This is a genomic window from Sphingomonas sp. CFBP 13733, from assembly GCF_014841795.1.
Lineage (GTDB): Bacteria > Pseudomonadota > Alphaproteobacteria > Sphingomonadales > Sphingomonadaceae > Sphingomonas > Sphingomonas aerolata.
In genome coordinates, this window is record NZ_JACYUP010000004.1 from 513,358 (window position 1) to 571,028 (window position 57,671).

50 protein-coding genes, 1 tRNA gene and 2 riboswitches (2 of these 53 only partly in view) are annotated in these 57,671 nt (G+C 68.5%); of the genes, 39 read left to right on the forward strand and 12 right to left on the reverse strand.

Annotated features, from left to right (window positions below; genetic code table 11):
- The 12 genes from nuoG to IFT71_RS14975 form a co-directional block, all read left to right on the forward strand.
- Positions 1-321: the end of an NADH-quinone oxidoreductase subunit NuoG gene (gene nuoG / locus IFT71_RS14920; RefSeq protein ID WP_192141795.1), read on the forward strand. It extends 1,674 nt beyond the left edge of the window; the window shows 321 of its 1,995 coding nt (coding positions 1,675-1,995); its start codon lies off the left edge, out of view; its stop codon occupies positions 319-321.
- Complete coding sequence (gene nuoH / locus IFT71_RS14925; protein WP_031393838.1) at positions 318-1,367, forward strand: NADH-quinone oxidoreductase subunit NuoH; 1,050 nt, start codon at positions 318-320, stop codon at positions 1,365-1,367. Before nuoG ends, nuoH begins: the two co-directional genes overlap by 4 nt.
- Positions 1,364-1,849, forward strand: a complete 486-nt coding sequence (gene nuoI, locus IFT71_RS14930; protein ID WP_031393837.1) for an NADH-quinone oxidoreductase subunit NuoI — start codon at positions 1,364-1,366, stop codon at positions 1,847-1,849. Before nuoH ends, nuoI begins: the two co-directional genes overlap by 4 nt.
- Before the next feature lie 119 nt (positions 1,850-1,968).
- On the forward strand, positions 1,969-2,580 hold the full coding sequence (locus IFT71_RS14935) for an NADH-quinone oxidoreductase subunit J (RefSeq protein WP_031440949.1): 612 nt from the start codon (positions 1,969-1,971) through the stop codon (positions 2,578-2,580).
- The gene (gene nuoK / locus IFT71_RS14940) at positions 2,577-2,885 is read left to right on the forward strand and encodes an NADH-quinone oxidoreductase subunit NuoK (protein ID WP_031393835.1); all 309 of its coding nucleotides are present in this window, start codon (positions 2,577-2,579) and stop codon (positions 2,883-2,885) included. Before IFT71_RS14935 ends, nuoK begins: the two co-directional genes overlap by 4 nt.
- A gap of 5 nt (positions 2,886-2,890) precedes the next feature.
- Positions 2,891-4,999 (forward strand): NADH-quinone oxidoreductase subunit L, encoded by a 2,109-nt coding sequence (gene nuoL, locus IFT71_RS14945; RefSeq protein ID WP_192141798.1) that lies wholly within the window; start codon positions 2,891-2,893, stop codon positions 4,997-4,999.
- Positions 4,999-6,531 (forward strand): NADH-quinone oxidoreductase subunit M, encoded by a 1,533-nt coding sequence (locus IFT71_RS14950; RefSeq protein WP_031393833.1) that lies wholly within the window; start codon positions 4,999-5,001, stop codon positions 6,529-6,531. The genes nuoL and IFT71_RS14950 overlap by 1 nt, the downstream gene beginning before the upstream one ends.
- Entirely contained in the window at positions 6,531-7,976 is a 1,446-nt protein-coding gene (nuoN, locus tag IFT71_RS14955) for an NADH-quinone oxidoreductase subunit NuoN (protein WP_192141800.1), read from the forward strand. Before IFT71_RS14950 ends, nuoN begins: the two co-directional genes overlap by 1 nt.
- Positions 7,943-8,710 (forward strand): biotin--[acetyl-CoA-carboxylase] ligase, encoded by a 768-nt coding sequence (locus tag IFT71_RS14960; protein WP_192141802.1) that lies wholly within the window; start codon positions 7,943-7,945, stop codon positions 8,708-8,710. The genes nuoN and IFT71_RS14960 overlap by 34 nt, the downstream gene beginning before the upstream one ends.
- Positions 8,711-8,782: 72 nt before the next feature.
- Positions 8,783-9,559, forward strand: a complete 777-nt coding sequence (locus IFT71_RS14965) for a type III pantothenate kinase (RefSeq protein ID WP_183936328.1) — start codon at positions 8,783-8,785, stop codon at positions 9,557-9,559.
- A gap of 63 nt (positions 9,560-9,622) precedes the next feature.
- Entirely contained in the window at positions 9,623-11,260 is a 1,638-nt protein-coding gene (locus IFT71_RS14970; RefSeq protein WP_031393779.1) for a ribonuclease J, read from the forward strand.
- Between the two features lie 4 nt (positions 11,261-11,264).
- A complete protein-coding gene (locus tag IFT71_RS14975) occupies positions 11,265-11,546 on the forward strand; it encodes a DUF1467 family protein (protein WP_031393778.1) in 282 nt (93 codons plus the stop codon).
- 23 nt (positions 11,547-11,569) lie between these two features.
- On the opposite strand, the gene IFT71_RS14980 is transcribed toward IFT71_RS14975, so the two are convergent.
- Positions 11,570-13,765, reverse strand: a complete 2,196-nt coding sequence (locus IFT71_RS14980; RefSeq protein ID WP_341786112.1) for a hypothetical protein — start codon at positions 13,763-13,765, stop codon at positions 11,570-11,572.
- 182 nt (positions 13,766-13,947) lie between these two features.
- Between IFT71_RS14980 and IFT71_RS14985 the strand changes: the two genes are divergently transcribed.
- The 4 genes from IFT71_RS14985 (at position 13,948) to IFT71_RS15000 (ending at position 18,083) form a co-directional block, all read left to right on the forward strand.
- The gene (locus tag IFT71_RS14985; protein WP_192141804.1) at positions 13,948-14,241 is read left to right on the forward strand and encodes an Hpt domain-containing protein; all 294 of its coding nucleotides are present in this window, start codon (positions 13,948-13,950) and stop codon (positions 14,239-14,241) included.
- Between the two features lie 80 nt (positions 14,242-14,321).
- The gene (locus tag IFT71_RS14990; protein WP_037527531.1) at positions 14,322-15,503 is read left to right on the forward strand and encodes a hypothetical protein; all 1,182 of its coding nucleotides are present in this window, start codon (positions 14,322-14,324) and stop codon (positions 15,501-15,503) included.
- Positions 15,504-15,537: 34 nt separating this feature from the next.
- Entirely contained in the window at positions 15,538-16,668 is a 1,131-nt protein-coding gene (locus IFT71_RS14995) for a DUF2336 domain-containing protein (protein WP_192141806.1), read from the forward strand.
- Between the two features lie 8 nt (positions 16,669-16,676).
- On the forward strand, positions 16,677-18,083 hold the full coding sequence (locus tag IFT71_RS15000; RefSeq protein ID WP_192141808.1) for a sensor histidine kinase: 1,407 nt from the start codon (positions 16,677-16,679) through the stop codon (positions 18,081-18,083).
- Here IFT71_RS15000 and IFT71_RS15005 read toward each other — a convergent pair.
- From IFT71_RS15005 to gltX, 3 genes are read right to left on the reverse strand one after another with little or no spacing between them, the layout of a single operon-like run.
- Positions 18,039-18,239 (reverse strand): hypothetical protein, encoded by a 201-nt coding sequence (locus IFT71_RS15005; RefSeq protein WP_031395754.1) that lies wholly within the window; start codon positions 18,237-18,239, stop codon positions 18,039-18,041. The two genes, IFT71_RS15000 and IFT71_RS15005, sit on opposite strands and share 45 nt — an antisense overlap.
- 1 nt (position 18,240) lies before the next feature.
- Positions 18,241-19,524 (reverse strand): citrate synthase, encoded by a 1,284-nt coding sequence (locus IFT71_RS15010; protein ID WP_031395755.1) that lies wholly within the window; start codon positions 19,522-19,524, stop codon positions 18,241-18,243.
- A 25-nt stretch (positions 19,525-19,549) separates the two neighbouring features.
- Positions 19,550-21,055 (reverse strand): glutamate--tRNA ligase, encoded by a 1,506-nt coding sequence (gene gltX / locus IFT71_RS15015; RefSeq protein ID WP_192141810.1) that lies wholly within the window; start codon positions 21,053-21,055, stop codon positions 19,550-19,552.
- Positions 21,056-21,074: 19 nt separating this feature from the next.
- Between gltX and IFT71_RS15020 the strand changes: the two genes are divergently transcribed.
- Positions 21,075-23,282 (forward strand): ComEC/Rec2 family competence protein, encoded by a 2,208-nt coding sequence (locus IFT71_RS15020; RefSeq protein ID WP_244654944.1) that lies wholly within the window; start codon positions 21,075-21,077, stop codon positions 23,280-23,282.
- A gap of 160 nt (positions 23,283-23,442) precedes the next feature.
- On the opposite strand, the gene lexA is transcribed toward IFT71_RS15020, so the two are convergent.
- Together lexA and IFT71_RS15030 are read right to left on the reverse strand one after the other, a co-directional pair.
- Positions 23,443-24,171 carry a transcriptional repressor LexA gene (gene lexA / locus IFT71_RS15025; RefSeq protein WP_166746005.1) on the reverse strand — a complete coding sequence of 243 codons (729 nt, stop codon included), beginning with the start codon at positions 24,169-24,171 and terminating at the stop codon, positions 23,443-23,445.
- 68 nt (positions 24,172-24,239) lie between these two features.
- Positions 24,240-25,424 carry a molybdopterin molybdotransferase MoeA gene (locus IFT71_RS15030; protein ID WP_192141812.1) on the reverse strand — a complete coding sequence of 395 codons (1,185 nt, stop codon included), beginning with the start codon at positions 25,422-25,424 and terminating at the stop codon, positions 24,240-24,242.
- A gap of 237 nt (positions 25,425-25,661) precedes the next feature.
- Positions 25,662-25,874, forward strand: a riboswitch (cobalamin riboswitch).
- Between the two features lie 179 nt (positions 25,875-26,053).
- Between IFT71_RS15030 and IFT71_RS15035 the strand changes: the two genes are divergently transcribed.
- The 7 genes from IFT71_RS15035 (at position 26,054) to cobJ (ending at position 35,247) form a co-directional block, all read left to right on the forward strand.
- Complete coding sequence (locus tag IFT71_RS15035; RefSeq protein ID WP_446740768.1) at positions 26,054-27,091, forward strand: HoxN/HupN/NixA family nickel/cobalt transporter; 1,038 nt, start codon at positions 26,054-26,056, stop codon at positions 27,089-27,091.
- Between the two features lie 160 nt (positions 27,092-27,251).
- A riboswitch (cobalamin riboswitch) is annotated at positions 27,252-27,468 on the forward strand.
- Positions 27,469-27,605: 137 nt separating this feature from the next.
- Positions 27,606-28,655, forward strand: coding sequence for a cobalamin biosynthesis protein CobW (cobW, locus tag IFT71_RS15040; RefSeq protein ID WP_192141814.1), 1,050 nt, complete (start codon positions 27,606-27,608; stop codon positions 28,653-28,655).
- A 5-nt stretch (positions 28,656-28,660) separates the two neighbouring features.
- On the forward strand, positions 28,661-31,960 hold the full coding sequence (cobN, locus tag IFT71_RS15045) for a cobaltochelatase subunit CobN (RefSeq protein ID WP_192141815.1): 3,300 nt from the start codon (positions 28,661-28,663) through the stop codon (positions 31,958-31,960).
- On the forward strand, positions 31,957-33,081 hold the full coding sequence (locus IFT71_RS15050; protein ID WP_192141816.1) for a cobalamin biosynthesis protein CobG: 1,125 nt from the start codon (positions 31,957-31,959) through the stop codon (positions 33,079-33,081). Before cobN ends, IFT71_RS15050 begins: the two co-directional genes overlap by 4 nt.
- Entirely contained in the window at positions 33,081-33,710 is a 630-nt protein-coding gene (locus tag IFT71_RS15055; RefSeq protein ID WP_192141818.1) for a precorrin-8X methylmutase, read from the forward strand. Before IFT71_RS15050 ends, IFT71_RS15055 begins: the two co-directional genes overlap by 1 nt.
- Positions 33,711-33,715: 5 nt before the next feature.
- Positions 33,716-34,486, forward strand: coding sequence for a precorrin-2 C(20)-methyltransferase (cobI, locus tag IFT71_RS15060; protein ID WP_261362618.1), 771 nt, complete (start codon positions 33,716-33,718; stop codon positions 34,484-34,486).
- A complete protein-coding gene (gene cobJ / locus IFT71_RS15065) occupies positions 34,483-35,247 on the forward strand; it encodes a precorrin-3B C(17)-methyltransferase (protein WP_192141820.1) in 765 nt (254 codons plus the stop codon). Before cobI ends, cobJ begins: the two co-directional genes overlap by 4 nt.
- On the opposite strand, the gene IFT71_RS21545 is transcribed toward cobJ, so the two are convergent.
- Positions 35,223-35,972, reverse strand: a complete 750-nt coding sequence (locus IFT71_RS21545) for a cobalt-precorrin-6A reductase (RefSeq protein WP_192142088.1) — start codon at positions 35,970-35,972, stop codon at positions 35,223-35,225. The two genes, cobJ and IFT71_RS21545, sit on opposite strands and share 25 nt — an antisense overlap.
- Here IFT71_RS21545 and cbiE point away from each other — a divergent pair.
- The 6 genes from cbiE to cobF are packed head-to-tail and all read left to right on the forward strand — an operon-like array spanning position 35,962 to position 41,122.
- A complete protein-coding gene (gene cbiE / locus IFT71_RS21550) occupies positions 35,962-37,167 on the forward strand; it encodes a precorrin-6y C5,15-methyltransferase (decarboxylating) subunit CbiE (RefSeq protein ID WP_446740767.1) in 1,206 nt (401 codons plus the stop codon). The genes IFT71_RS21545 and cbiE overlap by 11 nt on opposite strands.
- Positions 37,164-37,529, forward strand: a complete 366-nt coding sequence (locus tag IFT71_RS15080) for a cobalamin biosynthesis protein (RefSeq protein WP_192142090.1) — start codon at positions 37,164-37,166, stop codon at positions 37,527-37,529. Before cbiE ends, IFT71_RS15080 begins: the two co-directional genes overlap by 4 nt.
- Positions 37,526-38,311: a precorrin-4 C(11)-methyltransferase gene (gene cobM, locus IFT71_RS15085; protein WP_192141824.1), complete on the forward strand. Its 786-nt coding sequence runs from the start codon at positions 37,526-37,528 to the stop codon at positions 38,309-38,311. Before IFT71_RS15080 ends, cobM begins: the two co-directional genes overlap by 4 nt.
- A gap of 8 nt (positions 38,312-38,319) precedes the next feature.
- Positions 38,320-39,642: a cobyrinate a,c-diamide synthase gene (locus IFT71_RS15090; RefSeq protein WP_192142092.1), complete on the forward strand. Its 1,323-nt coding sequence runs from the start codon at positions 38,320-38,322 to the stop codon at positions 39,640-39,642.
- Complete coding sequence (gene cobA, locus IFT71_RS15095; RefSeq protein WP_192141826.1) at positions 39,639-40,358, forward strand: uroporphyrinogen-III C-methyltransferase; 720 nt, start codon at positions 39,639-39,641, stop codon at positions 40,356-40,358. The genes IFT71_RS15090 and cobA overlap by 4 nt, the downstream gene beginning before the upstream one ends.
- Positions 40,355-41,122 (forward strand): precorrin-6A synthase (deacetylating), encoded by a 768-nt coding sequence (gene cobF, locus IFT71_RS15100; RefSeq protein WP_342212667.1) that lies wholly within the window; start codon positions 40,355-40,357, stop codon positions 41,120-41,122. Before cobA ends, cobF begins: the two co-directional genes overlap by 4 nt.
- Positions 41,123-41,125: 3 nt before the next feature.
- On the opposite strand, the gene IFT71_RS15105 is transcribed toward cobF, so the two are convergent.
- Positions 41,126-44,284: a helicase-related protein gene (locus IFT71_RS15105; protein WP_192141828.1), complete on the reverse strand. Its 3,159-nt coding sequence runs from the start codon at positions 44,282-44,284 to the stop codon at positions 41,126-41,128.
- 91 nt (positions 44,285-44,375) lie between these two features.
- Positions 44,376-45,071 (reverse strand): Crp/Fnr family transcriptional regulator, encoded by a 696-nt coding sequence (locus IFT71_RS15110; protein ID WP_192141830.1) that lies wholly within the window; start codon positions 45,069-45,071, stop codon positions 44,376-44,378.
- 174 nt (positions 45,072-45,245) lie between these two features.
- Between IFT71_RS15110 and IFT71_RS15115 the strand changes: the two genes are divergently transcribed.
- The 8 genes from IFT71_RS15115 (at position 45,246) to IFT71_RS15150 (ending at position 55,703) form a co-directional block, all read left to right on the forward strand.
- Complete coding sequence (locus IFT71_RS15115; RefSeq protein ID WP_244654945.1) at positions 45,246-46,367, forward strand: alpha/beta hydrolase; 1,122 nt, start codon at positions 45,246-45,248, stop codon at positions 46,365-46,367.
- 134 nt (positions 46,368-46,501) lie between these two features.
- The gene (locus IFT71_RS15120; protein ID WP_192141834.1) at positions 46,502-48,535 is read left to right on the forward strand and encodes an alpha/beta fold hydrolase; all 2,034 of its coding nucleotides are present in this window, start codon (positions 46,502-46,504) and stop codon (positions 48,533-48,535) included.
- Positions 48,536-48,795: 260 nt separating this feature from the next.
- Entirely contained in the window at positions 48,796-50,712 is a 1,917-nt protein-coding gene (locus IFT71_RS15125) for an HAD family hydrolase (protein WP_342212668.1), read from the forward strand.
- Entirely contained in the window at positions 50,709-51,821 is a 1,113-nt protein-coding gene (locus IFT71_RS15130) for a glycosyltransferase (RefSeq protein ID WP_192141838.1), read from the forward strand. The genes IFT71_RS15125 and IFT71_RS15130 overlap by 4 nt, the downstream gene beginning before the upstream one ends.
- Positions 51,822-51,884: 63 nt before the next feature.
- Positions 51,885-52,805, forward strand: a complete 921-nt coding sequence (locus IFT71_RS15135) for a glycosyltransferase family 2 protein (RefSeq protein WP_192141840.1) — start codon at positions 51,885-51,887, stop codon at positions 52,803-52,805.
- Positions 52,802-53,875: a glycosyltransferase gene (locus tag IFT71_RS15140; RefSeq protein WP_192141842.1), complete on the forward strand. Its 1,074-nt coding sequence runs from the start codon at positions 52,802-52,804 to the stop codon at positions 53,873-53,875. The genes IFT71_RS15135 and IFT71_RS15140 overlap by 4 nt, the downstream gene beginning before the upstream one ends.
- A complete protein-coding gene (locus IFT71_RS15145; RefSeq protein WP_342212669.1) occupies positions 53,872-54,780 on the forward strand; it encodes a polysaccharide pyruvyl transferase family protein in 909 nt (302 codons plus the stop codon). Before IFT71_RS15140 ends, IFT71_RS15145 begins: the two co-directional genes overlap by 4 nt.
- A complete protein-coding gene (locus IFT71_RS15150; protein WP_107929668.1) occupies positions 54,777-55,703 on the forward strand; it encodes a glycosyltransferase family 2 protein in 927 nt (308 codons plus the stop codon). The genes IFT71_RS15145 and IFT71_RS15150 overlap by 4 nt, the downstream gene beginning before the upstream one ends.
- A gap of 68 nt (positions 55,704-55,771) precedes the next feature.
- On the opposite strand, the gene nusG is transcribed toward IFT71_RS15150, so the two are convergent.
- The 3 genes from nusG to IFT71_RS15165 all read right to left on the reverse strand — a co-directional run bounded on the left by nusG (position 55,772) and on the right by IFT71_RS15165 (position 57,245).
- Positions 55,772-56,308 carry a transcription termination/antitermination protein NusG gene (gene nusG, locus IFT71_RS15155; RefSeq protein ID WP_031393771.1) on the reverse strand — a complete coding sequence of 179 codons (537 nt, stop codon included), beginning with the start codon at positions 56,306-56,308 and terminating at the stop codon, positions 55,772-55,774.
- Positions 56,309-56,317: 9 nt separating this feature from the next.
- The gene (secE, locus tag IFT71_RS15160) at positions 56,318-56,515 is read right to left on the reverse strand and encodes a preprotein translocase subunit SecE (protein WP_031393770.1); all 198 of its coding nucleotides are present in this window, start codon (positions 56,513-56,515) and stop codon (positions 56,318-56,320) included.
- A 653-nt stretch (positions 56,516-57,168) separates the two neighbouring features.
- A tRNA-Trp gene (locus IFT71_RS15165) sits at positions 57,169-57,245 on the reverse strand.
- 315 nt (positions 57,246-57,560) lie between these two features.
- On the opposite strand from IFT71_RS15165, the gene rpsL reads away from it, so the two are divergent.
- On the forward strand, positions 57,561-57,671 hold the 5' end (the start) of the coding sequence (gene rpsL, locus IFT71_RS15170; protein WP_010164594.1) for a 30S ribosomal protein S12. The gene runs 261 nt beyond the window's last position; 111 of the gene's 372 nt are visible here — the first part of the coding sequence; it begins with the start codon at positions 57,561-57,563; its stop codon lies beyond the right edge, outside the window.

The following is a 57,671-nucleotide window of genomic DNA, read 5'->3' on the forward strand; positions in this document are numbered from 1 at the left end:
GTGTTCGCCCCCGGCGATGCGCGCGACGACTGGTCGATCTTCCGCGCGCTGTCCGACACGCTTGGCCACACGCTGCCGTTCGACAGCTTCGAGGGGCTGCGCGAAGAGATGTTCGCTGCCGTTCCCGCGCTGCGTCACCAGGCGCTCGCGACGTTCGAGTGGAGCCCGCCGTCGCTCGACGGTGCAGGCGAGGGGGTTCTGGCCGGCTATCCGATCAAGGACTTCTACCTGACCAATGCGATCTGCCGCGCATCGCCGACGATGCAGCGCTGCTCGGCTGAACTTCTCCACGGGGAAGACTTTGCGGAGGCAGCCGAATGATCTCCTGGTTCGAATCCTCGCTCGGTTACGACTGGGCGTTCTTCCTCGCGACGATCATCGACATTCTCGCGATCGCGCTGCCGGTGATGCTGGCGGTTGCGATGATCATCTATGCCGATCGCAAGATCTGGGCGGCGATGGCGCTTCGGCGTGGTCCGAACGTGGTGGGTCCGTTCGGCCTGCTGCAGAGCTTCGCCGACGGTCTGAAGGTGTTCCTGCAGGAGACGATCGTCCCCGCAGCCGCCAATCGCGCGCTGTTCCTGCTGGCGCCGATCATCACCTTCACAGTCGCGCTGATCGTCTGGGCGGTGATCCCGTTCCAGCCGGGCGTCGTGCTCGCGGACATCAATGTCGGCTTGCTCTACGTGCTCGCGGCGTCGTCGCTCGGCGTGTACGGGATCATCCTCGCGGGCTGGGCGTCGAATTCAAAATATCCGTTCTACTCGGCGCTGCGTGCGGCCGCGCAGATGGTCAGCTACGAAGTCGCGATCGGGTTCATCCTGATCTCGGTCGTGCTGTGGTCGGGCACGTTCAACCTGTCCGGCATCGTGACCGCGCAGCAGAACATGTTCGGGCTGCATATCAACGGCTATATCGTCAATCCGCTGCTGTTCCCGATGGCGGTGATGTTCTTCATCTCGAGCCTCGCGGAAACGCAGCGTGCACCGTTCGATCTGACCGAGGCGGAGAGCGAGCTCGTCGCCGGTTACCAGACCGAATATTCTTCGATGGCGTTCGCGCTGTTCTGGCTGGGTGAGTACGCCAACGTCATCCTGATGTGCGCGCTAAACGCGACGCTCTTCTGGGGTGGGTGGCTGCCGCCGGTCGACTGGGCGCCGCTCTATTACGTGCCGGGGATCATCTGGCTGTTCGCCAAGATCCTGTTCTTCTTCTTCCTGTTCAGCTGGGTGAAGGCGACCGTGCCGCGCTATCGCTATGATCAGCTGATGCGGCTCGGCTGGAAGATTTTCCTGCCCGTCTCGCTGTTCTGGGTTTTCCTCGTGTCGGGCGTGTTGATGCTGACGCGCGTTGGAGTGGGTTCATGAGCGTTGCTCAGATCATCAAGTCGTTCACCCTGTGGGAATTCGTGAAGGCGCACGCGTTGACGCTTCGCTATTTCTTCAAGGAAAAGGCGACGATCAACTATCCGTACGAGCGTAACCCGGTGTCCCCGCGGTTCCGCGGCGAGCATGCGCTGCGTCGCTATCCCAATGGCGAAGAGCGGTGCATCGCGTGCAAGCTGTGCGAGGCTGTGTGCCCCGCCCAGGCGATCACGATCGAGGCCGAGCCGCGTGACGACGGCTCGCGCCGCACGACGCGCTACGACATCGACATGACTAAGTGCATCTATTGCGGCCTGTGCGCCGAGGCGTGCCCGGTCGATGCGATCGTCGAGGGTCCGAACTACGAATTCTCGACCGAGACGCGCGAAGAGCTGATCTACGACAAGTCGAAGCTGCTCGATAACGGCGATCGCTGGGAAAGCGCGATCGCGGCGAACCTTGCCGCCGATGCGCCGTACCGTTAAGCGAGCGCCGCGATGACACAGATTAACTCCGTCATCCCAGCTCAGGCTGGGATCTCCCCGTTTCCGAGCGCGCCCGCGCGGCGTGAGACCCCGGCTTTCGCTGGGGTGACGAGGACCTCATGATCCAGGCCCTAGCCTTTTATCTCTTCGCCTTCGTCGTCGTCCTGTCGGGCGCCATGACGATCGCGTCGCGCAATCCGGTCCATTCGGTGATGTGGCTGATCCTCGCCTTCTTCAACGCGGCGGGTCTGATGATCCTCGTCGGGGCCGAGTTCATCGCGATGCTGCTCGTCATCGTCTATGTCGGTGCGGTCGCGGTGCTGTTCCTGTTCGTCGTCATGATGCTCGACATCGACTTTGCCGAGATGCGCGCCGGCGTGGCGCGGTACTTCGGTATCGGGCTGGCGCTCGCGGTTGCACTCGCCGCCGAGGTGATGATCGCGATCGGCGCGTGGAGCACGGGGCCGATCCAGCTCGCCCGGCGCGCGGCGCCGATCGATGCCCGCGTCCCCAACATCCAGGCGATCGGCAACCTGCTCTACACGCGCTATCTGTTCGTGTTCGAGGCGGCCGGGCTCGTCCTGCTCGTCGCGATGATCGGTGCGATCGTGCTGACGCATCGCCAGCGTGGCGGCGTAAAGGCGCAGAACATCAGCCGCCAGAACGCACGCCGTCCGCAGGACGCAACGCGCAACACGCGCCCGGTCGTCGGGCAGGGAGTCGAACTGTGACGATCGGTCTCGTCCACTACCTCGTCGTCGCGGCGATCCTGTTCACCATGGGGGTGCTCGGCATCTTCCTGAACCGCAAGAACCTCATCGTCATCCTGATGGCGATCGAGCTGATCCTGCTCGCGGTGAACATCAATCTCGTCGCCTTCTCGGCCTTCCTCAACGATCTCGTCGGACAGGTGTTCGCGATGTTCGTGCTGACGGTCGCGGCGGGTGAGGCCGCGATCGGCCTGGCCATTCTGGTCATCTATTTCCGCGGTCGCGGCACCATTGCGGTCGACGACGTCAACCGGATGAAGGGGTAATACGGTTGATCCAGCTTATCGTCTTCCTGCCGTTACTGGCCGCGATCGTTGCCGGGTTCGGCAATCGCGCGATCGGCAACGTGCCGGCGAAAATCGTCACCACGGCCGCGTTGTTCGCGTCGTGCCTGTTGTCCTGGCCGATCTTCCTCGGCTTCATGGCGGGCACCAGCAGCGCGACCGTCGAGCCGTTGCTCAACTTCATCCAGTCGGGCGACATGAACGTCGCGTGGTCGCTGCGCGTCGATGCGCTGACCGCGGTGATGCTCGTCGTCGTCACGTCAGTGTCGGCTCTCGTCCATCTGTATAGCTGGGGCTATATGGACGAGGATCCCGACCAGCCGCGCTTCTTTGCGTATCTGTCGCTGTTCACTTTCGCGATGCTGATGCTCGTGACCGCGAACAACCTTGTTCAGATGTTCTTCGGCTGGGAAGGCGTGGGCCTCGCGTCCTACCTCCTGATCGGATTCTGGTTCCGCAAGCCCTCGGCCAGCGCCGCGGCGATCAAGGCGTTCGTCGTCAACCGCGTCGGCGATCTTGGCTTCATGCTCGGCATATTCGGCACGTTCCTGGTATTCGGCACGGTCTCGATCCCCGAGATCCTGGCGGCTGCGCCCGGCATGGCCGGTTCAACGATCGGCTTCCTCGGCTACCGCTTCGATACGATGACGGTGCTCTGCCTGCTGCTGTTCGTCGGCGCGATGGGCAAGTCGGCACAGCTCGGCCTGCACACCTGGCTGCCGGACGCGATGGAAGGCCCGACCCCGGTGTCGGCGCTGATCCACGCGGCGACGATGGTTACCGCAGGCGTGTTCATGGTGTGCCGCCTGTCGCCGATGTTCGAGATGAGCCCGGTCGCGCTGACCGTGGTCACCTCGGTCGGAGCCGCGACCTGCCTGTTCGCCGCCACTTGCGGCCTCGTCCAGACCGACATCAAGCGCGTCATCGCCTATTCGACCTGTTCGCAGCTCGGCTACATGTTCTTCGCAGCAGGCGTCGGCGCGTACGGCGCGGCGATGTTCCACCTGTTCACACATGCCTTCTTCAAGGCGCTGCTGTTCCTTGGTGCCGGCTCGGTGATCCATGCGATGCACCACGAGCAGGACATGCGCTATTATGGCGGCCTGCGTAAGAAGATCCCGGTGACGTTCTGGGGCATGATGGCGGGTACGCTCGCGATCACCGGCGTCGGCATCCCCGGCATCTTCGGCAACACCGCATTCGGGTTCGCCGGCTTCCATTCGAAGGATGCGATCATCGAGGCGAGCTGGGCCGCGGGTCAGCCGGGCGTGTGGTTCGTCGGTGTGCTCGTCGCGCTGCTCACCAGCTTCTATTCGTGGCGCGTGATGTTCCTCACCTTCTGGGGCAAGCCGCGCTGGGCCGCATCGGAGCACATCCAGCATGCGCTCCACGATGCGCACGGTCACGACGACCATGCGCACGACGCGCACCATGCGGACGATCACCATGCGAACCCGGCCAAGGCCGAGGATGCGGGCCATGCGCCGCACGATCATCACGATGCCGTGCATGCGCCGGCGGAAGGCGATGGCGGGTATCACCCGCATGAGAGCCCGCTGCCGATGCTGATCCCGCTCATCGTTCTGTCGATCGGTGCGGTGCTCGCAGGTTTCGTCTTCCACGGTTACTTTATCGAGCCGAGCGCAGGCGAAGAGTTCTGGAAGGGCGCACTCGCGTTCCGCGAACATCTGATGCACGAGATGCACGGCGTGCCGCTCATCATCAAGCTGTCGGCGACGATCGCGATGCTGCTCGGCCTTCTGACCGCCTGGTACGCCTATATTAAGAACCCGTCCTTCCCGGGCAAGGTGATAGAACAGTTCGGCGTGCTCTACGACTTCCTGCTGCATAAGTGGTATTTCGACGAGCTGTACGACCTGATCTTCGTCCGCCCCGCCTTCGCGATCGGCCGCTTCCTGTGGCACCGCGGTGACGAGAAGACGATCAACCGGTTCGGCCCCGACGGGTCGGCCTGGCTGGTCCAGGTCGGCGCGCGCGTCGCCGGCCGCTTCCAGACGGGATATCTATACACCTATGCCTTCGTCATGCTGATCGGCCTGACAGCCGCCGTAACCTGGGCGATCGGACTCTATTAATGACCGGCTTTCCTATCCTCTCCGTCCTGATCGCGGTCCCGATGATCGCGGCCATCGCTTGCCTGTTCGTCTCGGCGAACACGGCCCGGATGCTCGCGCTGGCGGCAACGCTGATCGATTTCGTGCTCGGCATCATGCTGTGGATGAACTTCGACATCGGCGGCGCGCAGTGGCAGTTCGTCGAGCATGCACCCGGCATCTTCGGTCCGTTCGGATGGTCGCTCGGCATCGACGGCTTCGCGCTGATGCTGATCATGCTCAGCGTGTTCCTGATGCCGATCTGCATCGGCGCCAGCTGGCGCTCGATCACGACCCGCGTGCCGGAATATATGGCGGCGTTCCTGTTCACCGAAGTGCTGATGATCGGCACGTTCGCGGCGCAGGACCTGTTCCTGTTCTACGTGTTCTTCGAAGCCGGCCTGATCCCGATGTACCTGATCATCGGTATCTGGGGCGGGGCGAACCGGATCTACGCGTCGTACAAGTTCTTCCTGTACACGCTGCTCGGCTCGGTCCTGATGTTCATCGCGATGCTGTACATGGCGAAGACCGCGGGCACGACGAGCATCCCGGCGCTGCTCAACTACGACTTCCCGGCGCATGTGCAGACCTGGCTGTGGCTGGCGTTCTTCGCGTCGTTCGCGGTCAAGATGCCGATGTGGCCGGTCCACACCTGGTTGCCCGACGCGCACGTGCAAGCGCCGACCGCAGGGTCGGTGATCCTGGCGGGCGTGCTGCTCAAGCTCGGCGGATACGGCTTCCTGCGCTTCCTGTTGCCGATGTTCCCCGAAGCCTCGGGCCAGCTCACCTGGCTGATCTTCGGCCTGTCGGCGGTCGCGGTGATCTACACGTCGCTTGTCGCGCTCGTGCAGTCGGACATGAAGAAGCTGATCGCCTATTCGTCGGTCGCGCATATGGCGATCGTCACGATCGGTCTGTTCGCGTTCAACCGCCAGGGTATCGAAGGCGCGATGATCATGATGCTGAGCCACGGGCTGGTATCGGGTGCATTGTTCCTGTGCGTCGGCGTGATCTACGACCAGCTCCATACCCGCGAAATCTCGCGCTATGGCGGCCTGGCGATCAACATGCCGCGCTATGCGATCTTCTTCCTGTTCTTCACCATGGCGTCGATCGGCCTGCCGGGCACCAGCGGCTTCGTCGCCGAGTTCCTGTCGCTGATGGGCACCTATCAGGTCTCGACCTGGACGGCGCTGCTCTGCACGACCAGCATCATCCTGGGTGCGGCGTACATGCTGTATCTGTATCGTCGCGTGGTCTTTGGCGAGATCAAGTCGGACGACGTTCGCGGCATGGTCGACCTGTCGGCGCGCGAATTCTGGTTGCTCGCGCCGATCGCAGCCGTCGTGCTGTGGATGGGCGTCTATCCCGAAAGCTTCCTCGCGCCGATGCGCAAGGATGTCAGCGTCTTGCTCGCGCGCGTCGACCGCGCCAAGCCGGCCAGCGATTCGAACCCAACTGCGGGGAAGCCCGCCACCGTGCATGAAGCCGCGCACGGGGAGGCACACTGATGGAATACGCCGCTAACATCGCAATGACGCTGCCCGAGCTGGTGCTGGCACTGGGCGCGATCGCGCTGATGCTCGTCTCGGCCTGGGGCGGGGATACGTCGACGCGCGCCGTGTCGATCGCCTCCGTGTTCGTCCTGGTCGGCGCCGGGATCGCGCTGGTCGGTCCGGCATCGTCGGGCGGCTACGCCTTCGACGGCCTGTACCGTGCCGATGCGTTCGGTGCCTTTGCCAAGGTGCTGATCTACATCGCCTCCGCGGTCGCGATCATGATGGCGCCGAGCTTCTTCGCGCGGTCACAGGGCGAGGATCTTCGTCCCGAATATCCGGTTCTGATCCTGCTGTCGGCCTGCGGCATGGGCATCATGGTCTCGGCCAGCGACATGCTGACGCTCTATGTCGGTCTCGAGCTGCAGAGCCTTGCGGCGTATGTTCTCGCCAGCTTCATGCGGCGCGACGGGCGTTCGGCCGAGGCAGGCCTCAAATATTTCGTGCTCGGCGCGCTCGCCAGCGGCATCCTGTTGTACGGCATCTCGCTGGTCTACGGTTTCAGCGGCACGACTTTGTTCTCGGGCATCGCTGACGCCTATGCCGGGACCAAGTCGCTTGGCTTGCTGTTCGGTCTGGTGTTCGTCTTCGCAGGGCTTGCATTCAAGATCAGCGCGGTGCCGTTCCACATGTGGACGCCCGACGTCTATGAGGGCGCACCGACGCCCGTCACCGCCTTCTTCGCCTCGGCTCCCAAGGTCGCGGCAATGGCGATGGCGGTACGCGTCGCGATCGAGGCAATGGGGCCGGCGACGGACCAGTGGCGCCAGATCGTGATCTTCGCGGCGCTCGCCTCGATCATCCTCGGCGCGGTCGCCGCAATCGGCCAGACCAACGTCAAGCGCCTGCTGGCCTATTCGTCGATCAACAATGTCGGCTTCGCACTGATCGGTCTCGCTGCAGGGACGCCGGAAGGTGTGTCGGGCGTGCTGATGTATCTGACGATCTATGTCGCGATGACCTTGGGCTCGTTCCTGGTCGTGCTGCAGATGCGCGGCGACGACGGGCAGCCGGTCGAGACGATTGCGAGCCTTGCGGGCATGTCGCGGACGCGGCCGGGGCTCGCTGCAGCACTCGCAATCTTCATGTTCAGCCTTGCCGGCATCCCGCCGCTGTTCGGCTTCTATGCGAAGTTCGCGGTGTTCAGTGCGGCCGTCGATGCAGGCCTCTTCCCGCTCGCCGTGGTCGGCATCGCGGCATCGGTGATCGGCGCCTATTATTACCTGCGTGTCGTCAAGACGATGTATTTCGACGATCCGGCACCCGCCTTTGCGCCGATGGACAACAAGGCTGAGGGCGGGTTGATCGCGCTGGCGGCGGTGTTCGTCTCGCCGGCCGGCTATCTGCTCATCCCCGTGCTCGGCGCATGGACGATGGCGGCAGCGCGGGCGTTGTTCTGAGCATCATCCGTACCGTTGCGGAGACAGGATCGACCAATGCCGACCTGCTGGCGCTGGCCCGCACCGGCGCCGATGACGGCCTCTGGCTGAGGGCGGTCCGGCAGACTGCGGGACGCGGCCGGCAGGGGCGGGAATGGTCATCGCCTGACGGTAATCTCTATGCGAGCACGCTCGTGCGGTTGCGTCCGGGCGATCCGCCCGCCGCCAGCCTCGCGCTGGTCGCGGCGGTAGCGTTGTATGAGGCCGTGTCGACCTTCCTAGTCGCCGGTATCCAACAGGGATCCACGGACTCGAGCGCGACGCTGCTGCTCAAATGGCCGAACGACCTGCTGCTCGCCGATGCCAAGCTTTCCGGTATCCTACTTGAGCGCGCGGACGATGCGGTCGTCGTTGGTTTCGGCGTCAACATTGCGCACCATCCCGAGCTGGCCGATCGCAAGACGACCGATCTCACGGTGCATGGCGTCGTCATTGAGCCCGCGTCGTTCCTCGACATCCTTGCCGACGGGTTTGCGCGCTGGGTCGCGCGTTGGCGGACGGAGGGGCTGGCGCCGGTCCGCGCGCGCTGGGTCGATTGCGCGCATCGGGCGGGCACCGCGCTGACCGCGCGGCTGGCGGACGGCGACGCGGTCGAGGGACTGTTCGTGGGGCTCGATAGCGATGGCGCGTTGATCCTGCGCACCGCGTCGGGCGAGCGCCGTGTCATCCACGCCGCCGACATATTCCTGCTGTGATGCGGCGCGTCATCGCCATCGCCGCGGGTCTCGACTATGCACTATCCGCACGGAAAGGTTGAAGGTCCCCGCATGCTGCTCGCCATCGATGCCGGCAATACCAATGTCGTGTTCGCGCTCGTCGAGAAGGGCGTCATCGTCGCGCGTTGGCGGATCGCGACCGATCCGCGTCGCACGGCGGACGAATATGCGGTGTGGCTGAGCCAGCTGATGCAGCTCGGTGGGCATGACCGGGGCGCGGTCGAGGGCGTGATCATCGCGACGGTGGTGCCGCGCGCGCTGCACAATCTGCAGGTCCTCGCGTCGAAATATTTCGCGACCGAGGCGCTGATCGCCGGCCGCGCGCCGGTCGAATGGGGGATCGCGATCGATGTCGACGAGCCCGCCTCGCTGGGCGCTGATCGTGCGGTCAACACGATCGCCGCGCACGCGCTGCACGACGGCGACCTGATCGTCATCGATTTCGGCACGGCGACGACGTTCGACCTCGTCGACTATCGCGGCGCGTACAAGGGCGGCATCATCGCGCCGGGGATCAACCTGTCGCTCGACGCGCTGGTCACTGCCGCGGCCAAATTGCCGCGGATCGCGATTGAGGCACCCGGCGATACCAGCGTGATCGGGCTGAACACGGTCTCGCAGATGCACATCGGCATCTATTGGGGCTATGTCGCGATGATCGAGGGGCTGGTGGCGCGAATGAAGGCCGAGGTCGGACGCCCGGTCAAGGTCATCGCGACCGGCGGACTTGCTACCCTCTTCGAAAAACAGACCGACGTGTTCGACGTCATCGAGGCCGACCTGACGATCCAGGGGCTGGCGATGATGTGGGACCGTCACCATATCTAGGGCCATTGGGCTCGCGCCAACCGGCCTGCGGGCCACATTCCCCTGTAATCCTGAAAGTAATCAATGACTCCGAAGAACGAACTCCTTTTCTGTGGCCTTGGCGGCTCCGGCGAAATCGGCATGAACGTCAACCTGTATGGCTGCCAGGGCAAATGGGTGATGGTCGATCTCGGTATCACCTTTGCCGATCCGCAATATCCCGGCGTCGACGTCATCCTCCCCGACCTGTCCTTCATCGAGGAGCGGATCGACGATCTGCTCGGCATCGTGATCACGCACGGCCATGAAGACCATATCGGATCGCTGCCCTATCTCGCCGAAGACCTTGGCGTGCCGATCTATGCGACGCCGTTCACGATGGGCCTGGTCCGCGGCAAGCTCGAGGAAGAGGGGATCGCCAACCGCGTGAAGCTCAAGATGATCCCGATGGGCGGCAACTTCCAGCTCGGGCCGTTCGGCTTCACCTTCGTCGAAATGTCGCATTCGATTCCCGAGGCGAACGCGCTGCTGATCGACACGCCCTATGGTCGCGTGTTCCACACCGGCGACTGGAAGCTCGACAAGAACCCGGTGATCGGCAATCCGACCAAGCCCGAAGGCTTCATGGCGATCGGCGACAAGGGCGTCGACGTCTTGGTCTGCGATTCGACCAACATCTTCAACACCACCGCGTCGGGGAGCGAGAGCACGGTCCGCAAGGGCCTGTTCGAGGAGGTCAGCAAGGCCAAGGGCCGGGTGATGATCACCAGCTTCGCGTCGAACGCCGCACGGCTCCACACGTTCGGCGAAGTGGCGAAGGAAACCGGCCGCAAGCTCTGCGTCACCGGACGCTCGCTCGACCGGATCATCAAGGTCGCGCGCGCGACGGGGTATCTGAAGGACTTCCCCGAGACGATCGATCCCGACACCGCGATGCGGCTGCCCAAGAACAAGGTGCTGATCATCGCCACCGGCGGGCAGGGCGAGGAGCGCGCCGCGCTCGCGCGGGTCGCCAATGGCAGCCACACGATCACGCTCGAGGCCGATGACACGGTGATCTTCTCGTCGAAGCAGATCCCCGGCAACGAGGTCCAGATCGGCCGCATCCAGAACACGCTGGCCGCCAAGGGCATCCGGATGGTGACTGAGCGCCAGGCGCACGTCCACGTCTCGGGCCATCCCGGCCAGCCGGAACTGGCGCAGATGTACGAGTGGCTGCGTCCCGACACGCTGATCCCGACGCATGGCGAGATGCGCCACATGATGGAGCATGCGCGCTTCGGGCTGGAGCAGGGGATTCCCCGTGCGCTGGTGCAGAGCAACGGCGACATCGTCCGGCTGGCGCCCAAGGGGCCGGTCAAGATCGGCAATGCGACGGTCGGACGTCTGGTCCTCGATGGTGACGTGATCCTGCCGGCGGACGGCACCACGCTGAACGAGCGTCGCAAGCTGGCGATCAACGGCCAGATTTCGGTCGCGGTGGCGATCGGCAAGGACGGGCGGATGCTTGGCCAGCCGCAGGTCCGCGTTCAGGGCGTGCCTGTCGAGGAAGATCGTGCCGCGTTCGTCGCGGATGCGGTCCAGGCGGTTGCCGACACCGTGCGGGGCGGCAAGCGCGATATCGACAAGATGCGCGAGCAGGTCCGGCTTGCGGTCCGCAAGGTCTCGACGCGCTGGACCGGCAAGAAGCCGATCGTCGACGTTCTGCTGATCGAAGGCTGAGCCGATGCGCTGGACCTCGGCACTCGCGATCTACGTTCTGTTCTGGGCGTTCTCGGTGTTCCTGGTCCTGCCATTCGGTGTGCGGACGACGCGTGAGGTCGGGGGCGAAACCGTCCCCGGCCAGTCCGAAAGCGCGCCGCATGATTTCCACGCCGGCCGCGTGGCCTGGCGCGTGACGATCGTCGCGACGACGCTGTTCGTGCTGTTCCAGCTGAATTACGCTTACGGCTGGATCACGCCGCAGATGTTCGACCTGTTCGACACACGCGACATGGTCCGCCGCTAGCGCGACCGGGGCGGGCGCCCCTATTAGCGGAGGCGTTCGATCGCCTGTGCGAGCGCCACGTAGAGCTTGCCCATATCCGACGAGAGCAGGGTGACGCCGAGTGGTGAGCCGTCGCGCTGTGCCAGGATCGCGCGCAACATCGATTCGAAGTCGTGGATGTAGCGGTTCACCATCTCGCGGAAGCCCGCATCGTCGTCATACAGGTTCGCGATCGACCGGGCATCGTTCGCATCGAGGATCCGCACCGCACGGCGGGTGAAGACGCCGCGATCGCCCTTAAGATAGGCGGCCCAGGCGCTGTCGGCGACTTCGGGGGCGAACGCCTTGGCGATGTCGATCGAGGCCGAATTCAGCGATTCGATGAGCAGCGATACCCGCCGCGCGAACGTGTCGCGATCGGCGGTCTCGCGGTCGTTGCGCGCCTCTTCGAGCCGGGTTTCGACGACCGCGGTCTGTTGCGCAATCGCCTCGACCTGTGCCGCCAGCCGCTCGGTCGCGCGCGTCGTCGCGTCGACCGCGGCGTCGGTCGCGTCGCCGATCGCCTGGATTTGTCGATCGACGGTGTCGCCGGTCGCGCGGCGCAGCGCAGCACTGCTGGCGAGCTCGAGCGCCTGCGCGGCGTCGGGAATGACCTGAGCGAGCGTGTGGCGCGCGGTATCCGCCGCCGCGGTCGCGGTCTCGCGGACGCGCAGCAATGCCTCGACGAGACGGGGTGCGGCCTCTTCGGAGAAACTGTTGGTGCGGTCGATCGTCTCGTCGACCATCTGGCCGAGTGCGTCCGCCTTGGCGCGTCCCGAGGCCAGCGTGTCGAGCAGGGTGTTCGACAAGCGATCGAGCACGCTACGCTGTTCGGCGATGACCCCGGCAATCGCCTCGATCGCGTCGTGCGTGCTTTCGGCCGCGGTGACGAGCGCGAGCAGTTCGGGCTTTGCCGCGACCACGATCGCCTTGCTGTCGGCAACGCGCCGGTCGAGCCGGGACAGCGCGTCGGGCAGCGTTTCGTCGATCTCGCGCGCCGCGGCGTCGAGGGCGATCAGCAGCGACTCGGTCGTGCCGATCGTCCGCCCTGCCATCGCCTCGCCCGAGCGGAGCGCCTCGGTCATCGCGTCCGCCGAGCCGCCCAGTGCGCTGATCGACGCAGCGAGCAGCTGGGTTCGTTCGACACCATGATGGTGGAGCGTCTCGATCCGCGTCTCGACCTGGTCGAGGCCTGAACCGAGCGAGCCGAGGATATCCTCCCCGGCTGTACGCTGATCCTCGAGGCGGCGCGCCACCTGGGCGATCGCCGAATCAACGCCGGCGATCCGGTCGGCAATCGCCTCGGCGCTCGCGCGCGTCGCGCCGTCGAGTGCAGCCTGATTGGCACTGACCATCGCCAGCACCGCGTCACCCTGCGCGGCGATGCCCTTGCGTGCCTCGTCGACCGCGTCGGCGGTGCGCCCGAGCAGCGCGTCGACCGCTGCGGACATCGTCTCGGTGACGGCCTCGAGCCGCACGCCGGCGGTTTCGCTGGTTGCCTCCATCCGGATGATATGCGCGGCCAGCCGCTGCGCCGCGCCGCTCGCCACCGCATCGGCCTCCCGGCCACGGGCTGCCAGCGCGCCGATCTGCGCATCAAGGGCACCGGCATGCTCGCTGGCGGAAAGGCCGGCGCGCTCGAGCTGGTCCGCCATCGCTTCGGTCTCGGCATGCGCGCGCGGCAGCGAGGCGAGCAGGACACCGAGCGACGTCTGCGTCGCGTCGGCCGCGGCAACGAGGCTGCGCGTGTGCGCGTCGGCGCGTTCGATCTCGGTCGCGAAGCCTTCGCCGATCGCGCCGAGAAACTGATGCGCGGTCTCGCCCATCGTCATCAGCGTGTCGACCTGGTCCGCCAGATGACGGCGATTGCGGTCGATCGTCTGCGCGGTCGCGGCGACCGCCTGTTCGAGCCGGGCGGATTCCGCCTGCATTGCGCGCGCCGTGACGCCGAACCGCGCCGCCTCGGCCCGGCTGGTCCGCATGCCGAGCAACCAGATGATGCCGATCAGCGCCGGCACGACGCACAGCGCTGCGAGGAGCTGGACCAGCGCGACCGGCCCGATCGCACCGATCTCGCCGCGGACGAGCCAGAGCATGACGGCGAGCCAGAGCAGGACCGCGGCGATCGCCGCACCCGCGAAGATCCGCCCGCGATCGGCGCCGTCGTCGTCCGCCGGCAGGATATAGTCGTCGATAAACACGGGTGCGCGTTCCTTCAGAGGCGGTGGTGGGACGTCGCCAAGGTCCGGATCCCGGGCAGGGTCCGCGCGCAGGCCGATGATGGAAGAACCCCCGTTCATGCCCGGGTTTTACCATGAAATCGGCTTTGACAAAGCGAATAGCGCAACCTCCCGTTAAGTCGGTCGCGTGTACGCCCCATCTCATGGCCTATGATCCCGGAGCAATCGACGCCGCCCTGGCAGCCGCGGTCGGGGACGATCCGCTGCTGATCGCCGACCTGCACCTCGCCTTCACCCACAGCGCGGCGGACGCGCTGGACGCTATGGTGGACGCATCCGACGCCGAGGCGTGGCGCGCCGCGGCATGGCGGCTGAAGGGGCTGGCGGCGAGCTTTGGCGCGATGCCGCTGATGACGCTGGCGCGCGCGGCGGCCGACACCCCGCCCGGCGACGACGACATGCTGCGCCGGCTGGGCGACGCGGTAAAGCAGCTTTGACCCGGATGCAGGGCGTCGATCTGCACGCGCTTCCGACGCGCGGGCTTTGCATCCGCCGTTTCGACGCCTAACAGCCGCAGATGCTTGCCGGGCTTCTCTTTGCTATTCACGATGCCGACGATCGTCCCGATCGCCTGGCTGCCACTTTGCCGTTCAGCGGCGTCACGCTGATCGAGTATCAGGCGCGGTTGCTGATAGCGGCCGGCGTGCGTCAGGTGATCGTGGTCGTCGCGCGGCTGACGCCCGAGTTGCTGGGCGCGATCAATCGCATCAACCGCCGCGGTGTCGCGGTCGATACCGTCCGGACTGCGGCGGAGGCGATGGAGAAGCTCCATCCGCTGGCGCGCGTCTTGATGCTCGGCGACGGGCTGGTCACGACCGAGAGCATCGTCGCGGCGATGGCGAACGAGGGCGGCGATGCGCTGCTCGTCGTGCCTGAGGACGATGCGGGACCCGGGTTCGAGCGCGTCGGTGGCCAGATGGCATGGGCCGGTGTCGCCCGGCTGGAGCCCGCACGGATCGCCGAAGTCGCGGGCCTGCCCAATGATTACGACCTGCAATCGACGCTGCTGCGGATCGCGGTGCAGGCGCGCGCGGTGCAGATCCTGTTGCCGACCGATGCAATTCGCAGCGGGCACGGCATCGAGCGCGAGGCGCGGACGCTGGAAGAACGCGGTCGTGCGGTGCTGGCGACGATCGTGTCGGGGCGCAGCGGCTGGTTCGACCGTTTCGTGCTCGCGCCGATCGCCAGGCTCGGCCTGCCGTTCCTGGTCGATAAGAGCGTTGCCGGCACGACCGTCGGCGCGACGTCACTGGGTATTGCCGCCGCCGGGCTCGGCGCGATGCTGTTCGGCTGGCTGGCGACCGGACTGGTGCTTGCCAGCACGGCCTGTGTCGGTCTGGCGATCGGCTCGGTGCTGAGCGGTCTGCGCGACGATGAGTCGGTCGCGACGATGCAGACGCGCGGAATCGGCGTCGTCAGCGCGCTCGCCGTTCTGCTGTTTGCCTTTCTGTGGGCGGGCTATTCGGCCGACAACAGCGCGCTTGTCATGGCGGCCGCGCTGCTTGCGATCGCGGCACTGGGGGAACGCGCGATCGTCGAGCGCGCGCGCCGCATGTGGTGGGGCAGTGCGCCGGCCTATCTGCTGATCGTCACGATCGTCGCGATCCTCGGATTTCCGCTGTTGGGCCTTGCGATCGCCGGGCTGTACGCGACGGTCACGCTGGCCGCGGCAATCGAGCATCTTCGTCTTCAGCCTTAGTACCGCCTTAACAATAAGCGGGTAGGCACGGCGCATGTCGGTTGGCTCTGAACCCTTGCCTGATCCCGCGCTGTCACGGGCGAGTGCGATCGCGCGCGCCGCGCGTGCGCGTCAGCGGGCCGACGACCGGCTGGAAACGACGATCACCGACTTTTTCCTGACCGCCGATGCGCGGCTGGAGGAACGTACGCGGTTGATGTTGGCGCATGTCCTGCGCGGGATCATCGGGGCGATCGAGGCGGATATCCGCCGCCATGCCGCCCGCGTTCTCGCCGGGCTGGGGGAGACGACGCGGGCGGAGGCGATCCTGACGCAGGGCGGCGCCTTGCTGCGGCTGACGCGGTCGGGGGTGTTGCGCGATCGCGATCTGATGAAGGACCTGATCGCACGCGTCCGGCATGACCTGATCGCCGATGCCCTTCCCGCCGCGATCGCCGGTCCCGAGGAGCCGAGCCTGTTGATCCGCCTGACGGGGGTCTCGGATACGACCGTCGCCACCGCGGCCGGCGCGCTGCTCGCAGCGGAAAGCCGGCGTCGCGCGGCCAATGAATCGGGAATGATCGCCGGAAGCGACGTGCCCGCCGACCTGCATCGCCGCCTCGTCTGGTGGGTTGCCGCGGCGGTGCGCGACGGGCTTGACGATGCCTTGAAGGACGCTGGCGAGATGGTCGCGATGCAGGGCCGCGGCCAGAGCGATCAGGCGATCACCGAAGCGGCGCTGCGCAGCCTTGCCGCGCATGATGACGCGGAGCGCCCCGAGGCCGTCGCGATCCGCCTCGCCGCGGCGATCGATGCCCGTCGCGACGAATTGCCGGCGCTGCTGGTCGAGGCGCTCGGCGACCGGCGTCTGACCCTGTTCGTCGCGGTGCTGGCGCATGCGATCGGGATCGATGCCGAACAGGTCCGGGTGATCGTACTCGATCCCGACGGAGAGCAACTGTGGCTGGCGCTGCGGGCGGCGGATCTCGACCGGGAAACGATCGCGCGGATCGGGCTGGCGCTGGCCGATGCCGATCCACGCCGTGATATCGAAAGTTTCGCCGACGCGCTCGACAGCATCGCGAGCGTCGGGGTCGACGATGCGCGCGCGGCGATCGCACCGCTGGCGATGCACCGCGAGTTTCGCGCTGCGTTGCGGGCGCTGGCCGGGGCAGACCGACGATGACGGGATATATGACAGGCGACACTGCGGTCGCACTGGCGGAAGTGGCAGGGGACGGCGTGTTGCTGTCGGCGGATCCGATCCTGCTTGCGCTCAACAGCCGCGCCGGGGGGGTGATCGGCGCGCCGATCGCGGTGCCGCAGCTCGCGATGATCGCCCGCCTGGCGCGCCGGCTGGGAATCGCGGTTTCGCGCAGCGTGGTGATCGCCGACGACGACGTCGATCTCGATCTGTGGGTCCGTGCGCAGCCCGAGGGCGATACGGTCGGCCTTGCGGTAAGTGGCTGGCGCGAACTCCAGCCGTGGCGTCCAGCGGCACCGAACCCCGGTGCAGGCGTCGATTTCCTGTCGAGTGGTGCCGACTGGCGTTGGGAAACCGACGCGGCGCTTCGCCTGACATTCGTATCGCCCGACGCAGGGCCCCGCATGGGCGTCGACCCGCTCGCGTTGCTCGGCAAGCCGCTGACGAGCCTCGTCATGCTCGACAGCGGCGATGACGGCGCGCTGCCGATCCTCGACGCGGTCGCGCGCCGTCAGCCGCTCGACGCACAGCCCGCGCGGCTGCGGGGGTCGGGCCGCGCGATCATGCTAAGCGCCGTGGTCCGCCGTGACGCGGAACGTGCCTTTGCGGGGTTCATCGGCAGCGGGCAACTGGTCGACGATCCCGCGGACGTGCCATCGCCGCCCGCCAAGCCCCGGCCGGCGGGGGCGGACCAGCTGTCGCCGACCTTCACCGCGGGGCTAGACCGCGCGTTGCGGACACCGCTGGCGCGCATCGTCGCGAACGCCGACAGTATTCATGCCCAGACCGATGGCCTGGTGCAGCCCGATTATGCCGATTATGCCGCGGATATCGCCAATGCCGGCCGCCATCTGTTGGCGCTGGTCGACGATCTGGTCGATCTTCAGGCGGTCGAGCGGCCCGACTTCGCGCTGCTTCTCGAGACGATCGATATGGCCGACATTGCGCGGCGTGCTGCCGGGCTGCTGGCGGTGCGAGCGGGCAACGCGAATGTGACGATCACCCGGCCCGCCGCTGAAGCCCGCGTCGTCGCGCGCGGCGATTTCCGTCGCGTGTTGCAGATCCTGGTCAATCTGATCGGCAACGCGGTGCGCTATTCGCAGTCGGGTGGCGCGGTGCTGGTGACGGCGCATGCGGGGAGCGATCAGGTGACCGTCGTCGTCGCGGATACCGGCAAGGGCGTGGCGCCCGCGGATCATGCGCGGATTTTCGAAAAGTTCGAGCGGGTCGACGCGTCCGAGCCGGGCGGCAACGGCCTGGGCCTCTATATCGCGCGGCGGCTGGCACGCGCGATGGGCGGCGACCTGACGATCGACAGCGCGATCGGCGAGGGGGCGCGCTTCGTGTTGTCGTTACCGACGCAGGCGACGCGCGGCCAGGATCAGTACCAGGCCTAATACCGCGAGCGCGGCGCCGCGGTCCGCCCAAGGCCGCTGATCGAGCATGAAGCTCGATCGCGGCCAATGGACATAGCCAAGCCCCTGGCCGATCCACAGGAACCCCATCAGCGCGCACAGCACGCCGATGACCATGAGGATCGGCCGCAGCTTCATCTCAGCGCGACGCCATCGGCGTATAGTCGCGCTGCGTCGGGCCGCTGTAGAGCTGGCGCGGACGGCCGATCTTCTGGTCGGGATCGGTGATCATCTCGTTCCACTGCGCAACCCAGCCGACGGTACGGGCGAGTGCGAAGAGCACCGTGAACATCGAGGTCGGGAAGCCGATCGCCGAGAGGATGACGCCCGAATAGAAGTCGACGTTCGGGAACAGCTTCTTCTCGATGAAGTAGGGATCGCTCAGCGCCAGACGCTCGAGCTCGATCGCGACGTCGAACACAGGGTCGGTGACACCCAGCTCGCCGAGTACTTCCTTGACGGTCGTCTGCATGACCGCCGCGCGCGGATCGTAGTTCTTGTAGACGCGGTGACCGAAGCCCATCAGGCGGAACGGATCGTTCTTGTCCTTCGCGCGGGCGATGAACTCGGGGATCCGGTCAACCGTGCCGATCTCGTGCAGCATGTTGAGCGCGGCTTCGTTCGCGCCGCCATGCGCGGGGCCCCACAGGCAGGCGATGCCGGCCGCGATGCACGCAAACGGGTTGGCACCCGACGAGCCGGCGAGACGGACGGTCGAGGTCGACGCGTTCTGCTCGTGATCGGCGTGGAGGATGAAGATGCGGTCCATCGCCTTTTCGACGATCGGATTCACGACGTACTTCTCGGCCGGGACGGCGAACGTCATCTTCAGGAAGTTGCCGGTGTAGCTCAGCGTGTTGTCCGGATAGACGAACGGCTGGCCGACACTGTACTTGTACGCCATCGCGGCGATCGTCGGCATCTTGGCGATCAGGCGGTGCGACGCGATGACGCGCTGTGCCGGATCATGAATGTCGGTCGAATCGTGGTAGAAGGCCGAGAGCGCGCCGACGACGCCGCACAGGATCGCCATCGGATGCGCGTCGCGACGGAAGCCACGGAAGAACTGCGCGAGCTGCTCATGCACCATCGTGTGGCGCGTGATCGTGTTCGAGAAGGTCGACAGCTCTTCTTCGCTGGGCAGTTCGCCGTTCAGCAGCAGATAGGCGACTTCCATGAAGTTCGACTGTTCGGCGAGCTCGCCGATCGTGTAGCCGCGGTGGAGCAGCGTGCCGGCATCGCCGTCGATATAGGTCAGCTTCGACTGGCACGAGGCGGTCGAAGTGAAGCCCGGATCATAGGTGAAATTGTCGGTCTGCGCGTACAGCTTGCGGATATCGATGACATCGGGGCCGACCGTACCGGACATGACCGGATAATCGAATTCCTTGCCGTCGACCTTGAGGTTTGCGGTCTCGCTCATGCTTGTATCCTTCCTCGAAATCTTATCAGTCTGCCATCCGGTCGGCGATCCGACCGAGGCTCTCGTCACGCCCGAGCAGGTCGAGCACATCGAATATTCCCGGCGACGTCTTGCGACCGGTCAGCGCGGCGCGAAGGGGTTGTGCAACCTGCCCGAGCTTTAGGCTTCGCGCTTCGGCCACGCGCCGTACCGCGCCTTCGAGCGCTTCCGTATCCCACTTGTCGAGCGCGTCAAGTTCAGCATGCGCGTTCGTCAGAATCGCACTCGCTTCACCCTGCAAAAGGCTCGCTGCGGCGTCATCCATCGCCAAAGGTCGCTGGCTGAACAGGAAATTCGAACCTTCGGCGAGTTCGTTCAGGTTCGCTGCACGTGGCTTCAGGACCGGCATGGCGCGAGTCAGAAGGTCGAGTCCGCCATCGGGCAGGGCATGGCCGAGCCGATCGGCGGCGAGCTGGGCCAGACGCGCATCATCGGCCTCGCGAATATAGTGGCCGTTCAGATTCTCGAGCTTCTTCAGGTCGAAGCGCGAGGGCGACTTGCCGACGCCCGACAGGTCGAACCACTCGACCGCCTGTTCGCGGCTGATGATCTCGTCGTCACCGTGCCCCCAGCCGAGCCGCAGCAGGTAATTGTCGAACGCCTCGGGCAGGATGCCCATCTCGTCGCGATAGGCCTCGATGCCGACCGCGCCGTGCCGCTTGGACAGCTTGGCACCATCGGGGCCGTGGATCAGCGGGATGTGCGCATAGATCGGATCGGGCCAGCCGCCCTCGATCGCGTCCATCGCGCGGTAGATCGGCAGCTGGCGGAACGCGTTGTTGAGGTGATCGTCACCGCGGATGACGTGGGTAACACCCATGTCGTGATCGTCGACGACGACCGCGAGCATATAGGTCGGCGTGCCATCGGAGCGGAGGAGGACGAGATCGTCGATTTCCTCGTTGCGGACCGTCGCCGATCCCTGGACGCGATCCTCGATCGTGACCGCACCCTCCTGCGGCGCGCGCAGGCGGACGACATGGGGAAGATCGGGGGCCTCGCTCGCTGGACGATCGCGCCACGGGCTGCGAATGCGAAGCGGCTTCTTGGCCGCCTGCGCCTCGGCGCGCATCGCCGCGATCTCGTCATTGGTCATGTAGCAGCGATAGGCGTGACCGGCCTCGACCATCTGGTGCGCGACGCGGGCGTGGCGATCGGCGCCGGCGAACTGCATGACGACGTCGCCGTCCCAGTCGATCCCCAGCCAGCGCATGCCGTCGATGATCGCGTCGATCGCCGGCTGGGTCGACCGCACGCGGTCGGTATCCTCGATACGCAGCAGGAATTTGCCGCCGTTCGCCTTGGCGAACAGCCAGTTGAACAACGCAGTGCGCGCGCCGCCAAGATGCAGGAACCCCGTCGGCGACGGAGCGAAACGAGTAACCACGGGTGCGGCCGAAACGACGGCATCCGTATCAGATATTGCGCCCAACCGCGGGTGCTCCCAGACTGTAGAAACGATGGCCGGATCAGCCGTGGCCGCCTCTAGCATGCGTCCCCGGCGGCGACAAATGGGCGTGCCGCCCTGGATGGCGGAGCCGGGCCGGGCGATCGAACGCTGGCTGGAGGCGGAGCGCGACCAGCTCATAACATGGCTGCCGGTCGGGCTTGGCGGCGGCATCGCACTGTGGTTCGTGCTGCCCGATCCCGTGGCATGGGGCACCGCGATCCTTTTGCTGGCTGCCGGCGGTTTGGCCGGACTTGCGGCGGGGCGCGGCGGGCGCGCGGCGCGAATGCTCGCGATCGGCGCGATTGCGGCGACGCTCGGCATCGGGCTGATCTGGGTGCGATCGGACCGCGTGGCGGCACCGGTGCTCGCGGGGCCGACATTCGTGCAGCTGTCGGCGCGGGTCGAGACGATCGAACCGCTCGTCGCGCGCCGGCTTGTGCGGTTGACGGTGCGGCCGGTCGGGCCGGGGCAGGACGCCGATGGCGCGCCGGTTGCGTTGCCCGGCCGCGTCCGCATCAACCTGGCAGAGGCGGATGCGCCGGCGACGCTGGGGATCGGCGCGACGATAAGGCTGCGCGCGCGACTCATGCCGCCGCCCTTGCCCGCGGTGCCCGGCGCCTATGACTTTGCGCGCGTCGCCTGGTTCGGCGCGATCGGCGCGACGGGGCGGGGCTTTTCGCCTGTGGTGGTAGCAGAGCCGGGCCGCGGTGGCGCGGGGGTCCGGGTGGCGTTGTCGCGGCACATCGTCGCGCAACTCGACGGGAGCGCGGGCGGGATCGCCGCAGCGCTGGCGACCGGCGACGTCGGCGCGATCAGCGACGCGGATGCGGAGGCGATGCGGCGCGCCGGGCTGGCGCATCTCCTGTCGGTGAGCGGCCTCCACATCACCGCCGCGGTCGCGGCGACGATGCTGATCGTGCTGCGGCTGCTCGCGCTCAGCCCGTGGCTCGCCCTCCACACGCGACTGCCGTTGATCGCCGCGCTTGCCGGTGCGGCGGCGGCGATCGGCTACACCGTGCTGACGGGCAGCCAGGTGCCGACAATCCGCTCGTGCGTCGCGGCGTTGCTGGTGCTGGTCGCGCTGGCGATGGGGCGCGAGGCGATGACGTTGCGGCTGGTCGCGACGGGGGCGATCGCGGTGATGCTCGCGCTGCCCGAATCGCTCGCCGGGCCGAGCTTCCAATTGTCGTTCGCCGCAATCACCGCGATCATCGCGTTGCACGAGCATCCCGTCGTCCGTGCCACGTTCGCGCCGCATGACGAGGGCCGCGGCAGGCGCCTCTTGCGCGGCGCCGCGTCGCTGCTGCTGACCGGGCTCGTCGTCGAGGCGGCGCTGATGCCGATCGCAGTCTATCATTTCCACAAGGCCGGGCTGTACGGCGCGGTCGCCAATATCGTCGCGATCCCGCTGACCACGTTTGTCGTGATGCCGTTCGAGGCGCTGGCGCTGCTGCTCGACACGATCGGGATTGGCGCGCCCGCCTGGTGGCTGGTCCAGCATGCGCTCGACGCGCTGCTGTGGCTCGCGCGCGGCGTGGCGCATGCACCGGGCGCGGTCCGCGCGCTGCCGGCGGTTCCCGATGGGGCGTTTGCGCTGATGGTCGGCGGCGGGGTGTGGATCGCGCTGTGGCGGACGCGGTGGCGACGGATCGGAATGCTGCCCTTGGCGATTGGCGCGATCTGGGCGCTGACGACGCCGTCACCCGATATACTGGTCACGGGCGATGGTCGCCATGTCGCGGTCCGGACCGCCGCCGGGCTCGCGCTGCTTCGCGATCGGGCGGGGGATTATGTCCGCGATACACTGGCGGAGAATGGCGGGGTCGATGGTGAGCCGCTGCTGCTCGCGGATCAGCCCGACGCGCGGTGCAGCCGCGACCTGTGCCTGACCGATGTCGTCGCCCACGGCCGGGCTTGGCGCGTGCTGGCCACGCGCAGCGTTTACCGGGTGCCGATCGCGGAGATGGTTGCCGCCTGCCGGCGCGCGGACATCGTCATCAGCGAGCGCGGGCTGCCGCGCGGTTGTACGCCGCGATGGCTGAAGCTCGACCGGTCGATGCTCGCGCGGACCGGGGGGATCGCGTTGACGTTGACCACGGGGCGGATGGTGACGGTGCTCAATCCGGGGGACCGGCACCCGTGGCGCGATCCACCGACGCTGGCGCGGCCAATGCGACGGTTCGGGGCGGCGGGCGATCAGCATGGGCTGGCCGGGGGGGCGGCGTCGGTCCGGTTTCGAGTGCCGGCTCGGGGGTGGTCAGAGCGATAGGTCGCGACTGGGTATGTCGGGTCATGATCCTGCGAAGGTGGGGCCTCCGATTGGGAGGGCCGCAATTCCGAAACGCGGACGATGGTGCCTGGGGCCGTTGGTCACGAACGCCACTGCCGGTTGCGTGGCGGTGATGACCGCCAGCGCCACCCGGCATTCGTCAGTCGTAGCGGCGCAGGATACCCGACAGCTTGCCCTGAACCCGGACCTGTGCGGGCGCATAACGCTGCGGGTCATAGGCGCGGTTGGCCGGGTCGAGCCGGACCATTGCGCCTTCGCGGCGGAAATATTTCAGCGTCGCTTCGCTGTCCTCGATCAGCGCGACCACGATTTCGCCGTCGCGGGCGATCTCGGTACGGCGGATCAGCGCATAATCGCCGTCGAGGATGCCGGCTTCGACCATCGAGTCCCCCGAAACCTCCAGCGCATAATGCTCGCCGGTGCCGAGCAATGCGGCCGGAACGGCCAGCATCGAACTGCCTTCAAAGGCTTCGATCGGGACGCCGGCGGCGATCCGGCCGTGCAGCGGGATCTCGACGACGTCGTTCGCCGCGATGCGGGCGGGCGACGCGGGCGTGGCGCTGGCCGTGTCCGGCGCAGATACGGTGCCGGCCGATGCCGCAGCCGCCTTCGGCCCCGACTTCGCCGCAGTCTGTGCGATTGCAGCCTCGGGACGCTCGGGCATTCGCAGCACTTCGAGCGCGCGCGCCCGGTTGGGCAGGCGCCGGATGAAGTTGCGCTCTTCAAGCGCGCTGATCAGACGGTGCACGCCCGATTTCGATTTCAGGTCGAGCGCGTCCTTCATCTCCTCGAACGAGGGCGACACGCCCGTCTCGGCGAGGCGGTCATTGATGAAGCAGACAAGCTCGTGCTGCTTGCGCGTGAGCATAACGGTTCTCCGTCCGGAACAGACGAGGAACTTCTATGGAACACTTGCAGCTTCGTCAAGCGGTGACGTCACGCGATGACGAGGATTTCCGCCGAGTCGCCCGCCCTCGCCGCCGGCGCGTCGCCATCGCGGATGATCAGGCAGGACGAGCGGGCGAGCGTCAGCAGCATCGAGCTGTCCTGGATGGTCGAGGCATAGGCGCGGCCGTCGCGCAGTTCGGCGCGCATATAGTCGGTCCGCGACTGGTTGGGCGGAAGATCCTCGCCGAGCAGCGCGTGCGTCGTCTGCGGCAGGGGATCGCGCGCGCCGAGCATGTGCGCGACGACGGGGCGGACGAAGAGGATGGCGGTGACGAAGGCGGAGACGGGATTGCCAGGTAGGCCGAGCAGCATCGTCCGCCCGAGCGCGCCCGCCATCATCGGCTTGCCCGGGCGCAGCGCGATCCGCCAGAAGTCGATTGCCCCGCCAGCCGCCTCGATCGCGGGGCGGACGAGGTCGTGATCGCCGACCGACGCGCCCCCCGTGGTCACCAGTAGATCGGCATCGACCCCGGCAAAGGCGTCACGCAGCGTGTCGAGCCTATCAGGCAATATCCCCAGATCGACGATGTCGACGGGCAGATCGGCAAGCATCGCGGCGAGCATGATGCCGTTCGATTCCGGCAGCGGGACGGGATCGTTCGTCGAGCCGGGCGGGACGAGTTCGTCGCCCGTCGCGGCGACCGCGACGCGCAGCCGGCGGCCGACCGACAGCGCGCCGTGCCCGCCGGTCGCAGCGACCGCGATGCGCGCGGGCGTCAGCCGATCGCCGGCCGCGATCAGCCGCGTGCCGATCGCGAAGTCGAGCCCCTTGCGGCGTGTGTTGCGGCCTTCAAAGGCGGGGCCTTCGCCGTCGAGCATCAGCCGGTCGCCGTCGCGCGCGGCCTCTTCCTGAACAAGGACGGTATCAGCGCCGGGCGGCATCGCCGCGCCGGTGAAGATGCGCGTCGCCTCGCCCGGGGCGAGCGTGCCGGCGAAGGGGCGGCCGGCCGCGCTCTCGCCGATGACGGTCCAGGGGCCGGGCAGATCGGCGTAGCGGATCGCATAGCCGTCCATCGCCGAAAGGTCGGTCGCAGGCTGGGTGCGGCGGGCGAGAATGTCCTCCGCCGCCCAGCGACCCATCGCGGAGCGCAGCGGCACGGTTTCGGCCGGCACGCGCGATGCCATGGCGAAGAGGCGGGACTGGGCTTCGGCGACGGGGACGAGAGGGCGCATGCGGGCTCCGTTCAGCGGGGCGATGAAGGTCTGCGCTGCTCGCACGAATGCCGCGGGGCGGAAAGCGGGCAACGCCGCGACCGGCAGGACACCGGTCGGTTATGCGATCAACGTACGAGGTAAGGCAGACGTTGCGGTGAGATGGGACGACATGCCCTGCGTTGCGTCGCGCGCAAATCCTGTCGTCAGCGCAGGCAAAACGCGCTAGCCCTGTGGCGCAGGTCCGACGCAAGCCGGATCCGCACAGATCGCGTCGGTGCCCCTCGGGGCTTGAATGGGAATGCGGTGCGGGGTTTGCCCCAAGACCGCAGCTGTCCCTGCAACTGTAAGCGGCGAGCGACACGCACGCGCCCCCTGCGACGGGGGCAGCCACTGGGCCGATGGCCTGGGAAGGTGTGCGTCGAGCCTTGACCCGTGAGCCAGGAGACCTGCCGGCGTCTGGTCGCTCTTGTCCCGGTCCAGGGGGTGGCCGAGGCACGGTGAACGCCGTCTGAGCGACGACCATGCGGCGGGGGCCGCATCGGCGACGCATGCCGGCCGCTCAGGGCGTCCGGTCGGCGCGCGTCCCGGTCGTTCGCGGCAGGCCCCCGTCCTCGTCGGACGCCGGGGATGTGCCAATGACCAAGATCATGACCGGGCGGACCGCCGGTCGTTCGACGCGACACCGGATCGGCTGGATGTTCGCGATGCTGGTGGCGGCCAATATCGCCGCCTGGGGATGGGCGTTCGCGCTGTTCCAGGCGCAGCCGCTGATGCTGGGCACCGCGATGCTCGCCTGGGGGCTGGGGCTGCGGCATGCGGTCGACGCGGATCATATCGCGGCGATCGACAATGTGACGCGCAAGCTGATGCAGGACGGGCAACGGCCGATCGGGGTCGGCTTCTGGTTCGCGGTCGGTCATTCGGCGATCGTCCTGATCGCCGCGGTCGGAATCGCGCTGACCGCGAGCGCGCTGGCGCAGTTCGAGGCGTTCAAGCAGGCGGGCGGGGTGATCGCGACGCTGGTCTCCGCGCTGTTCCTGTTCACGATCGCGGCGATGAACCTGATCATCCTGCGATCGGTGTGGCGGACCTTCGGCCATGTCCGCGGCGGCGGGCGTTATGTCGAGGAGGATCTCGACCTGCTGCTCGGCAATCGCGGGCTGCTCGCGCGGCTGTTCCGGCCGATGTTCCGGCTGGTCACGCGCAGCTGGCACATGGCGCCGCTCGGCTTCCTGTTCGGGCTGGGGTTCGACACCGCGACCGAAGTCGCGATTCTCGGCCTGTCGGCGAGCCAGGCAGCGGACGGGCTGTCGATCGGCACGGTGCTGGTGCTGCCGGTGCTGTTCGCGACGGGCATGGCGCTGGTCGACAGTGCCGACGGGGTGGTGATGCTCGGCGCGTATGAATGGGCGTTCGTGAAGCCGATCCGCAAGCTCTATTACAACATCACGATCACGCTGATCTCGGCGATCGTCGCGATCGCGATCGGCGGAATCGAGACGCTCGCGCTGCTGGCATCGAAGCTGGGCCTGAGCGGGGGCGTGTGGGACGTCGCTTCGGCGCTGGGTGAGAATTTCAACGGGCTGGGCTTTGCGATCATCGCGCTGTTCGTGGCGTGCTGGGTGCTGAGTTTCGCGATCTACCGGTGGAAGCGGTTCGACGAGATCGAGGTGGTGCGGGGGTAACGAGCAGCGTCGTCATCCCGGGCTCGACCCGGGACCCAGGGCCAGGCAGCGCATTACGCGTAGCTCTGGGTCCTGACTTTCGTCAGGATGACGGAGGTCAGGTGCATTGGCACAGTCGCCAAACTCCTCTAAACCCAACCCCGAGGTTTGGTTCTACCGAACCTCAACAGATCGCGCCGGTGCCCTTCGGGGCTTGAATGGGAATGCGGTGCGGGAGCTTTGCCTCCCAATGCCGCGGCTGTCCCTGCAACTGTAAGCGGTGAGCGAGACGCACAGGCCCCCGATGCGGGGGCAGCCACTGGGTCACGAGACCTGGGAAGGCGTGCATCGAGCTTCGACCCGCGAGCCAGGAGACCTGCCAGCGTCATGGTCGCTCTTGCCTTGATCCAGGGGATGGTCGCGGCACGGTACTCCGTCTGAGCGACGAACGCGTGCGGCCGTCAGGTCGTGCGCGCGTGTGGCTGCGGGCGTGCGTCCGTCCGTGGCTGTCGTTCCGACGCCCGGAGAGTATCGCATGACCGACCCCCAGCCGACCCTGGCCAAGATTCCCGTTACCATCGTCACCGGGTTTCTCGGCGCGGGCAAGACCACGCTGATCAGCCACCTAATCCGCAACGCCGGGGGCCGGCGGCTCGCGGTGATCGTCAACGAATTCGGCACGCTCGGCATCGACGGCGATATCTTGAAGGGGTGCGCAATCCCCGATTGCCCGGCCGAGAATGTCGTCGAGCTCGCCAATGGCTGTATCTGCTGCACCGTCGCGGACGATTTCATCCCGACCGTCGAGACGTTGCTCGCGCTCGACCCGCGGCCCGACCATATCCTGATCGAGACGTCGGGGCTCGCCCTGCCCAAGCCTTTGCTCAAGGCGTTTGACTGGCCCGCGATCCGGTCGCGGATCACGGTCGACGGGGTGATCGCGCTGGCCGATGCGGAAGCGGTCGCCGCGGGACGGTTCGCGCCCGACCTCGCCGCGATCGAGGCGCAGCGTCGCGCCGATCCGAGCGTCGATCACGAGACGCCGCTCGCCGAGGTGTTCGAGGACCAGCTTGCCTGTGCCGACCTGGTGCTGCTGACCAAGGCGGATCTGGCGGGCGAGGCGGGGGTCACCGCGGCGCGCGCGGTGATCGCGGCGGAGTCCGCGCGTGCGTTGCCAGTGATCGCGCTGACCGACGGGGTGATCGATCCGCGCGTCGTGCTGGGGCTGAACGCGGCGGCGGAGGACGATATCGCGGCGCGGCCGTCGCATCATGATGGCGCGGACGATCACGAGCATGACGATTTCGACAGCATGATCGTCGACCTCGGCGAGATCGCGGACCCGGCGGCGCTCGCCGCGCGGATCGAGACGCTGGCGCGCGACGCCGACATCCTGCGCGTGAAGGGCTATGCCGCGGTGACGGGCAAGCCGATGCGGCTGCTGGTGCAGGCGGTCGGGGCGCGGGTGCGGACGCAATATGACCGGCCATGGCGCGCCGACGAGGCGCGGCAGACGCGCCTGGTGGTGATCGCCGAGCATGACCGGATCGACCCTGCAAGGATCCGGGTCGCGCTTCAGGGCTGACGACGATGCACGTCGTCTTCCGCGAAAGCCACGGGCTGGAGGAAAACGCGGTCCCGCAGGACCTCGCGCAGAGCCCGGCGGACCTCGTCGTCCTGTCCTTTTCGGACGGGGATCTCGGCGCGTTCGCGGCCGGGTGGCGGCGTGCGGCGGCGAACGGGAACCCGCTGCCGTCGCTTCGGCTCGCCAATCTGTCCGCGCTCGCGCATCCGCTGTCGGTCGATACCTATGTCGAGCGGACGCTGGACGGTGGCGCAGGCACGGGCGCGAAGGGGATCGTGATCCGGCTGATCGGCGGGCGGTCCTACTGGTCTTATGGGTTGCAGCAGGTCGAGGCACTGGCGCGGGCGCGGGGGATCGCGCTGGCGGTGCTGCCTGCGGACGGGCGGATCGACGCGCGGCTCGATGCGGCGTCGACGGTGCCGGTGTCGACGCTGCGCCGGCTCGCCGCCTTGTGCGACGATGGCGGCGCGGTCGCGGCGCAAGCCGCGCTGGCGCAGATGGCGCTGGCGGCGGGGCTCTATGCCGGGCCGGTCGCGGGGGTGAAGACGGTCCCCGAGGTCGGCGGGTGGCAGCCGCGGGATGGTGTGACGTGCCTCGCGGCGTTCGCGATGACCGCGACGCGGCCGCGAATCCTGCTGATTTTCTACCGCTCCTACCTGACCGCCGCGGATCTGGACCCGATCGAGGCGCTGCATGCCGGGCTGAGTGGGGCGGGGTTCGACGTCGTCGGGCTGTTCGCGCCGTCGCTGAAGGCGCCGGGCGCGGCGGGGTGGCTGGCGCGTTGGGTCGTCGCGCTCGCCCCGGCGGCGATCGTCAACGCGACCGCCTTTTCCGGCCGCGGCGCGGACGACAGCTCGCCGCTCGACGGGGCGGGGGTGCCGGTGTTCCAGGTCGCGCTGGCGACGTCGGACCGCGCCGCCTGGGGGGGGTCGACGCGCGGGTTGTCCCCCGCTGACCTGGCGATGCACGTCGTCCTGCCCGAGGTCGACGGACGGCTGTTCGCGGGCGTCGCGAGCTTCAAGGAGGACGGCGTCCGCGACGACGCTCTCGGCTATGCTCGGCGCGAGCACCGGGCCGAGCCCGCCCGGATCGCCGCGATCGTCGCGCGCGTCGCGGCCTGGGTGCTTCTGGCGGAGCGGCCGGTCGCGGAGCAGCGGCCCGCGGTCGTGCTGTCGACCTATCCGGGCAAGGATTATCAGATGGCGCATGCGGTCGGGCTTGACGCGCTGGCGTCTGCCGAGGCGATCGTCGAGGACCTGGCGGCCGCGGGTTATGCGACCGGGGAGACTGCATCCGGAGGCCTGGCCGAGGCGCTGGCGACGGGGCGGATCGGGTGGCCGGTCGCGGCGTATCGCGCGGCGCTTGGGGGCTTGCCGGCCGTGTTGCGCGATGCACTCGAGGAAAGCTGGGGGGCGCCCGAGGACGATCCGGGCTGTGTGGACGGCGCGTTCCAGTTCGCGGGAGTCGAGCGCGGGGGCGTGGTGATCGCGCTCCAGCCCGAACGTGGACGGAGCGCGGCGCGGGTCGGCGAGTATCACGACCTGTCGCGCTGTCCCCGTCACGCCTATGTCGCCTTCTATCTGTGGCTGCGCGCGCGGGGGAGCGATGCGCTGATCCATATCGGCGCGCACGGGACGCTCGAATGGCTGCCGGGCAAGGCCGTCGCGCTGTCGGGGGAATGCTGGCCCGAGGCGCTGACCGGGGCGATGCCGGTGCTCTATCCGTTCATCGTCAACGATCCGGGCGAGGCGGCGCAGGCGCGGCGGCGGATCGGTGCGGTGACGATCGGCCATGTCCCGCCGCCAGCCGCGACCACGCGCAGCGGTGCGGGGCTGGGGCGGCTCGAATCGTTGCTCGACGAGTTTTCAACCGCCGACGGGCTCGACCCGGCGCGTCGCGACCGGCTGCAACGCGACATCGCCGATGAGGCGCGCGCGACCGGACTGGCGGCGACGCTGCGGCTCGACGAGGCGGCGAGCCAGGCGGAAGCGATCACGCGGATCGACACGTTCGTGTGCGACGTGAAGGAGAGCCAGTTCGGCGACGGGCTGCACGTCTATGGGCGTGGCGACCAGGGCGAGGCCGAGCGCGACGGGCTGCTGAGCGCGTTGCGGGGCAGGCGGATCGCGGCGGGGCCGTCGGGCTCCCCGTGGCGCGGACGCAGCGACGTCCTGCCGACCGGGCGCAACCTGTATGCGACCGACGCGCGCGCGGTGCCGTCGCGCGCGGCGCATGCGCAGGGCGTGCGGCTGGCCGACGAGCTGGTCCGCCGGCACCTGCAGGACGAGGGCGACTATCCGCGCGCGCTGGTCGTCGACCTGTGGGCGTCGGCGACGATGCGGACCGCGGGCGAGGAGTTCGCGATGGCGCTCCACCTGCTCGGCGCGGAGCCGGTCTGGGATACTGCCTCGGACCGGGTCACGGGGGTCGAAATCCTGCCGCTGGCGAGGCTCGACCGGCCGCGGATCGACGTGACGCTGCGTGTGTCGGGGCTGTTCCGCGATGCGTTTCCCGCGCTCGGCCAGATGTTCGGGCAGGCGGTGCGCGCGCTGGCGACGCGCGACGAGCCCGACGACTGGAACCCGTTCGTCGGCGCTGCCGTCGGTGCGCGCGTCTATGGGCCCGAGCCGGGTCGCTACGGGCTCGGGCTCGGCGATGCGGGCGAGACGTACGGCGAGGCGGCGCGGGAAGCGGCGGGCGCGGCGTGGCTGGCGGCGTCGAGCCACGCGCTCGACGGGGCGGTCGACGACGGTGCGACGCGGTTCGATCCGGCGGGGATCCGCGACCGGGTCGCCGCCGCCGATGCGTTCGTCCATGTCCAGGATTTGCCCGAGACCGACCTGTTGCTCGCCGCGGATTATGCCGCGCACGAGGCGGGGTTCGCGGCGGCGCAGGCGGTTGCCGGGGGTAAGGCCGCGGCGCTGTATCATCTCGATGCGCGCGACCCGGAACGGCCGCGTGCGCGGTCGCTGGACGAGGAGATTGCGCGGGTCGTCCATGCGCGGGGGGCGAACCCGGCCTGGGTCGAGGGGATGATGCGGCACGGGTTTCGCGGGGGCGCGGAGATCGCCGCGACGCTCGACCATATGGCGATGTTCGCGCAGCTGGCGCGGGTGGTGTCGCCCGAGCTGATCGACCTCTATTATGATGCGACATTGGGGCGCGACGCGGTGCGTGCGTTTCTGGAGAGCGCAAACCCCGCGGCGCTGGCGGCGATGACCGCGCGGTTCGCGGCGTTGCACACGGCGGGGCTGTGGCCGACGCGGCGTAATTCCATCCTCGCGCAGCTCGAGCTGCCGGCATGAGCGCGTTCGTCGTCAAGGGATGGTGCCCCGATGCGTGGCGGCCGATGGCGGCGGGCGACGGGCTGCTTGTGCGGATCCGCCCGCCGCTCGGCCGGCTGACGCGCGCGCAGACACTCGCGCTGTGTGATGCGGCAATGGCGTGGGGAAATGGCGAGATTGACGTGACCAGCCGCGCGAACCTGCAGATCCGCGGTGTGACCGAGGCGGGATGGCGGGGGCTGGTCGAGGCGTTGCTGGCGGTCGGGCTGATCGACCCCGATCCGGAGCGCGAGGCGCGCGGCGCGATGCTGGTCGCGCCCGACTGGCGGGACGGGGACGATACGCAGCATATCGCCACCGCGTTGCGCGAGCGGCTGTCCGACCTGCCGGTGCTGCCTGGCAAGGTTGGTTTTGCGATTGATGCGGGCGCTGCACCGCTGCTGACCCGCGCGCCCGCTGACTTTCGGGTCGAGCGCGCGGTGGACGGCAGGTTGCTGGTGCGCGGCGAGGGGCGTGCGGCGGGGGTGGACGTGACGCGCGACACCGCGGTCGACGCGCTGATCGCGCTGGCGCGGTGGTTCGTCGACAGCGGCGGTGCGGCGGCGGGGCGGATGGCGCGCCACGCAGCGGCCGTGCCGGAGCCCGCGACCTTGGTTCCCGCGCCCACCGCGCCACCGCCCGAAGCCGGGGCGCATCCGCTGGGCGCGGCGATCGCGCTCGGCTTCGGGCGGATCGCGGCAGTAGAGTTGCGCGACCGGATCGCCGCAGACCCGGTCACGGCGATCCGCGTGACGCCGTGGCGGATGCTGATCCTCGAAGGCCGTGTGCCGGATAGCGCGCGTGACCAGAGCAGCGTGCGCGCCGGGGTCGACGCCTGTGTCGGTGCGCCCGCCTGCCCGCAGGCGAGCGTCGAGACGCGCGACCTCGCGCGGCGGCTGGCTCCGTTGGTTGCTGGCAGCCTGCACGTGTCGGGATGCGCCAAGGGGTGTGCGCGGGCGCGGCCTGCGGACGTGACGCTGACCGGGCGCGACGGGCGGTTCGACCTTGCCCTGCGCGCGCGCGCGGGCGCGCCGCCGCTGCTCGGCGCGCTCGAACCCGCTCAGATTATCGCCCATTTCTCCCAGCCGTCCGGAGCCGCCTGATGCCCTATGCCTATGAGACCGACGGGGCCGCGATCTATCGCCAGTCGTTTGCGATGATCCGCGCCGAGGCGGATCTCGAGCGGTTCGACGTCGAGGAGGAGCCGGTCGCGGTGCGGATGATCCATGCTGCGGGGCTTGTCCCCCTGGCGGGGGATATCCGCTTTTCGCCCGGCTTCGCACGGACCGCGCGTGCGGCGTTGCGGGCGCGCGCGCCGATCCTGTGCGATGCGCGGATGGTGACCGAGGGGATCACGCGCGCGCGTTTGCCGGCGGACAATGCGGTGATCTGTACGCTGCACACACCCGAGACGGTCGCGCTGGCGAGAGAAATGGCAACGACGCGCTCGGCCGCCGCGCTGGAATTCTGGCGACCGCATCTGGCAGGCGCGGTGGTGGCGATCGGCAATGCCCCGACTGCGCTGTTCCACCTGCTCAATATGCTGGAGGATCCCGATTGTCCGCGGCCCGCGGCAATCATCGGCTGTCCGGTGGGTTTCGTCGGAGCGGTCGAATCGAAGGATGCGCTGTGGGCAGCGCAGCCGGTGCCGTGCGTGATCGTCGAGGGGCGGCTGGGCGGCAGCGCGATCACCGTCGCGGCGATCAACGCGCTGGCGAGTGCGGCGGAATGATCGGCGTGGTGGCGCCATCCGCGACCTTGGTGCCGCCGCCGGGACAGGTGGTCGTAACCGGCACGATTCACGGCGTCGGACTGGGGCCGGGGGCGTGCGACCTGATGAGCGTGCGCGCGGATCGGCTGGTACGCGGTGCGCGCCACGTCGCCTATTTCCGCAAGGCGGGACGCCCGGGACAGGCGCGCCGGATCGTCGAGGGGATGCTCCGCGACGACGTGATCGAATATCCCATGGAATATCCCGTCACCACCGAGATCGCATTGTCCGATCCGCGCTACAACGACCGGCTGTCAGGCTTTTACGCGGGGTGCATCGATCACCTCGCGGCGCTGGCACTGGGCGGCGAGGACGTGGTGGTGCTGTGCGAGGGCGACCCGTTCTTCTACGGATCGTTCATGCATCTCTATACGCGGTTGCAGGGGGTCGCGCCGGTCGCCGTCGTTCCCGGCATCACCGGCATGTCGGGCGCCTGGACCGCGAGCGGCGCGCCGATCACCTGGGGCGACGACGTGCTGACGGTGGTGATGGGGACGCTGCCCGAGGCGGATCTGGTGCGGCGGATCCGCGACACCGATGCGCTGGTGGTGATGAAGATCGGCCGGCACCTCGCCAAGCTGCGCCGCGCGGTCGCCGCGGCGGGGCGCGAGGAGGCGGCGTGGCTGGTCGAATATGCCGCGATGGCCGAGCAGCGCGTCACGCGGCTGTGCGAGGCGGATGCGGTCACGCCCTATTTCGCGATCCTGCTGATCCACGGGCAGGGGCGGCGGCCATGACCCTGAGCGCAGGGGCTGGCTGGCTGGCGATCGCTGGGCTGGGGCCGGGGGATGCGGCGCTGGTGACGCCCGAGGTCAGCGCGGCGCTGGCCGAGGCGACCGACGTGATCGGCTATATCCCCTATGTCGCGAGGGTTCCGGCGCGCGACCGCCTGACACTGCATGCGAGCGACAACCGGGTCGAGATCGACCGCGCTCGCCATGCGCTCGAACTGGCCGCGAGGGGCGCGCGCGTCGTCGTCGTGTCGTCGGGGGATCCCGGCGTGTTCGCGATGGCGGCGGCGGTGTTCGAGGCGCTCGAGGCGGGGCCGGGGGCGTGGGGCGGGATCGACATCCGCGTGCTGCCGGGGATCACCGCGATGCTGGCGGCGAGTGCGCGCGCGGGCGCGCCGCTGGGGCATGATTTCTGCGCGATCAACCTTTCGGACAATCTGAAGCCCCAGGCGCTGATCGAGCGACGCGTGCGGCTGGCGGCGGAGGCCGATTTCGCGATCGCCTTCTACAATCCGCGATCGAAGGCGCGACCCGACGGGCTGGTCCGCGCGTTCGAGATTCTTCGCACGACGTGCGGCGACGATCGCCCGGTGCTGTTCGCGCGGGCGGTGTCGACGCCCGAGGAAGCGCTGTCGATCGTACCGCTGACCGAGGCGCGGGCGGAGATGGCGGACATGCGGACGATGGTGATTGTCGGATCAAGCCTGACGCGGATCATCGCGCGGGCGCAGGGGCCGATCCTCTATACGCCGCGGTCGACGCCATGATCGAGCCAGTCGAGCACCGCGTCGACCGAATCGACCGCGTGTCGCGCGGGCAGCGGCGGGCGGTCGATCATGATCACCGGCAGGCCGAGCGTGCGCGCGGCGACGAGCTTGGCCGCCGCGCCGCTGCCGCCCGCGTTCTTGCAGACGACCAGGTCGGTCGCGTGGTCGCGCATCAATTGGGTGTCGCCGGCGGCGTCGAACGGGCCGCGGTCTACGACCAGGCGGTGGCGGGGCAGCGGCGGCGGATGGTCGGGCGTATCGACGAAACGCAGCAGATAGTCGTGCTGCGGCTGCTGCGCGAAGGCATCGACATGCATCCGGCCGAGCGCGAGCATCACGCGCTGCGGCGGGCCGGCGAGCGTCGCGACGGCGGCCGATATATCGGCGACGCGGTGCCAGCGATCGCCCGCGACCGGGGTCCAGGCGGGGCGGGCGAGCGCGACATGCGCGACGCCCGCCTGTGCCGCGGCGTCGAGCGCATGCCGGTGCATCTGCGCGGCGAAGGGATGCGTCGCGTCGATCAGGTGCGTGACACGGTGCTCTTTGAGATAGGTAACGAGGCCTCCGACGCCGCCAAAGCCGCCGATGCGGACGGGCACCGGCTGCGCGCGCGGGTTGGCGACGCGGCCGGCATAGCTCAGCACGGTTGGATCGCCGCGCGCCGCCAGCCGTGCGGCGAGCGCGCTGGCTTCGCTGGTGCCGCCGAGAAGCAGGATGGTCGGGATGACTGAGGCTCCGTGGCTGACGATTATCGGGATCGGCGAGGACGGCGTGGCCGGGCTATCCGCTGCAGCGCGCGCGGCGCTGGCCGATGCCGAGATCGTGACGGGCGCGACCCGGCATCTGGCGCTTGCCGGCGAGCTTAGGGGGGCGGTCGAGGCTTGGCCAGTGCCGTTCGAGGACGGGATCGCGCGGCTGATCGGGCATCGCGGCCGGCGGGTGGTGATGCTGGCATCGGGGGATCCGTTCTGGTTCGGCGCGGGGACGTCGGTGACGCGGCATCTCAGCCCGGGCGAGTGGATCGCGCATCCCGCGCCGTCGAGCTTCGCGCTCGCAGCGGCGCGGCTCGGCTGGGGACTCGAGGACTGTTCGTGCCTGGGGCTGCACGCCGCGCCGTTCGGGCGGTTGCGGCCGCATATCGCGCGGGGGCGGCGCGCGATCGTGCTGGTGCGCGACGGGGCGGCGGTCGGTGGACTGGCGGCGTATCTGGATGCGGCGGGGTTCGGCGCGTCGGCGCTGCATGTGCTCGAGGCGCTGGGCGGGTCGCGCGAACGGATCCGCCACACGACCGCCGCGACATTCGCGTTTGACGACATCGCGCATCTGGTCGCGGTCGGCATCGTCTTCGAGGGCGCCGGCGCTGTCCTGCCGCAGGCGGGGCTGTCCGACGACTGGTTCGCGCATGACGGGCAGATCACCAAGTCGCCAATCCGCGCGGTGACGCTCGCCGCACTCGCGCCGAAACCGGGCGAAAGTTTGTGGGATATCGGCGCTGGATCGGGATCGATCGGGATTTCGTGGCTGCTCGCGCATCCGTCGACGCGGGCGACCGCGCTCGAGGCGGATCCGGTCCGCGCGCGGCGGATCGCCGCCAATGCCGCGGCGCTGGGCGTCGACCGACTGGTGGTGGTCGAGGGGCGGGCGCCAGACTGTCTCGGCGAGCTGCCGTGTCCGGATGCGGTGTTCATTGGCGGGGGACTGTCCGAGGCGCTGTTGCGCGCGCTGTGGCCGCGGGTCGAGCAGGGCGCGCGGATCGTCGCCAATGCGGTGACGCTCGAATCGGAGGCACTGCTGACGCAGTGGCAGGCAGCGCAGGGGGGGAGCCTGATGCGGATCGAGGTGGCGCAGGCGGTGCCGATCGGGACGCGACGCGGCTGGCGCGCGCAGTTTCCGGTGGTGCAATGGACGTATCCGGCATGATCGTCGCGGGTTTTGGCTTCAATACCGCCGCGGATGCCGCCGCGTTGCGCGCCGCGCTGGCCGCCGCGCAGCAGGGGTTGCCGCCGGTCGAGGCGCTGGCGGCGCCCGACGACAAGCAGGGGCTGCCTGGCGAGATCGCGGCACTGCTGGGTCTGCCGCTGATCACGGTCGATCCCGCCGCGCTGACTGCGGCCAGTCCCGTCACCCGGTCGCCGGTAAGCCTTGCCGTGCGGGGGACCGGCAGCGTCGCGGAGGCCGCTGCACTCGCCGCCGCGGGGCAAGGCGCGCGGCTGCTGACCCTTCGCCATATTTCGCCGTGCCGACGCGCGACCTGCGCCATTGCCCAAGGATTTCGACCATGACCGTGCATTTCATTGGTGCAGGGCCGGGTGCGCCCGACCTGCTGACATTGCGGGGGCGCGACCGGATCGCGATGTCACCGGTGTGCCTCTATGCCGGGTCGCTGATCCCGGAGGCGCTGCTTGAGCATTGTCCGCCGGGTGCGCGGATCGTCAACACCGCGCCGATGGACCTCGACCAGATCATCGCCGAGATCATCGCCGCGCATGCGGCCGGGCAGGATGTCGCGCGGCTGCATTCGGGGGATCTGTCGATCTGGTCGGCGATGGGCGAGCAGCTGCGCCGGCTGCGCGCGCTGGACATACCGGTGACGATCACCCCGGGCGTCCCCGCCTTTGCCGCCGCCGCCGCCGCGCTCGAGGTCGAGCTGACCTTGCCCGAGCTGGCGCAATCGGTGGTGCTGACGCGGACGCCGGGGCGGGCAAGCTCGATGCCGTCGGCGGAGACGCTCGCCGCGTTCGCCGTGACGCAGGCGACGCTGGCGATCCACCTGTCGGTGCACAATCTGCCGCAGGTCGTCGCGGATCTGCTGCCGGCTTATGGTGGCGACTGCCCGGTCGCGGTGGTGTGGCGCGCGAGCTGGCCCGACGAGCAGATCGTCCGCGCGACGCTGTCGACGATCGAGGAGGCGGTGACGGGGCGGCCCGAGCGGACCGCGCTGATCCTGGTCGGGCGCGTGCTGGCGCCGGGCGATTTCGCGACGAGCAGCCTGTACGCGCAAGGCTATGACCGGCGGTTCCGGCCGCAATCGGCGGAGTCCCGGTTCGCAGGAGACACGCCATGACGCGCGGCATGACCCCGGGGCTGCTGGTCGCTGCGCCTGCGTCGGGAACGGGGAAGACGACGGTGATGCTCGGGCTGTTGCGGGCGCTGCGCGACGACGGGATCGCGGTGCAGCCGTTCAAGTGCGGTCCGGACTATATCGACCCCGCGTTTCACCGCGCGGCGAGCGGGCGCGCATCGTTCAACCTCGACAGCTGGGCAATGACCGGGCCGCGGCTCGACGGGATCGCGGCGCGCGGCGACGATGCGGACATGACGCTGGCCGAAGGGTCGATGGGGCTGTTCGACGGTGTGGCGCACGCGGGCGCGACGGGCAATGGCGCGAGCGCGGACGTCGCGCGGCGGTTGGGCTGGCCGGTCGTGCTGGTTATCGACGTGTCGGGTCAGGCGCAGTCCGCGGCGGCGACCGCTTTGGGGTTCGCGCGCTATGATCCAGGCGTAAGGGTCGCAGGCGTGATCCTCAACCGCGTGGCGAGCGAGCGGCACGAGCGGCTGGCGCGCAGCGGGATGGAGGCGGTCGGGATCCGCGTGTTCGGCGCGCTGCCGCGGCGGGGCGACCTGACGCTCCCCGAGCGACATCTGGGTCTGGTGCAGGCGATCGAGCATCCCGCGCTCGACGCGCAGATCGCGGCCTATGCGACGTTCCTGAGCGCGCATGTCGATATCGCCGCACTGCGCGAGGCGGCGGCCGCCACGCCGCGGCCGGTCGCGCAGGGGACGGTCGTGCCAACCCCGCCGGCGCAGCGGATCGCGCTGGCGCAGGATGCCGCCTTCTCATTCACCTATGCTCATGTGCTGGACGGGTGGCGCAGCGCGGGCGTGGAGATCCTGCCCTTTTCGCCGCTGGCGGACGAGGCGCCGGCGAAGGATGCCGATCTGGTCTGGCTGCCGGGGGGCTATCCCGAACTGCATGCGGGTGCGCTGGCGGCGGCGGACCGGTTCCGTGCGGCGCTGGCGCTGCATGCCGAGACGCGACCGGTGCACGGCGAGTGCGGCGGCTATATGGCGCTGGGCGAAGGGCTGATCGATGCGGACGGGACGCGGCACCGGATGGCGGGGCTGCTCGGGCTGGTGACGAGTTACGAGAAGCGGCGGATGCATCTGGGCTATCGGCGGGCGACGCTGCACGCGCCGATCGGCGGGATCGCGGCGGGGGCGATGCTGGCGGGGCATGAATTCCATTATTCGACGATCCTCGACCAGCCCGACGCGCCGCTGGCGCAGGTGATCGACGCGAATGGGCAAGCCGTGCCCGAAACCGGCTCGCATCGCGGCGGCGTGACGGGTAGTTTCTTCCACATGATCGCCCCCCTTGGCCCACCGGCTGCATGACCGGTTTCGTTTCGTTCGTCGGTTCCGGCCCCGGCGACCCCGAATTGCTGACGCTGAAGGCGGTGACGCGGTTGCAGCGCGCCGACGTCGTGCTGTTCGACGATCTGTCGTCGGGCGCGGTGCTGGGCCATGCGCGCGTCGGTGCCGAACTGGTCGCGGTCGGCAAGCGCGCGGGGCGGCCGTCACCGCGCCAGTCGCATGTCTCGCAACTGCTGGTCGACCACGCGCTGACCGGCGTGCGCGTCGTCCGGCTGAAATCGGGCGATGCGGGCATGTTCGGGCGGCTCGAGGAGGAGATCGTCGCGCTGCGCGAGGCTGGCGTGACGTTCGAGATCGTTCCTGGGATCAGCGCGGCGAGCGCCGCCGCCGCCGCCGCGGCGATACCGCTGACGCGCCGGCTGTCCGCGCGCCGGGTGCAATATGTCACCGGCCATGACGTGACCGGGAAACTGCCCCAGCAGCGCAACATGGCTGCGCTCGCCGATCCGGAGGCGACGACGGTCGTGTTCATGCCGCAGCGGACGTTTCCAGCTCTGGTTGAGTCGCTCGTCGCACATGGTCTGCCGGGTGACACGACCGCGCTGCTCGCGGAAAATGTCGGGCATCCCGACCAGAGCCTGACCTGGTCGACGATCGCGGGGCTGGCGGCACGGCTGGCGGAGGGCGTGTCCGACAAGCCCGCGCTGATCCTCTATGGATCGTTGATGGCGCCGTGAGCGGGGTCGAGATCGCGATATCGCTGATCGGGATCGGCACGGGCAATCCCGATCATGTGACGCGCGCGGCGGTGCTGGCGATGAACGCCGCCGACCTGATCCTGCTGCCGCGGAAAGGCGCGGGGAAATCCGATCTGGTCGATCTGCGCCGGACGATCTGCGCCGCGCTACTGACCGGGCCCGCTAAGGTGGTGGAGTTCGACCTGCCCGAGCGCGATGCCGACGCGCCGTACCGTGCGGCGGTCGACGCGTGGCATGACGAGATCGCGGCGGTCTGGGCGGCGCAGATCGCAGAGCATCTGCCGGACGGGGGGCGGGTCGCGTTCCTCGTCTGGGGGGACCCGTCGCTCTACGACAGCAGCCTGCGGATCGCCGAGCGGCTACGTGGGGGGGGGCGGTCGATCGGGGTCAGCGTGGTGCCGGGGATCACCAGCCTGCAGGCGCTGACCGCGGCGCATGCGATCCCGCTCAACACGCTCGCTGCGCCCGTGACGATCACCACCGGTCGGCGGCTGCGCGCCGAGGGGTGGCCAGCGGGGGTCGAGACGCTGGCGGTAATGCTCGACGGGGCGTGCGCGTTCGAGACGCTCGCACCCGAGGGAATCACGATCTGGTGGGGGGCGTATTTGGGGATGGCGCAGGAGGCGTTGATCGCCGGGCCGCTCGCCTCGGTCAGGGCGGAGATCGTCACGTGCCGTACCGGGCTGCGCGCCCGGCACGGCTGGATCATGGACGTGTATCTCCTGCGCCGCACGGGCGGCTGAGCGTCACTCCGACAGGTCGCTCAGCAGCTCGCGGACGCGGTCGAGGCGGGCGAGGGGATCCTCGATCCGTTCGCGGACCAGCCAGCGGCGCTTCGCCGCTTCGAACGGCGCCGGAAGGGCGGCGGTCGGATTCCCCGGCGTGAAGGCGATGGCGCCCGGGCCGACATCGATCTGGCGAATGTCGGCGGCGGCGGCGAGCGCTCTGATCCGCGCGCATTCGAGCAGGCGGACGGCATTGTCGGGAAGTGCGCCGAACCGGTCCTCGAGCTCGGCCTGGAACGCATCGAGCGCGGCGATGTCGGTCAGATGCGCGAGCTGGCCGTAGAGCGTCAGCCGCAGGTCGGTCTCGGGGATCCACTCTTCGGGAAGCATGCCGCCGACGCCGAGATTGAGCACCGGCTGGCACTGATCGACCGGTTCGCCGCGCGCGGCTTTCAGCGCGCGACCCAGCAGGTGCTGGTAGAGGTCGATACCGATCAGCTTCATGTGGCCGGCCTGATCCTCGCCGACCAGATCGCCCGCGCCGCGCATGTCGAGATCACGCGCGCTGATCGCGAAGCCCGCGCCGAGCTGGTCGAAGGCCTGGAGCGTGCGCAGGCGCTTCATCGTCGCCTCGGCGATCGTGGCCTCGCCGTCGGTCGACAGCAGGATCTGGCCCCGCCGGCCTCCGCGTCCGACCCGACCGCGCAGCTGGTGGAGCTGCGACAGGCCGAACCGGTCGGCATGGTGGACGATCATCGTGTTGGCGCGCGGCACGTCGAGCCCCGCCTCGATGATGTTGGTCGCGAGCAGCACATCGCCGTCGCCCGCGGCAAAGCCCGCCATTGCGTCGTCGAGCTCGGCCGCCTCCATCTTGCCGTGCGCGATGACGAGGCCGAGTTCGGGAACGAGCCGCGTGAGCGTTTTCGCGAGCGGGGCGATGTCCTCGATCCGCGGCACGACGACAAAGCTCTGGCCGCCACGCGCGCGTTCGCGGCGGAGCGCCTTGCGGACCGCGGCGTCGTCGAATGGCGCGACGATGGTGCGGATCGGCTGGCGGCGTGCGGGTGGCGTCGCGATGACCGATATCGCCTGAATGCCGACCATCGCTGACTGGAGCGTGCGCGGGATCGGCGTGGCGCTGAGCGTGAGGACATGGCCCGCGCCCATGTCCCGCAGCGACGCCTTGGCCTTCGCGCCGAACCGCTGTTCCTCGTCGATCACGACGAGCGCGAGATCGGCAAAGACGACGCCCTTGCCGCCAACCGCGCTGGTGCCGACGACGACCGCGATCGACCCGTCGGCGAGCCCGGCGCAGACGCGCTTGCGCTCGGCAGGCGTCGACAGCCGAGACAACGCGGCGACCTCCAGCCCGGTGCCGACAAAGCGCGTGCGGAACGTTTCGAGATGCTGGCGGATCAGCACCGTGGTGGGCGCGACGATCGCGACTTGGCGACCGGCTAGCGCAACGAGCGCGGCGGCGCGGAGCGCAACCTCGGTCTTGCCATAGCCGACATCGCCGACGATCAGCCGGTCCATCGGCTTGCCGCTGGCGAGGTCGCTCCGGACCGCCGCAATCGCGCGGGCCTGGTCGGGGGTCTCGGAGAACGGGAAGCCCGCAGCGAACCGTTCGTAGAGCGCGACATCGGGGACGATCGGTGGTGTCGTCCGCGCGTCGCGTTCGGCGGCAACTGCCTGAAGCGCACGTGCGCTTTCTGCGATCGCCGTGTCGATCGCGGCGCGACGCTTGGTCCAGCTTCCGCCGTCAAGCGTGTCGAGCGTCACCGCGTCCGCATCTGCGCCATACCGCCAGATGCGATCGGCCTCATGCACGGGGACGAGCCGGCGCGCGCGCTTGGCATAGTCGAGCACGATCGCGTCGGCCGCGACGCCATCGAGGTCGGGCAGCGCCTCGACCCCAAGAACGCGACCGATCCCGTGATCCTCATGCACGACGATGTCACCAGTCTGCAGCGTCGCACCTTCGGCAAAGGCCGCAACGCCGGCACCGGGACCGTCGTCCAGTCGTGCGCGGCTGCCGAGCAGGTCGGCGGCGGCGACGATGGTGAGATCGGCATGGACAAAGCCCTGGTCGAGCGGAGCGCAGAGCAGTGACACCGAACCGACGGGTGCGGCCGCCGCCTCGGCAAGGCTGTCGACGGGCTTTGCGTCGACACCGAGCCGCGATGCGAGGAAACGAAGGTCACGCGCGGACCCGGCGATCGCGAGCCGGCCATCGGCGATCACCGAACGCGCGAAGCGGCGGAACGCGCGGACCGGATCGCGCCGCTCGATGAAGCGCGGGGTGCGTTCGACCGGGGTGTCGGTGGCGAGGATCTGGCGGCCGGCGGTCGCCTTGTTCCAGGCGCGCGTGTCGACCAGCGCGGCCTTGACCTGACGCGCCGCGGTGCCGTCGGCGGCAAGCGCGAGGAACCGCGTGCGGCGGTCGGCGACCAGAGGGTCGAAATGGAGCGCGGCGTCGGGCAGATGCTCGGTGATCGCGACGCCGTCACCCAGATCGGGTTCGCAGGCGCGACCGACGATCACCGCGTCGAGCGTTTCGAGGCTGCGCTGCGACACCGGGTCATAGCTGCGAATTTCGGTGATGACCGAATTGTCGTCGAATTCGATCCGGGCGGGGTTCGCGCGGTCGGCCGGAAACAGGTCGACGACGCTACCGCGGATCGCGATCTCGCCGGGTTCGTCGACGCGGTCGTCGATCGTGTAGCCGATCGTTTCGGCGAGTGCGGGCAGCGCGGCGATGTCGATCGTGTCGCAGACGCGGAACACCGGAGGCGCCTCGTCGAATGCGGCAGGGGCTGGATAGCGGACCGCGCTCGCCTCGGCGGAGAGCACGAGGAGAATCGGGTCAGCCGAAGCTTTAGCGGTCGCGGCGCGCAGACGGCGCAGCGCCTCGACCCGACGGCCGACATTGGCGGCGCTGGGCGGCGCGGAGTCGCCGGGGAGCGCATCGCTCGCGACGAGATGGACGACGGTCATCGTCGGGGCGAACCCCTCCGCGAGACAAGCGATCGCCTCGGCGCGCGCCTCGTCCTCGACCACCAGAATGGCACGGTCGATCCCGGCGGTCAGCAGCTCGGCAACGACGGTCGCCGCGGGCAGGGTTGCCGGTGCGGCGCGCGTGTCGCCCGGCAGGTCGATATGGTCGGTACGCTTCAGCATGGCCCCTCCGGTCGGGCCGTTGGCGCCCATTGAATGAACGGTATGCGGACCGGCTCGTTCCGTGATCCGTGCACGAAATGTTCCGACCGGCTCAGCCGAGCAGGCGGCGATACTCGGATTCGGCATGGCCATAGGTGTCGCCCGCCATCCGCATCAGAATGTCGCGGTCGCGGACCAGCACGCGGCCGCGGACCGAGCGAATCGCATGCTCCTCCTCGAGCCGGTGGAGCGCTTCGGTCACGCTGCTGCGCCGGACGCCGAGCATCAGGCGGAACTCTTCATGCGTCATGCAGATCGCGTCGTCACGGATGCGATCGTGATAGAGCAGGATCCAGCGCGCCATGCGTCGCTCGATCGAATGCGCGAGCGACGATACGATCGTGCGGCCCATCTGGGTCATGAACACCTGCACGAAACGGAGCAGCGCAAGCCGCAGCGTGTCGCTCTGCGCGGCGGCGGCGTGGAAGCGGTCGAGCGGGAGCTGCAGCGCGACGCCCTGTTCGGCGCGCATCACGACGTCATAGGGCGAGCGGTCATCGCCGAGCAGCGCGGACCAGCCGACAAAGCCCTCCGCACCGATCAGCCCGACCGCAAAGCGATGATCGCCCTCGAGCGCGTCAAGCACGCCGGCGATCCCCTCCTCGGGAAAGCAGAGCGTCTCGATCCGGTCGCCCGCACGCGTCAGCGACTCGCCGACCGCAAAGGGGACGCGGTCGAGATGCGGGGCGATCAATGCGAAGTCGTCGGGGCTCAGACGCTGAAGCAGCCGATTTCCTGTGCCTCGCATAGACGACGCGTCACCAGCCCCATCCCGGTCGATGGTCTCCAGTCGATTGTCGCCCGCCATCACGCCCCCTGAAACACTGCACGAATTCAATACGATCCGGTCTTCGTCCGGTTTCGTACAGCAACTCCCACGCCGCCGCCGGGGTTGCGCCTCTCAATGATACAGGAGGCAATTTTGACACATTCCATTCGACGGACGCTGCTCGCCGGCGTGTTTGCATCGACGCTCGTTATCATCCCGGGCGCCGCGCTCGCTCAATCGGCACGCAGCGACACCGCGCCGCCGCCGCCCCCGCCGCCTGCCACCAAGATGGCGCCGGCCAAGGCTGCGCCCGACATGCAGGCCGTGCTCGACGCGCTGGCCGGCCTCGGCGGCAAGCCGATCGAGACGCTGACGCCCGCCGAAGCACGCCAACAGCCCTCGGCTGCGGATGGCGCAAAGGCGGTGATGGCACAGAAGGGGATGCCGACGACGCCCGACGCATCGGTGACGACGCAGGACATTCCTTACGGCAGCGACGCCAAGCAGTTTGCCCGCGTGTACAAGCCGGCGAGCGCCGCCAATGCCAAGGGCCTGCCGGTCGTGGTCTATTATCACGGCGGCGGCTGGGTGATCGCGGACGTCGCGACCTATGACGCGGCCCCGCGCGCGATGGCCAAGGCGCTGAACGCGATCGTCGTGTCGGTCGAATATCGCCATGCGCCCGAGTTCAAGTTCCCCGCGCAGCATGACGATGCGGCGGCGGCCTATCGCTGGACGCTGGCCAATGCCGCGGCATGGGGTGGCAACCCGGCGAAGATCGCGGTTGCGGGCGAGAGCGCCGGCGGCAATCTGGCGGTCGCGACGGCAATCTATGCCCGCGACAATCGCCTGACCGCGCCGCTGCACATCGTCTCGGTCTATCCGATCGCCAACAGCAGCAAGACGCTGCCGTCGCGCAGGGATTCGGCAAACGCGAAGCCGCTCAACGGCGCGATGCTGCCGTGGTTCGGCTATTACTACCAGACCAGCAAGGCGGATGCGCAGGATCCGCGGTTGAACCTGGTCGGCGCGAACCTGCGCGGGCTGCCGCCGACGACGATCATCAATGCGCAGATCGATCCGCTGCGGTCGGACGGCGAGACGCTGGCTGCGGCGATGCGCGCGGCGGGCGACAATGTCGAGCAGCGTACCTTCCCGGGCGTGACGCATGAATTCTTCGGCATGGGCACGATCGTGCGCGGCGCCAAGGATGCGAACGATCTCGCGGTCGCACGGCTGAAGGCGGCATTCGCCATGGCTCCTGCGAAGCGCTGATGCGTTGGGAGGGGGATAGTTTCTCCCTCCCATTTTTGCAGCGAGTAATGCCATGACGTCGACGACCCATGCCTCTTCGCCCCGCTATCGTGCCTTCGGGCGGGTTGTGGCCCTGCTGATGGCGGAGCGCTGAGATGCCCGTGATGACCACGCCGACGCTGGCAATCGCCTATACCGATACGGGCCCGCGCGAGGGCGATGCGGTGTTGTTGCTGCACGGCTGGCCGGATGATTCCTCGACCTGGGACGACGTCCTGCCCGCGCTTCATGCCGCGGGGCTGCGGACGATCGTGCCGAGCCTGCGCGGGTTCGGCGAAACGCGGTTCCTCGAAGGCGATACGCCGCGCACCGGCAACAGCGCGGTCCTGGCGATGGACGCGATTGCGCTGATGGACGGGCTGGGGATCGCGCGGTTCATGGTCGCGGGGCATGACTGGGGCTCGAACATCGCCGAGGCGCTGGCGGTGGGATGGCCCGAGCGGGTGCAGCGGATCGCGATGCTCGCGACGCCGCCGCGACTGGGCGGCATGCCGACGCCGCCGTTCGAACAGACGCAGCGGCAATGGTATCACTGGTTCATGGCCACCGCGCGCGGCGCGCAGGCGGTGCGCGATGACCCCAGGGGGTTCGCGCATGTCCACTGGACCAACTGGTCGCCGGCGGGCTGGTTCGACGAGGCAACCTTTGCGCGAGTGGCGCGCGCGTTCGGGAATCCGGACTGGGTCGACGTCACGCTGCACAGCTATCGCGCGCGCTGGGACGAAGCGGCGCCCGATCCCGCGAGCGTCTGGCTTGAGGAAGCGGTAAAGGCGAGCGAGACGCTGTCGCTGCCCGCGCTGTACATTCAGGGTGCGGAGGACGGGGTGAACCCGCCAAGCGCGACCACCGCGGTACCGGAGAAATTCTCGGGACCCTTCGCGTTCGTCACCTTGCCGGGCGTCGGCCATTTTTCACAGCGTGAGCGGCCCGAGGCGGTCGCCGACCTGCTCGTCACGCTGTTCACCGGCGATCCCGCCACCTTGTCCGACACGATTTACCGGAGCCAAGACATGTCCAAGTTCAAACCCCTTCTCGCAGGCGCCGCGCTGTTCGCACTCGCCGCCGCCGCAACCGCGGCCGGCGTCGCACAGGCCAAGACCGCGGCGAGCCCGCTGACTCAGGTGGCGACGTTCGACCACCAAGTGACCGGCGTCGCGGTGACCGCAGACGGACGACGGTTCGTCAACTTCCCGCGCTGGACCGACGATGCGCCGATCTCGGTCGCCGAGGTGCTGCCGGACGGAAAGCTTAAGGCCTATCCCGACGATACGTGGAACAGCTGGCGCAACGCGCGCGCGAACGAATTGCCGGTCGGCGACTATTTCGTCTGCGTCCAGTCGATCGTGCCCGACGGGCACGGCAATCTGTGGGTGCTCGATCCCGGCGCACCCGGTAACGAAAAGCCACTCGAGGGAGCACCGAAGCTGGTGAGGATCGACCTGGCGACGAACCGCGTAACCAAGGTGATCAAGGTCACGCCCGATGTTGCGCTGCAGGGCACGTACCTCAACGACATCCGCTTCTCGCCCGACGGCAAGACTGGCTACATCACCGATTCTGGCACGCGCGGCGCGATCATCGTGATCGACCTGGAGAGCGGCAAGGGTATGCGCGCGCTCGACGGGCATGGCTCGACGCAGATCGACAAGAGCGTGACGGTCATGACCGACGGCAAGCCGCTGGTCCGCCCCGATGGCCGTCAGCCGGCCTTCTCCGCGGACGGGATCGCGATCTCGAACGACGGCAAGACGCTGTATTATCAGGCGCTGACCGGCAAGACGCTCTACGCGATCGATACCGGGCTGCTCCGCGAGGGCGTGAGCGCGGCGCAGCAGGCGGCGGGGGTGAAGACCATCGCCGAGACGCATGTCGCGGACGGTCTGTGGATGAGCAAGGCGGGGGTGCTGTACATCACGTCGCCCACCGACGACAGCATCACGCGGCTGGTCGGCGATCACGTCGAGCCGGTGCTGACCGACAAGCGGCTGCGCTGGCCCGATACCTTCTCCGAAGGGCCCGACGGGCGGATCTATGTGACGGCGAGCCATATCCAGGACACCAGCTGGTTCAAGCCGGGTGCGCCGGCATCGCTGCCGACCGCATTGTTCGCATTCGACCCGGTGCGGTGACATAAACGGGCGCCCCGGGCATGCAGACATGCCGGGGCGCCGCTGTCCGGCAGCGGCAGAAAACGTCAGATTGCAACAGGGTTAACATAGCGCAACGCGATAACCGCGCACCCCGGGATCGAATGTCGTGGCGTGTCGTTTCGCCATACTAACGATACGGGGTCGCCTTGTTCATTCTGCATTTGGCCCTCGGGGGCTGCCTGAAAGCGCCGCCCATCGACTTCGGCATTACGGCCGACTCCGGGGGGCATCTGGCGTATGTGGTCGACGCAGCGCTGGTTCAGGCAGAGCTTCCCGGCGTGGACCGGGTCTCGATCGTTACCCGGTTGTTCCGGTCTGCGGATCTGCCATCCGTGCATGGCCGGCGATCGGAGCGCGTCACCGACATGTTGACGATCGATCGGGTCGATAGTGGCGACGACCGCTATCTCGAGAAGGAGGCGCTCGCCGCCGACTTGCCCGCATTCACCGAGGCGTTTTGCCGTCACATCGCCGGACTGGCGGTCATGCCCAACGTCATCCATGCGCATTTCGCCGATGCCGCAGCCGTCGCGATCGAGGCACGCCGCCGGTTCGGCATTCCGTTCGTGTACACGCCGCATGCGCTGGCGATCGACAAGCGCCGTCAGGGCCTTGGCGGAGCCGAACTCGGCACGCGGATTGCGGCGGAAACCACCGCGATCGCTGCGGCAGACGCGCTGATCGTATCGACCCGGGACGAGGCCGAACGGCAGGTCCCGGCCTATGGCGTCGGGGTCGTGGGCCGGATCCACTGCGTGCCGCCGGGCGTGCCCCGCCGTCCCTATGCAGGAGGCACAGCGACGTTGGTTGACCGTCTGGGAGACTGGCTCGATCGGCCGGATCTCCCGATCCTGCTGGCGATCGCGCGACCGGTGGCGAAGAAGAACCTCGCGGTCCTTGTCCGCGCGTTCGCGGCGGATCCGGTTCTGCACGAACGTGCGAATCTGGTGATCCTGGCTGGGCAACATGGGGGCCAGTCGTCGAACGAGGAACGGGCGGTGCTGGGCGAACTGCAGGCGCTTGCCGCTAGTCCTGCACTGCGCGGGCGGTTTGCCTTGCCGCCGCGGCACGATGCGGCGGACGTCACCGCGCTGTACCGGCGAGCGGCGGCAGGCGGCGTGTTCGTCAACCCGGCGCTGCACGAGCCGTTCGGGCTGACCCTGATCGAGGCGGCGGCAGCCGGCGTGCCGGTTGTCGCGACCCGCAACGGAGGGCCAGCGGAGATCGTCGCGCAGATCGGTCACGGGCTGCTGGTCGATCCGCGCGACGAGGCGGGAATCGCTGCGGCATGCCGCGCGGTGATCGGAGACGCCGGACTTCATGCGCGGCTGAGCCGGGCGGCACGCGTGGGGAATGCGGCGTATGACTGGCGGCGTTATGCCGGGTCGGCTGTCGGGATCTATGCGGCATTACGGCGCCAACCCGCTCTGCTGGCCTGCGACATCGACAATACGCTGACCGGGTCGGTCGACGGCGCGGCGGCGTTCGCGAGCTGGCGGCATGGCAGTAGCTTGCCGTTCGTGGTCGCGACGGGGCGCAGCTTCGCCGAGGCGCGCGCGGTGCTGGCGCAGTGGCATTTGCCCGAGCCGGACGCGTTCATCGTTGATGTCGGGACGCGGATCCTCCGTCCGGCAGCGCATGGCGGGTGGCAGTCCTGCGTCGCGTTCACCGCCGCGCTCGATAAGGACTGGGACCGGGCGGCGGTACGTGCGGCGATTGCCCCGCTCGGCATCTGCGCCCAGCCGGTCGTTACCGAGGGCGCGCACAAGCTCAGCTTCTTTGGCGACGCCGCCGACGCCGCAGCGATCCGCGCGGCTCTGGCGCAGGCGGGGCTTGCAGCGCGGGTCGTGTTCTCGCACGGCCGGCTGATCGACGTGCTGTCCCCCGGTGGTGGCAAGGCGGCGGCGATCGCGGCCTATGCGGCCGGGTTGGGATTGACGCTCGACGACTGCATCGCAGCGGGCGACAGCGGCAATGACCTCGACATGCTCGACGCGTGCGGGTTCGCGATTGTTGTTGCCAATGCGAGTGATGAACTGGCGACACTTGCTGCGCGTCCCGGGCTGCATCGCGCCACGCGCAACCATGCCGCTGGGGTGGTCGAGGGGCTGGCGCGGCTCGGATTGACCACGCCGGCCGTGCAAGTCGCGGCATGACGCGTCCGTTCGGCTATTTCGTCCACCATCAGGGTCGCGGACATGCGGAACGCTGTGCCGCGATCCTGCAGGCGCTGCCGCCATCGCGTCCCGTGACGATCTTCTGCGCGCGCGGCGACATCTTCCCCACGCTGCCCCCGCAAGCGCGGGTCGTGACGATCCCGTCGCTATTCGAGCCGACCGGACAGGAAGTGGCGATGGACTGGGTCGCGACGCCCGCGACGCTGCACTGCGCGCCGCTCGGCTGGCCGGGGATCCGAAGCGCGATGGCGACGATCGCCGACTGGTTCGCGCAAGGAGACCCGGCGCTGATGATCTGCGACGTGTCGGCGGAGATCGCGCAGCTGGCGCGGATCTGCAGCGTCCCGCACGTCAAGGTGCTGCAGCATGGCGACCGCGGCGATGCCGGGCACCGCGCGGCCTATGACGGCGCCGCCGGGCTGCTCGCCGCGTTCCACCGCGATCTCGCCCAGCCCGACTGGGACGCGCCGATGGTCGAAAAGACCTGTTTCGCCGGAGGGCTGGGGGTCGATACGCAGGGCCCCGACCGGAGCGCGGCGCGGGAGCGGCTGGGGATCGGCGAGGGCGAGGAGATGATCCTCGTCATGGCCGGCGGCGGCGGCAGCGGGTTCGGGCAGGCGCCGCTGGGCGTCGGCGCGCGCAGCCGGCCTGCCGCGCGCTGGATCACGATCGGGCCGGTCGTGCGCGACTGGCATGCGACCGAACCCGCCAATATCGACCATCGCGGCTGGGTGGAGAATGCGGCGGACTATGTCGCGGCGGCGGATCTGGTGATCGCGTCGACGGGCAACACGACCTGCCAGCAGATCCTGGCGGCGGCGCGGCCGTGGATCGCGGTGCCCGAATGGCGTTATTTCGACGAGCAGCACCGCAAGGCGGACGCGCTCGGCGCGGCGGGGGTGGCGTGCATCCGGCCGCATCTGCCGTCGTCGGCGGACGCGTGGACCCAGGCGATCGACGCCGCCTATGCGCAGCACCGTCCCGAACGGCAGCGCGCGATGATCGCCGAGGCTCCCGCCGACGATGCCGCGCGCTGGCTCGAGGCGCTGGCGGCGCGGCTCTGGGGCACGGCACCGCACCCGGCCTGATCCGTTCTGCCCCCGTCGTTACCCTGTTCCGTCCTGTTCCCAGATCCCATTGGAGCCCTGCCCATGTCCGCTATCTCGATCGTCACGCTGGCCAAGGGGCGGGCGGAGCATCTCTACAATCTGGTTTTGGGGCTCACGAGACAGACGACCCCGCCGCGCGAACTGATCGTCGCGGTGATGCAGGACGAGCCCTATGTCCTGCCCGAGACGGATTTTTCGGTCCGCCAGCTGATGATCGCGGGCGAGGCGTTGCCGCTGGCCGCTGCGCGCAACCTGGCGGCGCGGACCGCGACGGGGGAGGGGCTGATCTTCCTCGACATGGACTGCATCCCGGCGCCGGGTCTCGTCGCGGACTATGCCGGGCACCTCGCGACCTATGACGGGTTGCTGATGGGCGAGGTGATGTACCTGCCGGGCGGCGCGACGAAGGGGGATTGGCGCAGCGAGGATTTCGCGGACGTCGCGGTGCGGCATTCGGACCGGCGCGGCCCGCCTGCGGAGGGGATCGAGGCGTGCGGCGACTATCGCTGTTTCTGGTCGCTCAACTTCGCGATGAGGCGCGCGACCTTCCTCGCGGTCGGCGGATTCCACGAGGGCTATAACGGCTATGGCGGCGAGGATACCGATTTCGGCAAGGTGCTCGACACCGCGGGCGTCCCGATCGCGTGGATCAAGGGCGGGCTGGCGCATCATCAATATCATCCGCATCACATGCCGCCGGTGCATCATCTCGACAGCGTGATCCGCAATGCCGAGCTGTTCGAGGCGCGCTGGGGCTATCGGACTATGGGGCACTGGCTGCACGCATTCCGGCTGATGGGGCTGATCGACGACCGGCCCGGCCAGCCGATCCGCGTGCTCCGCCGCCCCGATGACGCGGATCTCGCGCTGACCGGACAGCAGAGCCATCAGCCCTATGCCAATACCGCAAGCGTCATCCGGCTGCTGGAAGAGCGTGTCGCTGCGAGTGCCGCGGCGGCGTGAGGATCGCCTTGCTCTCGCACGTCCGCCAGCGGATCGCGCAGCCGTTCATGGGCGGGATGGAATCGCACAGCTGGTATCTGGCGGAAGGGCTGCAGGCACGCGGGCACGACGTCGTGCTGTTCGCGAGCGGCGACAGCGACCCGCGCTTCGCGATCGATCCGGTGCTGCCCCAGCATTATGAGCGGGTGTTCCCCTGGGCCGAGCATCGCGGGTCGGCGCCGCTGATCGCGCACGTCGACCAGGGCTATATCGCGGCGTGCGAGAGGATCGCGGCGGGCCGGTTCGACGTGGTGCACAACAACAGCCTGAGCCGCTTCCCCATCGAGCCGCAGCGGACCGCGATCGTGCCGACCGTCACCTCGCTCCACGTGCCGCCCTATGACGCGCTGCACTGGTTCGTGAAGGCGAGCCCGTCGCCGACGCACCGGCTGACGGTGACGTCGCAGTCGCAGCTGCGCGCCTGGTGGCCCGACGGCGCGCCTGCCGAGGCGTCGGTGCTGCACAACGGCATCGACCCCGCCGCGTGGCGGTTCTCGCCCGCAGGGGACGGCAGCGCGGTCTGGTCGGGACGGATGACGCCGAACAAGGGGCCGCATCTGGCGGTACAGGCGGCACGGCGCGCGGGTGTGGCGATCACGCTGTACGGGCAGATCGAGGATCCGGACTATTGGGCGGCCGAGGTCGCGCCGCATCTTGGACCCGACGTCCGTTATGGCGGACATCTGGACGGCGCGGCGCTGGCGTCGGCGCTCGGGCAGGCGTCGGTGTTCCTGTTCACGCCGTGCTGGGACGAGCCGTTCGGGCTGGTCGCGGCGGAGGCGATGGCGTGCGGCCTGCCGGTCGCCGCATTCGACATGGGAGCCGCGCGCGAGGTCGTGGGCGAGGCGGGGTGCCTTGCAGCGCCGGGCGACGTCGAGGGGCTGGCGGCGGCGATCCCTGCGGCGATGGCGATCCCGCGCGATGTACCGCGTGCGCGGGTCGAACGGCTGTTCACGCGCGACCGCTGGCTCGACCGGTGCGAGGCACTGTATGCGGAGGTATGCGCGGCCAAGGCGGAGACGGTCGCGTGACTGTGTCTGCACGGATACGGGGCGATGACGTCATCGCGGCGCAGCAGGAGGCGCTGGCGGCGCTGTACCGGCAGCATGTCGGGCACGGCGACCGCTATGCGCTGCTCGACTTTCCCGATCACGCCAATGTCGGCGACAGCGCGATCTGGCTGGGCGAGATCGCGATGCTCCGCGCGATCACCGGGCGCGATCCCGATCATGTCTGTACCTGGGACGCGTTCGACGCGGACGCGTTTCGCCGCGACAGTCCGGCGGGCGTCGTCTTCCTGCATGGTGGCGGGAACCTGGGCGATATCTGGCCGCATCATCAGCATTTCCGCGAGGCGGTGCTGGCGGAGTTTCGCGACCGGACGATCGTCCAGCTGCCGCAGTCGATCCATTTCCGCGCTGGCGAGGGGCTCGACCGCTTCGCCGCCTGCGTCGCCGCGCACCCCGATTTCCACCTCTATGTCCGCGATGCGCAGAGCCTCGACCTCGCACAGCGGTTGTTCTGCACGGTCGCGCTCGCGCCTGATTCCGCGTTCGCGCTGGGGGCGCAGCCGCGTGGGCCGGCGGATTGCGACCTGCTGATGCTGATGCGGACCGATGACGAGCGCGTGGCGGGGGATCGCGGGCCGGTGCCGGAGGGGGCGGTGGTGCTCGACTGGCTGGAGGACGGCGTGCTGCCCGTATGGGAGGTGGGGGCGCCGCGTCCTGCGCACTATGAGCGACTGGCTTATGCGCGGGTCGCGCGCGGGCTGACGCTCCTGTCGCGCGGGCGGCAGATCGTCACTGACCGGCTGCACGCGCATATCCTCGCGCTGCTGCTGGGCATCCCACACCTCGCGCTCGACAATGATTATGGCAAGCTGTCCGCCTATATCGCCGCCTGGACCGCGCCGTCGCCGCTGCTGCTGCGCGAATGATCGACGTCAGTGTGCTGATCTGCACGCGCGACCGGGGGGCGTCGCTGTCGCGCACGCTCGACTCGGTGACGCGCGCGGTCGGCGTTGCGGGGGACGTGGCGGTCGAAATGGTGGTGGTCGACAACGGGTCCCGCGACGACACCGCGGCGCGGCTGGCGGCCTGGCAGGCGGAGCAGGCGTTTCCCGTGCTGCTGCTGGCCGAACCACTCGCGGGGCTGGCGCGGGCGCGCAATCTGGGGCTGGCGCATGTCCGCGGGCGGATCGTCGCGATGACCGACGACGATTGCGTGCTCAAGCCGGACTATCTGCTCGCGCTGGTCCGCCGGTTCGCGGGGGTCGCGACGCCGACGATCGTCGGCGGGCGGATCCTGCCGGGCGATGCCGCAGACCTGCCGGTGACGCTGAAGCTCGAGGATCATCCGATGGAGCCGGTGCCGGGCGCGTTTCCCGGCGGGTTCGTGATGGGCGCGAACCTTGCCTTCACGCGCGACGTCATCGCGCGGACGGGCCGGTTCGATACGCGGTTCGGCGCGGGCGCGCGGTTCGTGGCGGCGGAGGATACCGATTTCCTGTTCCGCGCGATCGCGGCCGGGGTGGTCGTGGCCTATGACCCGTATTTCGTCGTCGAGCATCATCATGGGCGCTGCCGGCCCGACCAGGTGATCGCGCTGCTCGCGGGCTATGGCTATGGCGACGGCGCGCTCTACGCCAAGCACATTCTCAGCGACCGGCGAATCCTGGGGGCGATCCGCCGCGACCTTGGCGATGCGCTCGGCGAAATCCGCGCGGGGACGCGGCCCTTTCCCTATATCCGGCGCTTCCACAGCTTCCGCCTGCGCCATATGCTGCGCGGCTTTCTCGCTTATGCGGGCGCCGAACTTACCGCGCGGGTACGGCTCTCAAACCCACACGAAAAGGCCTGATGCCGCGGCGTCGCAGCATCAGGCCCATGTTCGATTGTCCAGACCGAGCCCGCAGGCTCAGGCGGTGATTACTTCGAGCGTTCGACCTGCTCGAACTCGAGCTCGACCGGGGTGGCGCGACCGAAGATCGACACCGACACCTTGACGCGGCTGCGGTCGAAATCGAGTTCCTCGACCAGGCCGTTGAAGCTCGCGAACGGACCGTCGAGCACCTTGACCTGATCGCCGATCTCGTAGTCGACCTTGACCTTCTGCTTGGGAGCGGCCGCGGCCTCTTCCTTGCTGTTCAGCATCCGCGTGGCTTCCGCCTCGCTGATCGCCTGCGGCTTGCCCATGCTGCCAAGGAAGCCGGTCACCTTGGGGGTGTTCTTGACGAGGTGATAGACGTCGTCGTTCATGTTCAGCTTGGCGAGCACATAGCCCGGCATGAACTTACGCTCGACCGCGATCTTCTTGCCGCGGCGGGCCTCGGTGATCGTCTCGGTGGGGACTTCGATCTGCTCGACGAGCTGTTCGAGACCCATACGGGTCGCCTCTGCCATGATCGAGTCGCGGACCTTGCCCTCGAAGCCCGAATAGGCATGAATGATGTACCAGCGCGCCATGTGCGGACCTTATTGAGCGAGTTTCAGAAGGGCGGTGACGATCGCCTGAAGGATCGAGTCGACGCCGAAGAAGAAGAGCGCGAGGATCGTCGTCATGATGACGACCATCACCCCGGTCATGATCGTCTCGCGACGCGTCGGCCACGTAACCTTCGAGGTTTCGGTGCGGACCTGCCGGATGAATTCGAGTGGGGACGTTTTAGCCACGGTGCTGTTCGAACCCGCCTGATGGAGACATGAAAAGAAGCGAGGCATAGACCCATAACCCGCTCCCTGTGAAGGGTCGCCCCGTCAATAGGGCCCCGTCAAAGGGCCCCGTCAAAGGGGTGGGGCATGCGTCCGTCTCGCTGTCGGATGGCGGCGCAGATAGCTTCCGCGCCGACGGAACGCAAGGGGCGGGGCGGCAGCGTCCGGCGGGCGGCCCTGTGATGACCGGACTCGGCAGCGCGTAAGCCACGATGCACCAGCCGTTCGCACACGGTCGGACGCATAAGGGGATGCGTGAAAGGCGGGACCGGAAGGCGCGGGGGCGGGCGTTTGCGCCCTCTCCCCCGCCGGCCGTCAACCGGTGCCGGTCTTGCCGGCGGCGCCTCTCCTGCGTTTCTGTTATGTTTGCCGGCGTGACGGACCGTCATCGGTATATCAGCGCGCAAACCAAAAAAAAGGCCGGTCAAAGACCGGCCGTAAAAGTTTTAGGAGAGGATGCCTGAAAGGCACAGTCTTTGTGCATCGCAGCAGCGAATTTCACAACTGCGCAAATTGCATTATGAAATGCGTTTTGTGCAATCGCAACGGACGCGACTTTGCTGATTCCTGACCCCATGGTCAGAAATGCATATCGACGACGATGTAAGAGAATCTGGCAGGAGTGCTCGGATTCGAACCGAGGGCCTTCGGTTTTGGAGACCGACGCTCTAACCAACTGAGCTACACTCCTGTGCGGTGGCGGGCTCTAGCGCCATGTCCGCCGCAGGGCAAGCGCCTGTTCATGCCCGACGCACGATTGTCGAACGTGCAACCAATCTGGCGTCGGGTTCAGGGCAGGGTGGGGTGATCCCCGTGTTGACCGCGGCTGACTCCTGACCTATAGGCGCGCCCTGTTCTTCGGGAGTCTTTCCCGCCGGGCATGCTTGAACATTGCTGGATGCATTCCAGGGCCTGAGGAGCGTTTTGCGCTTCCTAGGGTCCTTTTTGTATTCTCAGGCGCCTCAATGGCTCCAGCAAAGTAACCATTTGAAAGGTGAAGGCTTCAATGCCGACGATCAACCAGCTGGTCCGCAAGGGCCGCGATCCGCAGAAGGCCAAGTCGAAGGTCCCTGCGATGGAAGCCAACCCGCAGAAGCGCGGCGTTTGCACCCGCGTC

Excerpts from the sequence above, each read along its gene's own strand:
- nuoH (WP_031393838.1), top strand. The coding sequence starts at position 318 with ATGATCTCCTGGTTCGAATCCTCGCTCGGTTACGACTGGGCGTTCTTC.
- nuoI (WP_031393837.1), top strand. The coding sequence starts at position 1,364 with ATGAGCGTTGCTCAGATCATCAAGTCGTTCACCCTGTGGGAATTCGTG.
- IFT71_RS14935 (WP_031440949.1), top strand. The coding sequence starts at position 1,969 with ATGATCCAGGCCCTAGCCTTTTATCTCTTCGCCTTCGTCGTCGTCCTG.
- IFT71_RS14950 (WP_031393833.1), top strand. The coding sequence starts at position 4,999 with ATGACCGGCTTTCCTATCCTCTCCGTCCTGATCGCGGTCCCGATGATC.
- nuoN (WP_192141800.1), top strand. The coding sequence starts at position 6,531 with ATGGAATACGCCGCTAACATCGCAATGACGCTGCCCGAGCTGGTGCTG.
- IFT71_RS14960 (WP_192141802.1), top strand. The coding sequence starts at position 7,943 with ATGGACGATGGCGGCAGCGCGGGCGTTGTTCTGAGCATCATCCGTACC.
- IFT71_RS14965 (WP_183936328.1), top strand. The coding sequence starts at position 8,783 with ATGCTGCTCGCCATCGATGCCGGCAATACCAATGTCGTGTTCGCGCTC.
- IFT71_RS14970 (WP_031393779.1), top strand. The coding sequence starts at position 9,623 with ATGACTCCGAAGAACGAACTCCTTTTCTGTGGCCTTGGCGGCTCCGGC.
- IFT71_RS14975 (WP_031393778.1), top strand. The coding sequence starts at position 11,265 with ATGCGCTGGACCTCGGCACTCGCGATCTACGTTCTGTTCTGGGCGTTC.
- IFT71_RS14985 (WP_192141804.1), top strand. The coding sequence starts at position 13,948 with ATGGCCTATGATCCCGGAGCAATCGACGCCGCCCTGGCAGCCGCGGTC.
- IFT71_RS14990 (WP_037527531.1), top strand. The coding sequence starts at position 14,322 with ATGCTTGCCGGGCTTCTCTTTGCTATTCACGATGCCGACGATCGTCCC.
- IFT71_RS14995 (WP_192141806.1), top strand. The coding sequence starts at position 15,538 with ATGTCGGTTGGCTCTGAACCCTTGCCTGATCCCGCGCTGTCACGGGCG.
- IFT71_RS15000 (WP_192141808.1), top strand. The coding sequence starts at position 16,677 with ATGACAGGCGACACTGCGGTCGCACTGGCGGAAGTGGCAGGGGACGGC.
- IFT71_RS15005 (WP_031395754.1), bottom strand. The coding sequence starts at position 18,239 with ATGAAGCTGCGGCCGATCCTCATGGTCATCGGCGTGCTGTGCGCGCTG.
- IFT71_RS15010 (WP_031395755.1), bottom strand. The coding sequence starts at position 19,524 with ATGAGCGAGACCGCAAACCTCAAGGTCGACGGCAAGGAATTCGATTAT.
- gltX (WP_192141810.1), bottom strand. The coding sequence starts at position 21,055 with ATGCTAGAGGCGGCCACGGCTGATCCGGCCATCGTTTCTACAGTCTGG.
- IFT71_RS15020 (WP_244654944.1), top strand. The coding sequence starts at position 21,075 with ATGGGCGTGCCGCCCTGGATGGCGGAGCCGGGCCGGGCGATCGAACGC.
- lexA (WP_166746005.1), bottom strand. The coding sequence starts at position 24,171 with ATGCTCACGCGCAAGCAGCACGAGCTTGTCTGCTTCATCAATGACCGC.
- IFT71_RS15030 (WP_192141812.1), bottom strand. The coding sequence starts at position 25,424 with ATGCGCCCTCTCGTCCCCGTCGCCGAAGCCCAGTCCCGCCTCTTCGCC.
- IFT71_RS15035 (WP_446740768.1), top strand. The coding sequence starts at position 26,054 with ATGACCGGGCGGACCGCCGGTCGTTCGACGCGACACCGGATCGGCTGG.
- cobW (WP_192141814.1), top strand. The coding sequence starts at position 27,606 with ATGACCGACCCCCAGCCGACCCTGGCCAAGATTCCCGTTACCATCGTC.
- cobN (WP_192141815.1), top strand. The coding sequence starts at position 28,661 with ATGCACGTCGTCTTCCGCGAAAGCCACGGGCTGGAGGAAAACGCGGTC.
- IFT71_RS15050 (WP_192141816.1), top strand. The coding sequence starts at position 31,957 with ATGAGCGCGTTCGTCGTCAAGGGATGGTGCCCCGATGCGTGGCGGCCG.
- IFT71_RS15055 (WP_192141818.1), top strand. The coding sequence starts at position 33,081 with ATGCCCTATGCCTATGAGACCGACGGGGCCGCGATCTATCGCCAGTCG.
- cobJ (WP_192141820.1), top strand. The coding sequence starts at position 34,483 with ATGACCCTGAGCGCAGGGGCTGGCTGGCTGGCGATCGCTGGGCTGGGG.
- cbiE (WP_446740767.1), top strand. The coding sequence starts at position 35,962 with ATGGTCGGGATGACTGAGGCTCCGTGGCTGACGATTATCGGGATCGGC.
- IFT71_RS15080 (WP_192142090.1), top strand. The coding sequence starts at position 37,164 with ATGATCGTCGCGGGTTTTGGCTTCAATACCGCCGCGGATGCCGCCGCG.
- cobM (WP_192141824.1), top strand. The coding sequence starts at position 37,526 with ATGACCGTGCATTTCATTGGTGCAGGGCCGGGTGCGCCCGACCTGCTG.
- IFT71_RS15090 (WP_192142092.1), top strand. The coding sequence starts at position 38,320 with ATGACCCCGGGGCTGCTGGTCGCTGCGCCTGCGTCGGGAACGGGGAAG.
- cobA (WP_192141826.1), top strand. The coding sequence starts at position 39,639 with ATGACCGGTTTCGTTTCGTTCGTCGGTTCCGGCCCCGGCGACCCCGAA.
- IFT71_RS15105 (WP_192141828.1), bottom strand. The coding sequence starts at position 44,284 with ATGCTGAAGCGTACCGACCATATCGACCTGCCGGGCGACACGCGCGCC.
- IFT71_RS15110 (WP_192141830.1), bottom strand. The coding sequence starts at position 45,071 with ATGCGAGGCACAGGAAATCGGCTGCTTCAGCGTCTGAGCCCCGACGAC.
- IFT71_RS15120 (WP_192141834.1), top strand. The coding sequence starts at position 46,502 with ATGCCCGTGATGACCACGCCGACGCTGGCAATCGCCTATACCGATACG.
- IFT71_RS15130 (WP_192141838.1), top strand. The coding sequence starts at position 50,709 with ATGACGCGTCCGTTCGGCTATTTCGTCCACCATCAGGGTCGCGGACAT.
- IFT71_RS15135 (WP_192141840.1), top strand. The coding sequence starts at position 51,885 with ATGTCCGCTATCTCGATCGTCACGCTGGCCAAGGGGCGGGCGGAGCAT.
- IFT71_RS15150 (WP_107929668.1), top strand. The coding sequence starts at position 54,777 with ATGATCGACGTCAGTGTGCTGATCTGCACGCGCGACCGGGGGGCGTCG.
- nusG (WP_031393771.1), bottom strand. The coding sequence starts at position 56,308 with ATGGCGCGCTGGTACATCATTCATGCCTATTCGGGCTTCGAGGGCAAG.